The 57,214-nt window shown below is 66.8% G+C and carries 50 protein-coding genes (2 of these 50 cut by a window edge); 23 read left to right on the forward strand and 27 right to left on the reverse strand.

Features of this window, described 5'->3' with window-relative positions; all coding sequences use genetic code 11:
• Positions 1–499, forward strand: partial view of a cyclase family protein gene (locus C563_RS0110350; RefSeq protein WP_018761980.1) — the 3' portion only. 251 nt of this gene lie to the left of the window's left edge; 499 of the gene's 750 nt are visible here — the last part of the coding sequence; the start codon falls outside the window, past its left edge; it ends in the stop codon at positions 497–499.
• Positions 500–529: 30 nt separating this feature from the next.
• A complete protein-coding gene (locus C563_RS0110355) occupies positions 530–1,306 on the forward strand; it encodes an IclR family transcriptional regulator (protein WP_026264645.1) in 777 nt (258 codons plus the stop codon).
• 15 nt (positions 1,307–1,321) lie between these two features.
• Here C563_RS0110355 and C563_RS0110360 read toward each other — a convergent pair whose 3' ends face one another.
• Together C563_RS0110360 and C563_RS0110365 are read right to left on the reverse strand one after the other, a co-directional pair.
• Positions 1,322–2,095: an IclR family transcriptional regulator gene (locus C563_RS0110360; protein ID WP_018761982.1), complete on the reverse strand. Its 774-nt coding sequence runs from the start codon at positions 2,093–2,095 to the stop codon at positions 1,322–1,324.
• Between the two features lie 148 nt (positions 2,096–2,243).
• Positions 2,244–3,683: an amino acid permease gene (locus C563_RS0110365; RefSeq protein WP_018761983.1), complete on the reverse strand. Its 1,440-nt coding sequence runs from the start codon at positions 3,681–3,683 to the stop codon at positions 2,244–2,246.
• A gap of 289 nt (positions 3,684–3,972) precedes the next feature.
• On the opposite strand from C563_RS0110365, the gene C563_RS0110370 reads away from it, so the two are divergent.
• The 3 genes from C563_RS0110370 to C563_RS21065 are packed head-to-tail and all read left to right on the forward strand — an operon-like array spanning position 3,973 to position 7,901.
• Positions 3,973–5,025, forward strand: a complete 1,053-nt coding sequence (locus C563_RS0110370) for a homoserine dehydrogenase (protein ID WP_018761984.1) — start codon at positions 3,973–3,975, stop codon at positions 5,023–5,025.
• Complete coding sequence (locus tag C563_RS0110375) at positions 5,018–6,433, forward strand: aldehyde dehydrogenase family protein (RefSeq protein WP_018761985.1); 1,416 nt, start codon at positions 5,018–5,020, stop codon at positions 6,431–6,433. Before C563_RS0110370 ends, C563_RS0110375 begins: the two co-directional genes overlap by 8 nt.
• A 55-nt stretch (positions 6,434–6,488) precedes the next feature.
• On the forward strand, positions 6,489–7,901 hold the full coding sequence (locus tag C563_RS21065; RefSeq protein WP_018761986.1) for an aspartate ammonia-lyase: 1,413 nt from the start codon (positions 6,489–6,491) through the stop codon (positions 7,899–7,901).
• On the opposite strand, the gene C563_RS0110385 is transcribed toward C563_RS21065, so the two are convergent.
• Positions 7,898–8,359 carry an Lrp/AsnC family transcriptional regulator gene (locus C563_RS0110385; protein ID WP_018761987.1) on the reverse strand — a complete coding sequence of 154 codons (462 nt, stop codon included), beginning with the start codon at positions 8,357–8,359 and terminating at the stop codon, positions 7,898–7,900. The two genes, C563_RS21065 and C563_RS0110385, sit on opposite strands and share 4 nt — an antisense overlap.
• A 73-nt stretch (positions 8,360–8,432) precedes the next feature.
• Here C563_RS0110385 and C563_RS0110390 point away from each other — a divergent pair, with 73 nt between their 5' ends.
• Together C563_RS0110390 and rlmC are read left to right on the forward strand one after the other, a co-directional pair.
• Positions 8,433–9,167, forward strand: coding sequence for an HAD hydrolase-like protein (locus C563_RS0110390; RefSeq protein WP_018761988.1), 735 nt, complete (start codon positions 8,433–8,435; stop codon positions 9,165–9,167).
• An 85-nt stretch (positions 9,168–9,252) separates the two neighbouring features.
• A complete protein-coding gene (gene rlmC / locus C563_RS0110395) occupies positions 9,253–10,380 on the forward strand; it encodes a 23S rRNA (uracil(747)-C(5))-methyltransferase RlmC (protein ID WP_018761989.1) in 1,128 nt (375 codons plus the stop codon).
• 12 nt (positions 10,381–10,392) lie between these two features.
• Here rlmC and C563_RS0110400 read toward each other — a convergent pair whose 3' ends face one another.
• Both C563_RS0110400 and C563_RS0110405 read right to left on the reverse strand, forming a co-directional pair.
• Positions 10,393–11,016 (reverse strand): FMN-binding negative transcriptional regulator, encoded by a 624-nt coding sequence (locus C563_RS0110400; protein ID WP_018761990.1) that lies wholly within the window; start codon positions 11,014–11,016, stop codon positions 10,393–10,395.
• Between the two features lie 17 nt (positions 11,017–11,033).
• Positions 11,034–11,909, reverse strand: coding sequence for a DMT family transporter (locus tag C563_RS0110405; RefSeq protein ID WP_018761991.1), 876 nt, complete (start codon positions 11,907–11,909; stop codon positions 11,034–11,036).
• A 52-nt stretch (positions 11,910–11,961) separates the two neighbouring features.
• Between C563_RS0110405 and C563_RS0110410 the strand changes: the two genes are divergently transcribed.
• From C563_RS0110410 to C563_RS0110425, 4 genes are all read left to right on the forward strand, one after another.
• The gene (locus C563_RS0110410; RefSeq protein WP_018761992.1) at positions 11,962–13,374 is read left to right on the forward strand and encodes an aminotransferase-like domain-containing protein; all 1,413 of its coding nucleotides are present in this window, start codon (positions 11,962–11,964) and stop codon (positions 13,372–13,374) included.
• A gap of 139 nt (positions 13,375–13,513) precedes the next feature.
• Positions 13,514–14,533 carry a DUF6454 family protein gene (locus C563_RS0110415; RefSeq protein WP_018761993.1) on the forward strand — a complete coding sequence of 340 codons (1,020 nt, stop codon included), beginning with the start codon at positions 13,514–13,516 and terminating at the stop codon, positions 14,531–14,533.
• 61 nt (positions 14,534–14,594) lie between these two features.
• Positions 14,595–16,313, forward strand: a complete 1,719-nt coding sequence (locus tag C563_RS21070; protein WP_018761994.1) for a phospholipase C — start codon at positions 14,595–14,597, stop codon at positions 16,311–16,313.
• A gap of 582 nt (positions 16,314–16,895) precedes the next feature.
• Positions 16,896–17,375 (forward strand): hypothetical protein, encoded by a 480-nt coding sequence (locus C563_RS0110425; RefSeq protein ID WP_331271250.1) that lies wholly within the window; start codon positions 16,896–16,898, stop codon positions 17,373–17,375.
• 22 nt (positions 17,376–17,397) lie between these two features.
• Here the strand turns inward: C563_RS0110425 and C563_RS0110430 are convergent, their stop codons facing one another.
• Together C563_RS0110430 and C563_RS0110435 are read right to left on the reverse strand one after the other, a co-directional pair.
• Positions 17,398–18,222 (reverse strand): SDR family NAD(P)-dependent oxidoreductase, encoded by an 825-nt coding sequence (locus C563_RS0110430; RefSeq protein ID WP_043424016.1) that lies wholly within the window; start codon positions 18,220–18,222, stop codon positions 17,398–17,400.
• A 190-nt stretch (positions 18,223–18,412) separates the two neighbouring features.
• Entirely contained in the window at positions 18,413–19,366 is a 954-nt protein-coding gene (locus tag C563_RS0110435) for a plastocyanin/azurin family copper-binding protein (RefSeq protein ID WP_018761997.1), read from the reverse strand.
• Between the two features lie 471 nt (positions 19,367–19,837).
• Between C563_RS0110435 and C563_RS0110440 the strand changes: the two genes are divergently transcribed.
• Together C563_RS0110440 and C563_RS0110445 are read left to right on the forward strand one after the other, a co-directional pair.
• The gene (locus tag C563_RS0110440) at positions 19,838–21,019 is read left to right on the forward strand and encodes an MFS transporter (RefSeq protein WP_051083482.1); all 1,182 of its coding nucleotides are present in this window, start codon (positions 19,838–19,840) and stop codon (positions 21,017–21,019) included.
• Between the two features lie 134 nt (positions 21,020–21,153).
• The gene (locus C563_RS0110445) at positions 21,154–21,588 is read left to right on the forward strand and encodes a YdeI/OmpD-associated family protein (RefSeq protein WP_018761999.1); all 435 of its coding nucleotides are present in this window, start codon (positions 21,154–21,156) and stop codon (positions 21,586–21,588) included.
• Positions 21,589–21,793: 205 nt separating this feature from the next.
• Here the strand turns inward: C563_RS0110445 and C563_RS0110450 are convergent, their stop codons facing one another.
• Positions 21,794–21,997, reverse strand: coding sequence for a cold-shock protein (locus C563_RS0110450; RefSeq protein ID WP_009372930.1), 204 nt, complete (start codon positions 21,995–21,997; stop codon positions 21,794–21,796).
• Between the two features lie 353 nt (positions 21,998–22,350).
• Between C563_RS0110450 and C563_RS0110455 the strand changes: the two genes are divergently transcribed.
• Together C563_RS0110455 and C563_RS0110460 are read left to right on the forward strand one after the other, a co-directional pair.
• Complete coding sequence (locus tag C563_RS0110455; protein WP_018762000.1) at positions 22,351–22,752, forward strand: TfoX/Sxy family protein; 402 nt, start codon at positions 22,351–22,353, stop codon at positions 22,750–22,752.
• A 2-nt stretch (positions 22,753–22,754) separates the two neighbouring features.
• Entirely contained in the window at positions 22,755–24,020 is a 1,266-nt protein-coding gene (locus tag C563_RS0110460; protein WP_018762001.1) for a flavin-containing monooxygenase, read from the forward strand.
• A gap of 59 nt (positions 24,021–24,079) precedes the next feature.
• Here C563_RS0110460 and C563_RS0110465 read toward each other — a convergent pair whose 3' ends face one another.
• A complete protein-coding gene (locus C563_RS0110465) occupies positions 24,080–24,784 on the reverse strand; it encodes a hypothetical protein (protein WP_018762002.1) in 705 nt (234 codons plus the stop codon).
• Positions 24,785–25,037: 253 nt separating this feature from the next.
• Between C563_RS0110465 and C563_RS0110470 the strand changes: the two genes are divergently transcribed.
• A complete protein-coding gene (locus C563_RS0110470) occupies positions 25,038–25,721 on the forward strand; it encodes a response regulator (protein ID WP_026264651.1) in 684 nt (227 codons plus the stop codon).
• 27 nt (positions 25,722–25,748) lie between these two features.
• Here the strand turns inward: C563_RS0110470 and C563_RS0110475 are convergent, their stop codons facing one another.
• The 3 genes from C563_RS0110475 to C563_RS22565 form a co-directional block, all read right to left on the reverse strand.
• Entirely contained in the window at positions 25,749–27,425 is a 1,677-nt protein-coding gene (locus C563_RS0110475) for a GAF domain-containing sensor histidine kinase (protein ID WP_026264653.1), read from the reverse strand.
• 95 nt (positions 27,426–27,520) lie between these two features.
• Positions 27,521–30,268, reverse strand: coding sequence for a magnesium-translocating P-type ATPase (gene mgtA, locus C563_RS0110480; protein ID WP_018762005.1), 2,748 nt, complete (start codon positions 30,266–30,268; stop codon positions 27,521–27,523).
• A 109-nt stretch (positions 30,269–30,377) separates the two neighbouring features.
• The gene (locus tag C563_RS22565) at positions 30,378–31,085 is read right to left on the reverse strand and encodes a hypothetical protein (protein WP_196803326.1); all 708 of its coding nucleotides are present in this window, start codon (positions 31,083–31,085) and stop codon (positions 30,378–30,380) included.
• 202 nt (positions 31,086–31,287) lie between these two features.
• On the opposite strand from C563_RS22565, the gene C563_RS0110490 reads away from it, so the two are divergent.
• Together C563_RS0110490 and C563_RS0110495 are read left to right on the forward strand one after the other, a co-directional pair.
• Positions 31,288–32,877 (forward strand): alkaline phosphatase D family protein, encoded by a 1,590-nt coding sequence (locus C563_RS0110490; RefSeq protein WP_018762007.1) that lies wholly within the window; start codon positions 31,288–31,290, stop codon positions 32,875–32,877.
• 128 nt (positions 32,878–33,005) lie between these two features.
• On the forward strand, positions 33,006–33,731 hold the full coding sequence (locus C563_RS0110495; RefSeq protein WP_018762008.1) for a hemerythrin domain-containing protein: 726 nt from the start codon (positions 33,006–33,008) through the stop codon (positions 33,729–33,731).
• A gap of 93 nt (positions 33,732–33,824) precedes the next feature.
• On the opposite strand, the gene C563_RS0110500 is transcribed toward C563_RS0110495, so the two are convergent.
• The 12 genes from C563_RS0110500 to C563_RS0110555 all read right to left on the reverse strand — a co-directional run bounded on the left by C563_RS0110500 (position 33,825) and on the right by C563_RS0110555 (position 46,174).
• Positions 33,825–34,667 (reverse strand): esterase/lipase family protein, encoded by an 843-nt coding sequence (locus C563_RS0110500; RefSeq protein WP_018762009.1) that lies wholly within the window; start codon positions 34,665–34,667, stop codon positions 33,825–33,827.
• A 419-nt stretch (positions 34,668–35,086) separates the two neighbouring features.
• On the reverse strand, positions 35,087–36,124 hold the full coding sequence (locus C563_RS0110505) for an AAA family ATPase (protein WP_018762010.1): 1,038 nt from the start codon (positions 36,122–36,124) through the stop codon (positions 35,087–35,089).
• A gap of 96 nt (positions 36,125–36,220) precedes the next feature.
• Positions 36,221–37,237 (reverse strand): hypothetical protein, encoded by a 1,017-nt coding sequence (locus C563_RS0110510; protein WP_018762011.1) that lies wholly within the window; start codon positions 37,235–37,237, stop codon positions 36,221–36,223.
• 18 nt (positions 37,238–37,255) lie between these two features.
• Positions 37,256–37,930, reverse strand: coding sequence for an SDR family NAD(P)-dependent oxidoreductase (locus C563_RS0110515; protein ID WP_018762012.1), 675 nt, complete (start codon positions 37,928–37,930; stop codon positions 37,256–37,258).
• Complete coding sequence (locus C563_RS0110520; RefSeq protein WP_018762013.1) at positions 37,927–39,165, reverse strand: sialidase family protein; 1,239 nt, start codon at positions 39,163–39,165, stop codon at positions 37,927–37,929. The genes C563_RS0110515 and C563_RS0110520 overlap by 4 nt, the downstream gene beginning before the upstream one ends.
• A gap of 4 nt (positions 39,166–39,169) precedes the next feature.
• On the reverse strand, positions 39,170–39,961 hold the full coding sequence (locus C563_RS0110525; protein WP_018762014.1) for an HpcH/HpaI aldolase family protein: 792 nt from the start codon (positions 39,959–39,961) through the stop codon (positions 39,170–39,172).
• Between the two features lie 43 nt (positions 39,962–40,004).
• Positions 40,005–40,994 carry an aldo/keto reductase gene (locus tag C563_RS0110530; protein WP_018762015.1) on the reverse strand — a complete coding sequence of 330 codons (990 nt, stop codon included), beginning with the start codon at positions 40,992–40,994 and terminating at the stop codon, positions 40,005–40,007.
• A 34-nt stretch (positions 40,995–41,028) separates the two neighbouring features.
• Positions 41,029–41,859 (reverse strand): ATP-binding cassette domain-containing protein, encoded by an 831-nt coding sequence (locus C563_RS21075; RefSeq protein ID WP_018762016.1) that lies wholly within the window; start codon positions 41,857–41,859, stop codon positions 41,029–41,031.
• The gene (locus C563_RS21080) at positions 41,852–42,724 is read right to left on the reverse strand and encodes an ABC transporter ATP-binding protein (protein ID WP_051083469.1); all 873 of its coding nucleotides are present in this window, start codon (positions 42,722–42,724) and stop codon (positions 41,852–41,854) included. Before C563_RS21080 ends, C563_RS21075 begins: the two co-directional genes overlap by 8 nt.
• Before the next feature lies 1 nt (position 42,725).
• Positions 42,726–43,664 (reverse strand): ABC transporter permease, encoded by a 939-nt coding sequence (locus tag C563_RS0110545; protein ID WP_018762018.1) that lies wholly within the window; start codon positions 43,662–43,664, stop codon positions 42,726–42,728.
• Positions 43,661–44,596 (reverse strand): ABC transporter permease, encoded by a 936-nt coding sequence (locus C563_RS0110550; RefSeq protein ID WP_018762019.1) that lies wholly within the window; start codon positions 44,594–44,596, stop codon positions 43,661–43,663. Before C563_RS0110550 ends, C563_RS0110545 begins: the two co-directional genes overlap by 4 nt.
• A gap of 3 nt (positions 44,597–44,599) precedes the next feature.
• Positions 44,600–46,174: an ABC transporter substrate-binding protein gene (locus tag C563_RS0110555; RefSeq protein ID WP_018762020.1), complete on the reverse strand. Its 1,575-nt coding sequence runs from the start codon at positions 46,172–46,174 to the stop codon at positions 44,600–44,602.
• Between the two features lie 188 nt (positions 46,175–46,362).
• Here C563_RS0110555 and pdxA point away from each other — a divergent pair, with 188 nt between their 5' ends.
• Positions 46,363–48,738 carry a 4-hydroxythreonine-4-phosphate dehydrogenase PdxA gene (gene pdxA / locus C563_RS0110560; protein WP_018762021.1) on the forward strand — a complete coding sequence of 792 codons (2,376 nt, stop codon included), beginning with the start codon at positions 46,363–46,365 and terminating at the stop codon, positions 48,736–48,738.
• Between the two features lie 72 nt (positions 48,739–48,810).
• Positions 48,811–49,587 carry a DeoR/GlpR family DNA-binding transcription regulator gene (locus C563_RS0110565; RefSeq protein ID WP_018762022.1) on the forward strand — a complete coding sequence of 259 codons (777 nt, stop codon included), beginning with the start codon at positions 48,811–48,813 and terminating at the stop codon, positions 49,585–49,587.
• A 68-nt stretch (positions 49,588–49,655) separates the two neighbouring features.
• Here C563_RS0110565 and C563_RS0110570 read toward each other — a convergent pair whose 3' ends face one another.
• Together C563_RS0110570 and C563_RS0110575 are read right to left on the reverse strand one after the other, a co-directional pair.
• A complete protein-coding gene (locus tag C563_RS0110570; RefSeq protein ID WP_018762023.1) occupies positions 49,656–50,909 on the reverse strand; it encodes a M20 family metallo-hydrolase in 1,254 nt (417 codons plus the stop codon).
• Positions 50,906–52,600, reverse strand: coding sequence for an amidohydrolase (locus C563_RS0110575; RefSeq protein ID WP_018762024.1), 1,695 nt, complete (start codon positions 52,598–52,600; stop codon positions 50,906–50,908). Before C563_RS0110575 ends, C563_RS0110570 begins: the two co-directional genes overlap by 4 nt.
• A 156-nt stretch (positions 52,601–52,756) precedes the next feature.
• Between C563_RS0110575 and C563_RS0110580 the strand changes: the two genes are divergently transcribed.
• From C563_RS0110580 to C563_RS0110590, 3 genes are all read left to right on the forward strand, one after another.
• Entirely contained in the window at positions 52,757–53,950 is a 1,194-nt protein-coding gene (locus C563_RS0110580) for a helix-turn-helix domain-containing protein (protein WP_026264657.1), read from the forward strand.
• A gap of 174 nt (positions 53,951–54,124) precedes the next feature.
• The gene (locus tag C563_RS0110585) at positions 54,125–55,465 is read left to right on the forward strand and encodes an MFS transporter (protein ID WP_018762026.1); all 1,341 of its coding nucleotides are present in this window, start codon (positions 54,125–54,127) and stop codon (positions 55,463–55,465) included.
• The gene (locus tag C563_RS0110590; RefSeq protein WP_442852937.1) at positions 55,440–56,729 is read left to right on the forward strand and encodes an ArgE/DapE family deacylase; all 1,290 of its coding nucleotides are present in this window, start codon (positions 55,440–55,442) and stop codon (positions 56,727–56,729) included. The genes C563_RS0110585 and C563_RS0110590 overlap by 26 nt, the downstream gene beginning before the upstream one ends.
• Before the next feature lie 72 nt (positions 56,730–56,801).
• Here the strand turns inward: C563_RS0110590 and C563_RS0110595 are convergent, their stop codons facing one another.
• Positions 56,802–57,214: the 3' portion of an SDR family oxidoreductase gene (locus tag C563_RS0110595; RefSeq protein WP_018762028.1), read on the reverse strand. Its footprint extends 478 nt past the window's final position; the window shows 413 of its 891 coding nt (coding positions 479–891); the start codon falls outside the window, past its right edge; it ends in the stop codon at positions 56,802–56,804.

Raw genomic sequence — 57,214 nt, forward strand, 5'->3', positions numbered from 1 at the left:
CCGGATTCCGGTCCAGGACATGATCCTGCCCCTTGTGGTGCTGGACATCACCCGGCGCGTCGAGGAAGATCCTGACGCCACCCCTGCCTTGGAGGATGTGCGGGCGTGGGAGGACCGGAACGGAACCATACCCGCAGAATCCTTCGTCGCCCTGAGGACCGGCTGGAGCCGGCGGTGGCCGGACGGGGAGGCCATGGCCAACAGGGATGCAGACGGCGTGAGCCATACACCGGGCTGGTCCCGGGAGGTGCTTTCCTTCCTGATCGAGGAACGTACGGTCTCGGCTGTCGGGCACGAGCAGACGGATACGGACCCGGGGTTGGCAACGTCCCGGGGAGACTTCGCCCTGGAAACCTATATCCTCGCCCAGGACCGCTGGCAGATAGAGCTGTTGGCGGACCTGGCCGGGCTCCCGGAGTCCGGGGCCGTGGTGGTGGCCAGCTGGGCAAAGCCACGCGAAGGCAGCGGCTTTCCCGCCCGCGTCTTCGCCATCTCCTGACCGCCACAAAGGGGCATCTAGACTCGGACCATGGTGACGACAACAAGCATGGGGCGGGGAATCATGGCAGTCCTGGCCGCCGGGGAGCGCCACGCGCGCGGCCTCCCCGGCGGCACGGTGGCCGAGATCGCCGCAGACCTCGGCAAGGACCGCAGCCAGGTCTCCAGGAGCCTGCGGACAGCGGAGCAGGAGGGTTTCCTGCAGCGGACGCCACAGCGCACTTTTGCCTTGGACTGGAGTGTCTTAACGGACGCCCATCTGCTGACCCGCCGTCGGCTGCATTCGGACGGGGCGGCCGCGCTGGACCACCTTGCGGGCCAGACCGACGAGGGGTGTTTCCTGGGGGTTCTCAGCGGCAACAGCACTGTGACTGTGGGGGAAAGTATCCCCGCCAGCAGCAGAATGGTGGGGTCCTGGCTGGGCCGGCCCTACCCTGCCTACTGCAGTGACGCCGGGCAGGCGCTCTTTTGGGAAACCTCCGATGACGCAGTCCGTACGATCTTCGCGGGCGTAACTTTCCAACAGCACGGCCCCAACACTCCGGCCAACGTTGAGGAATTCCTGGAGCGCCTAAGGGTGGCACGCCTGCGCGGTTATTCAGTCGTCGACGAGGAAGCCGAACCGGGTCTCTACTCCCTGGCCGTGCCCGTGAGGGATTTCAGGGGTGGAGTCGTGGCCGCGCTCCAGGTGGTTGGGCTGAAAAGCCGCATCGAACCCCGGCAAGCCGAACATGCAAAGGCGCTCCGAATCGAAGGTGAATGGCTTGAAGCCATGCTCGGAGGACATTCGCCGGACGACCATCCGTAGCCCCTGCGGACGGCATTACCGGGGCACGGGGAGACGGCCGGATCCGAGCCTGTCTGCGGCCCCGGCGAGGATATCCGCCACTTCCCCGGCCCGGCCGTCAACATCGGCACGGCCACCCAGCACACTGAGCGACGCCAGGATGCCGCCCTCCGGATCGCGGATGGGTACGGCCACTTCAGTGATGCCGTGCTCGAACTCTTCGGCCGCTACGACGTAACCCTTGGGCTTGTCCCTGGCCATCAGCTCCCAGGCCTCCGCGCTGGAATGCGGGGCTCCGGGGCCTCCGACCCCTACGAAGTTCACGTCGGCAAGCAACGCCTCAAAACCTCGCCGCCTATGGTCCCACAGCAGGGCCCGCCCCGCTCCCGTGCACCAGACGGGGGTGACCATGCCGGGCTGGACGAAGCTGCCGGCCTGCGAATCGTTGCTGGACGCCAGCAGCAGGATGGCCCGGTAACCGTCACGGACGGATACCCTGGCACGCAGCCCCGTGGAGGCCACCAGGGTCTCGAGTTCCGCTCCCGCGTCCCGTACCCAACCGGTGTTAAGTGTGGCGGCAAGGCTGAAGAAGCCGCTTCCCACCCGGAACGGGCCCCGCTCGCGCCGCTCCAGCAGGCCAAGGTCGCAGAGCTCCTGAGTCAGGCGGGAGACGCGGCTCTGGTCCATATCCAGTTCGGCGGCCAGTTGCGAGACGCCCAAGAGCTGCTTGCCGGCCTTTTCCCGGTCAACCACCAGGCGCACGATCCGCAGCCCCTGCGCCAGGGATGACGCCTCAGGGGAGTTATCCACGCTTACTGCTCCTTCCGACCGGCAACCACCCTATCCTCACACGGGCTTGGCTTTCACAGCCCCAAAGCGCACCGGGCCCCGCCCAACAGGCGGGGCCCGGTGCTGGTGGTTCAGCTGTCCTCATCAGGCCCCAATACGACCTTTTGCGCTAGTCCGCCCTGGCGGCCCGGGACTTCCGTCCGTACCTGAAGTGGAAATAGCCGTAGCAGGCGGCCACGAAAGGAACACCAAAGTACAGGGCCGCGACTTGGGCCGGGTCCAAAGCGATGCCGACGAAGGAAAGTACGCAGAGGGAAAACGCCAGGACCGGTACCACCGGGAAGAGCGGGGCACGGTATGGCAACGTGGAAACGTCGCCGCCGTTCCGGACGAAAGACCGTCGATGGAAGAAATGCGAGGCTGTGATGGACATCCACACCCCCACCACGGCGAAGCCCGCAACCGAGACGAGCGCCAGGTAGACCGACTCCGGGGCGACCACGCTGCTGATGAGTGAGGCCAGGCCGCCGAGCATGCTCACCGAGAGTGCGATCATGGGAATGCCGCGCCCCGTCAACCGCTTCAGTGCCTGCGGTGCGTGGCCTTCGTCGGCGAGGGAATAGAGCATCCTGGCGCATGAGAACAAGCCGCTGTTGCCGGCAGACAACAGCGCCGTAATGATGACGAAGTTCATCAGGTCTGCGGCGAACGGGACACCGGTCGCCGTGAACACGGTAACGAAGGGGCTCTCGTCGAGCCCAACTTCCTGGTACGGAATGGTGGCCGCAATGACAGCGATGGCACCCACGAAGAACACCAGGAGGCGGATAACCGTACTCCGCATCGCCTTGGGGATGCTGGTGGCGGGGTCCTTCGTCTCGCCCGCCGCCACACCAATCAGCTCGGAGCCGGAGAAGGCGTAAAAGACTGCGAGCGCGGTCACGAGGACGCCGGTAAACCCGTTGGGAAACAGCCCGCCGTCGGTGTTGAAATTCTCGAACAGGAAAGGATCGGCGCCGGATGCGCTCAGCGGATGGAAGCCCAGAAGGGCCGCCCCGCCAAGGACGATGAGCGCAATGATGGCCCCTACCTTGATGATGGCGAACCAGAATTCCGACTCACCGAAGAACTTGGACGACACCGCGTTGAGTCCGAACAGCGTAGCGGCGAACACGAGGCACCAAACCCACACGTCAACGCCGGGGAACCACCGCTGCATCAGCAAGCCCGAGGCGGTGAACTCGGATCCGATGGCAACGGCCCAGCACAACCAGTAGAGCCAGGCTGTGGCGAATCCGGTGGCGGGACCGATGGACCGCGCAGCATAGATATGGAAAGCGCCGGACACCGGGTACGCAATGGCGAGCTCACCCAGGCAGGCCATTACCAAATAGACCACGAAAGCGCCCACGAGGTAGGCAAGCACAGCGCCCAGGGGGCCGGCCTGGGAAATGGTGTATCCCGAGCTGAGGAACAGGCCGGAACCGATCACGCCGCCCATGGCGATCATGACCAGGTGCCGGGGTCCCATGGAGCGGCGCAGGCCCGACTCTGTGGCCGGCGGTGCACCCGGCTCCGGCTTGAGGGTTAGGGGGGTCGAAGATTCCAAGAGATGCCTCCAGTGGGGAACGGTAGGAAGGAAGGACGGCCGCGGTCGGATGGCCCGTCCGAGAGGAGCTGTTAGCGCGTCGACAGTGACGAAAGTAACACGAAAAGGAAGTTTTAGTCATCAAAATCATATGAAATTGCGAATGTTGCACGCATCCGCAATTACGCCGGATGTCGATGTGGTTCTCCAATGGTCGATATGGCCGCCCGATAGTGCGTTTGGACATGTCCCGACGGACAGCGGCCCGGGCCACGATGGGAACACCAAACCACCACATCAAAGGAGCACCATGACCACCTACGACATCGCATTGATCGGGTTCGGCGGCGTCAACCGAACGCTGGCCGAACTGATCGCAAACCGGGGCGATGACCTCAACCGTGAATTGGGCTTCGGCCTGCGGGTTGTGGCCATCACGGACCTTCGGCTCGGTTCCCTGGTCCGGGACGGCGGAATCGACATGGACATGGCCCTGCGGATAAACCCGGCGGAGGAGACCTTCGCAGCGCACGGAGGATCCGCGGACCCGGACAACGAGCGCGTCATCAGGACGTGTTCCGCCGACATCATTTGCGAGGCGACCTTCACCAACCCCGCAACCGGGGAGCCGGCCGCTTCGCATGTACGGTGGGCCCTCGAATCGGGGAAGAGTGTCTGCACCACCAACAAGGGCCCTGTCGCCCTGCACGGTGCCGAACTCACCGGACTTGCACAGCGGAACGGGTTGCATTTCGAATTCGAAGGCGCGGTCATGAGCGGGACCCCCGTCATCCGCTTCGCCAAACAACTGTTTCCCGGTCTGGCCCTTAACGGGTTCGAGGGCATCCTCAACGGCACCAGCAACTATGTCCTGGGCCGGATGGAAGAAGGCCTCGGGTTCGAGGAGTCGGTCCGGGAAGCCCAGGAGCGCGGGTATGCCGAGGCGGATCCCACGGCCGACATCGACGGCTATGACGTCCAGCTCAAGGTCCTGATCCTGGCCAACGAACTGCTCGGCGCGGACCTTCGGCTGGCGGACGTTGAGCGCCAAGGTATCTCGTCCCTGACCCCGGAGGACCTCAGCAACGCAAGGAACGAGGGCCGCCGCTGGAAACTCGTGGGCTCAGCACGGAGGAACCCGGACGGAACCGTCAGCGCCTCGGTATCCCCCGCGGCCCTCCCCCTGGACCACGGCCTCGCGGGAGTGTCCGGCGCAAATAACGCCGTCTCGTTCAATACCAACCTCCTCGGTCCAGTGACCGTTTCAGGGCCAGGAGCCGGACGGGTGGAGACTGCGTTCGCCCTCCTGTCGGACATCATCGCCATGCACGGTGCACGGAACCAGGTGGCTGCAGATGCGTGAATCGGTGATTGCACCCCTTGGCGCCGAATCAGCCGTCTTCCGCGACGTTGTGAGCCCCTACGATGGCCGGGTGGTGGGGACAGTCGCCATGGCCCAACCGGAATCCGTGGACGCGATCGTCGCGTCGGCCCAGGCCGGAGCGAGGCAGGCGCGGGCGATGTCCCGCCATGCCCGGGGAAGAATCCTGGACAGCGCCGCCTCGAAGATCGAGGAACGGCGCACGCAATTTGCCCGCACCATCACAGCCGAAAGCGGAAAAACCATCCGCCAGGCACGCAAGGAGGTGTTGCGCGCAGTCAACACCCTGCGCCTCTCCGCGGCTGAGGCCCGCCGCAACGCCGGCGAGACCATACCTTTCGATTCCTACGAGGGCTCGGAGGACCGCACGGGTTGGTTCTCCCGCGAACCCCTGGGGATCATCGCGGCCATAACGCCCTACAACGATCCCCTGAACCTGGTAGTGCACAAAGTAGGGCCCGCCATCGCGGGAGGAAACGCCGTCATCCTCAAGCCATCCGCCCTGACGCCTTTGTGCGCGGAACTGCTGGCGGAGGTCCTTTCCGAAGCCGGCCTGCCGCCCGGGGTGCTTACGGTGGTCCACGGGGACAGGGGCGTTGCGGAGGCGATCGTGGCAAACCGCGGGATCCGCATGGTGTCCTTCACCGGCGGTTTTTCCACCGGCGAAGCCATCGCCAGGACCGCAGGCCTGAAGAAGCTCTCCATGGATCTTGGTGGGAATGCCCCGGTGATCATCATGGATGACGCGGACATTGACGCTGCCGTGGAGGCCTGCGTCTCGGGCGCTTTTTGGGCGGCAGGCCAGAACTGCGTGGGTGTGCAGCGCATCCTTGTCGCCGAATCCCGCTACCAGGATTTCCGCCGCGACTTCCTGCACGCGACGGCGCACCTCGTATCCGGTGACCCGGACGACGAAGCAACCGACATGGGGCCGATGATCACTGGCGCAGCCGTGGACCAGCTCACGGCAAAGATAGGAACGGCCGTCGCCGCCGGGGCTGCCGTCCTCGCGGGAAACACCAGGATTGGCAACGTCTTCCAGCCCACGGTCCTGGAGAAAGTCAGCCCGTCCAGCCGGCTGTGGATGGAGGAGGTTTTCGGGCCGGTGGCCATGCTCCAGCCGTTTTCAACCCTTGACGAGGCGCTGGAGATGGCCAACGCCGTGGACTTCAGCCTCCACGCCGGAATCTTCACGCGGTCGCTGGAAACAGCGCTGCAGGCGGCGTCCCGCCTCGAGGCGGGCGGCGTCATGGTCAACGACTCGTCCGACTACCGCTTCGACGGCATGCCGTTCGGGGGATCCAAGTACGGCAGCATGGGCCGCGAAGGCGTGCGTTTCGCCTACGAGGAGATGACCCAGCCCAAGGTTGTCTGCATCAAGCGCCCATGACGGAGTGCACCCGCCGTTCCCAACAACCACAAGATTCTTCCCGGCGAAAGAAACCATGGAATATCGCATCGAGACGGACACACTAGGGCCCATCGCCGTTCCGGCGTCCGCCTATTGGGGAGCCCACACCGCGCGGGCCCTGCAAAACTTCGCCATCAGCGGCATCCCCGTATCCGCCCATCCGCACCTTGTGCGGGCACTGGCGATGGTCAAGAGCGCTGCTGCCCGCGCCAACGGAGAACTCGGCGTGCTCTCACAGGACAAGGTCCGTGCAATCCGGCAGGCGTGCCAGGAGATCCTGGCCGGAAAGCATCACGGGCAGTTCTGCGTGGACGTCATCCAAGGTGGGGCCGGCACCAGCACCAATATGAATGCGAACGAGGTCATCGCCAACCTGGCGCTGGAGAAGTTGGGCCACGGCCGCGGTGACTACGGGCACCTGCATCCGATTGACCACGTCAACAAGTGCCAGTCAACCAATGACACCTATCCCACGGCCCTCCGGCTGGCGCTGGCCGCCGGTGCGCTGGAACTGGCCGAGGAACTGGAACAGCTTGCGGCCGCGGCCATGGCCAAGGGAACCCAGTTCAGCGGCGTGGTGAAGATTGGGCGCACCCAACTGCAGGACGCCGTCCCCATGACGCTGGGGCAGGAGTTCCGAGCCTTCGGCACCACTATCCGGGAAGACTGCGCCCGCATCCTGGAAGCCGTTGACCTGATGCTCGAATGCAACCTCGGCGGGACGGCTGTGGGGACCGGCATCACGGCCGAAGACGGATTCCAGCGGCGGGCTTTGGCCGCCCTCGCGGAGATCTCCGGCCTTCCGGTCCGTGCCGCCGACGATCTGTTCCAGGCCACATGGGACGTCGGCGCCTTCATGCACTTATCCGGAATGCTGAAACGCGCCGCGATACGACTCTCAAAGATCTGCAGCGATCTGCGGTTGCTGGCGAGCGGGCCGCAAAACGGGCTCGGCGAAATATCCCTGCCGGCGCGCCAGGCCGGTTCTTCCATCATGCCCGGCAAGGTGAATCCGGTCATTCCGGAGGCCGTCAACCAGATCGCCTTTGCCGTGGCCGGAGCGGACACCACGGTGACAATGGCCGCGGACAACGGGCAGTTGCAACTCAACGCCTTCGAGCCCGTGATGGCCCATGTCCTGCTGCAGTCCATTGGCTGGCTGGGAGCGGGTGCTGCGAGCCTCCGCACCCTCTGCATCGATGGAATCGAAGCCAACAGCCAGTTGCTTCGGACCCGCACCGAGGCATCTGCCGGCGTCGCGACAGCCTTGGTACCGAGCATCGGATACGCGGCCGCTGCGGCGGTGGCAAAGGAGGCCCTCCGGAGCGGGGAAGCCGTGGTGGACATCGTGGCCGGGAAGCAACTGATGGACCTTGTGTCGGCCAGGTCCGTGGTGGATGCGGCCATGGCGGGAGGTGGCACCCGGATGCCCGGTTCCGTTGGCTAGGCCGGCAGCACTCCTGCGCCGCGCCGGACATAATTGGACAGGGTCATTGCCGTTACCGTGTCCGTTACGCCGGGTGTGGCCGCAATCTGCTCCCAGATCTCCTGGATCCGTTCAAGCGAACGCGCTTCAACGCGCACCAGGAGGTCAAAGTCGCCACTGACCACGTCGCACAGAACCACCTCCGGGATCGACTGCAGCACCGCAATAACGTCGGCCCCGCGAACCCTGTCCTTCCGATAGACCATCAGGAAAGCCGAAACTGTGCCCTGTCCCGGAGCGCCGGCCACCACGGTATAGCCCTGGATATAGCCCTGCCGTTCCATTCGGTCGATCCGTTGCCGGACAGCATTGCGGGAGAGCATGACCTTCGCTGCAAGTTCCGCATGACTGATGCGGGCGTTGCGCGTCAGTTCCGCCAGGATGCTCTGATCGATCCGGTCAAGACTAGCCCGATCCATGTCCACCCTTCACCGTATGAACTCCCAACAGCAGACACGAGTCGGCCCGGCTCCAGAATGAAAGCACAAAGAGATGATACTTCGGCACCAGAGCCTCCAACGCACGGCAGCCTTCGGTTGCGTGCTGTTCGACATGGACGGGACGCTGCTCGATTCGGCACCGGGTGTCACGGCCAGTGCCGCCCTCGCCTTGGCTGCCGTCGGGGCGCCGGTTCCAGCGCCTGCAGGGCTGCTCCGCTTGGTGGGGCCGCCCATGCTCGAATCCCTTAAGGAGATACTGGGACACGATGAAGTCCTCGCCCGCCGGGCCCTCACCCATTACCGGCAGGCCTATGCGGACGTCGGCGCGCACCAGTCGGTTCCGTACCCGGGCGTCCGGGAAATGCTGGAACAACTGCGCCTTGCCGGCATACCGATGGCGGTGGCGACGTCCAAAGCCGAAGACCAGGCCGTCCGGATGGCACGCCGCTTTGGGCTGGACCACTACTTCACCACCATTTGTGGTGCGTCGGACCTGGACGCGAGGTGGAGCAAGGCGGATGTTATTGCCGAAGCGCTGGTCAGGCTGGAGGCTGCAAAGGTGGACCTCCGCGCCCCGCTCATGGTGGGCGACCGCAGCTACGACGTTGCCGGAGCCACAATCCATGGCATTCCCGCAGTGTTCGCAAGCTGGGGCTACGGCTGCTCGGGAGAAGAAGAAGGAGCCAGCCTCGTGGCTGCCTCCCCGGCCGCAGTGCTCGCTGCGGTCATAGGCCCCGACGGAAGCACCGGACAGAAGGCACGGCGCACGCCGCGTCACCACGCATAAAGGTACGACGGCGGCGCTGAGCCAAGTGCCGCCGTCGTCCGTGCACTTCGAGGCTGCGAAAGGCAGCGGGTAAACTTGTCCGGTCATGGACTGCTCCTATTTCGATGCCGGCGCCTGCCGTTCCTGCACCCACATGGGCATGCCCTACGGCGAGCAGCTGGCCGGCAAGCAACGCCACTGCCAGGGCCTCCTGTCGGGCCACACCGGACTGGAATGGCTGCCGCCGGTGGCCAGCCGGGAGTCAGGCTTCCGCAACAAGGCCAAGATGGTGATCGGCGGGACGGCCCAGAACCCCACCATCGGAATCCTCGACGCCGACGGCCACGGCGTGGACCTGCGCCGGTGCGGCGTCTGCTCCCCGGGCCTGTTGGCCTGCTTCCCGGTCCTGGCGAGCTTCATCCGCCGGATCCGCCTGACGCCCTACGATGTGCCGCGCCGGACCGGCGAACTCAAGCACGTCATTATCACCGAATCCCCCGATGGCGAGATCATGCTCCGCCTGGTCCTGCGCTCCGAACAGGTGCTGCCGCGTATCCGCAAACACCTGCCGGAACTGCTGGCGGCGCTTCCCCAGGTGAAAGTGGTCTCGGTCAACCTGCATCCGGAGCACAAGGCCGTCCTGGAAGGTGACCGGGAGATCCTGTTGACCAGCCAGGAAACCTTGGCCATGCGCGTCAACGACGTCACCCTGCACCTGCGCCCGCAGAGCTTCTTCCAGACCAACAGCGAGATGGCCGCGGCGTTGTACCGGCAGGGCCGCGAGTGGGTCAACGAGCTCGCACCCGCATCCGTCTGGGACCTTTACTGCGGAGTAGGCGGTTTCGCCCTGCACTGCGCCGCCCCGGCCCGCACCGTCACCGGCATTGAAACCAGCAGCGAGGCAATCGTATCCGCCCGGCTCAGCAGCGGGGAGGCGGGCCTGGAGGGAATGGAGTTTCAGGCCGGCGACGCCACCGCCTTCGCCTTGGCTGCTGATGAGTCGCCGGACCTGGTAATTGTGAACCCGCCCCGCCGCGGCATCGGCAAGGAACTGTGCGGCTGGCTGGAAGCCTCGGACGTGCAGCACGTGGTGTACTCCAGCTGCAATACACAGTCACTGGCCCGCGACCTGGCGAACCTTCCGTCCTTCACGGCGCGCCGGGCCCGCGTCCTGGACATGTTCCCGCAGACCACGCACTACGAGGTGATGGTGCTCCTGGAACGGGCAGCATAGGGCCCTCAGGCGTCAGTTTCGGCGGGCGCGTTCGACGGCGGCCGCCCCGGCTTCGCGCCCCTCGGCCCGAAGACCCGCTGCCACTCCTTCAGCGTCGGCGTCGGACCGGTTTTGGCTCATCTTTTCCTTCGCCTCGATCCGGCTGACCAGCAATTCCACGCCGACCACCGCCCGCAGCTGGCCGGCGACGAACTTCTCCGGGGCGTCGTCCACGGCCCAGGGATGCTCCCGGCCGTCCTCGTGCAGGCCGGTCAGGTGCCGGACGTGCCGTGCCAGCCAGCCGGCGTCGTCATGGATCACTAATTCGCCGTAGACATGCAGCGTGGCGTAGTTCCAGGTGGGCACCACCCGGCCGTGCTCGGCCTTGGCGGCGTACCACGACGGCGAGATGTAGTCGTCGGGGCCCTGGATGATGGCCAGTGCTTCGCCGGTGGGCAGGGCGGTCCACTGCGGGTTGTTCCGCGCCATGTGCGCCTGCAGGGAACCGTGCGCCCCCACGCCGGGGTTGAAGGCGAAGGGCAGCAGCGTGGCCAGCAGGCCGTGGTCCGTCATGGTGATGAGGTTGGCGGCGCCGGGCTTTGCCAGCAGGCTGTGGACGGTTTCGGGGGCGGCAGCGAAGTGGGCGGGAATGTACATGGGCGCTCCTTTTCGGGCTAGCGGGCGGGACGGTTGAGGCGGACGCGGACGGCCGCGGCGGCGCAGAGGATGACGGCAAGGGCGCCCAGGAGGGTGGTCCAGGTGAGCGCCTCCCCCAGCAGCAGTGCCGCCCAGCCAATGCTGAGGACCGGCTGCAGCAGCTGGATCTGGCTGACCTGCGCCATGGGCCCGATGGCCAGCCCGCGGTACCAGGCGACGAATCCCAGGAACATGCTGACCACTGCCAGGTAGCCGAAGGCCGCCCACTGGACGGGCGTGGCCGACGGCGGCTGGCTGAGGACGGAGGCAACCGCCAGGACCAGCATGGCCGGGGCGGCGAGGACCAGTGCCCAGGCGATGGTTTGCCACGATCCGAGTTCGCGGGCCAGCAGTCCCCCTTCGGCGTATCCGACGGCGGCGCAGGCCACCGCACCCAGCAGCAGCAGGTCTGCCCACTGCAGGTGCCCCACTCCCCCGGACTGCAGGAAGGCGAAGGCGATCGCCGCCAGCGAGCCAAGCGCCATGACCATCCAGAAGGCGGCGGCCGGCCGCTCGCCGGTGCGAAGCACGGCTGCCGTCGCCGTCGCCGCCGGCAGGAGGGCGATGACCACGGCACCGTGCCCTGCGGGAACCGCGGTGAGGGCGTAGGACGTCAGTAGCGGGAAGCCGGCGACGACGCCCCCGGCCACGAGGGCAAGGCGCAGCCAGGTGCCGCGCCGGGGCAGCCGCTGCCGGGTCACGGCAAGCGCTGCGGCGGCGAGGAGTGCGGCGACGACGGCACGGCCTGAGCCGATGAACAGTGGCGGGATCCCGGCAACGGCCACACGGGTGAAGGGCACGGTGAAGGAAAACGCTGCCACGCCGAGGAGTCCCCACCACACTCCGGCCGACATTCCCAGCGGTATCGCTGGGCGCTCAAGGATAGTAGCGCTACTATGTTCTTTCATGAATAACGATAGCAGTTCGCGCATCACGGCGGCACTCCGTCAGTGGATCAGCAGTGCGGCTCCCGGTGCGCGGCTGCCGTCCACCCGGCAACTGGTGGCCGAACACCAGGCAAGCCCCGTGACGGTGCAGAAAGCCCTGCAGGCCCTGGCCGCCCAGGACCTGATTGAAAGCCGCCCCGGTGTGGGAACTTTCGTCCGCGCGGTCAGGACGGCCCGGCCGTCCGACTATGCCTGGCAGACCGCAGCGCTGCGGTCCCCGTCCTCGCCGCTGCCGTCGTCGTCGAGCACCATGCGCAACGTTTCCGGCGATGCCATCTGGCTGCATTCGGGGTACCCGGACCGGGAGCTGCTGCCCGAACGGCTGGTGCGGGCAGCCCTGGCCCGTGCTGCCCGAGGGGATGCCGCGTTGTCGCGCCCGCCCGCCGCGGGCATGCCGGAGCTGCAGCAATGGTTCGCCCGCGAGCTGGGGCAGGCCACACCGGTAGGGGTCACCCCGCCTACGCCCAATGACGTCATCGTGCTGCCGGGCAGCCAGAGCGGCCTCAGCTCCATCTTCCGCGCCCTCGTGGGGGCCGGTCAGCCGCTGCTTATCGAATCGCCGTCGTACTGGGGCGCCATCCTGGCCGCCGCGCAGACCGGGGTGCGCCTGGTGCCGGTCCCCACCGGGCCGGACGGACCCGACCCCGCGGACGTGGACCGCGCCTTCGCCGAGACCGGGGCCCGTGCCTTCTATGTGCAGCCCAACTACGCCAACCCCACCGGCACGCAGTGGGCGGCGGGACGCGGCGGCGAAATCCTGGACGTGGCCCGCCGGCACGGCGCGTTCCTGGTGGAGGACGACTGGGCGCACGACTTCGGTATCACCTCCGATCCCGTGCCACTGGCCACCCGGGATGATTCCGGGCATGTGGTGTACATCCGGTCGCTGACCAAAAGCGTCTCCACTGCCATCCGCATCGCGGCAGTTATTGCCCGGGGTCCGGTGCGGGAACGCATCCTCGGCCAGCGTGCGGCGGAATCCATGTACGTCAGCGGGTTCCTCCAGGCCGCAGCCCTGGATGTGGTCACGCAGCCCGGCTGGCAGACACACCTGCGCAGCCTCCGCCAGCAGCTCCAGTCGCGCCGGGACCTGCTGGCCACCAGCATCGGCGAACACGTCCCGCAAGCACACATCGACAACCTGCCCCGCGGCGGATTGAACCTGTGGGTGCGCCTGCCCGATGGCACGGACCTCCCGCGGCTGGCGCGCGACTGCGAAGATGCCGGCGTCATCATCGCCGCCGGCACCGAGTGGTTCCCCGCGGAGGCCGCCGGGGCCTTCATCAGGCTGAACTTTTCCGGCCCCAACCCGGGCGCGTATCCGGACGGTGCACGAGTCATCGGCGAGGCGCTGGCCCGGCAGGACCGCTGAGGCATTCCGTGGCCTCCTGACGGCAACGCGTCAACCGGACAGTCCGGTGACAACGGCAGTTCACCGGGGCGCCATGCCCGGTTCATTACCCATTAGTAACTTGAGAGCTCCTGTTGAGACCCCAACCTTAAGAGGCCCCATGAGCTCCACTCCCACGCGGCGCGCCCTCACTCTTGCCGCGTCCCTGATCGTTGCAGCCTGCGCGGCCGCCGGTACAGCGGCCGCACAAGCGGACACCCGGAACAACGGCGGCAGCCCCGCTTCCGGGACCCGCCACGAAACAAACACCGACCTGGCGGACGCCTTCGACTCCGTCAGCCGGACCACAGCCTGGCAGCAAACGTCCAAGCTGAAACTGAACTTCCCCACGTACCACACCGAGGGAATCGCCTACAGCCAGGACCACATCTTCCTCTCCGCCGTCCAGATCCTCGAACCCACGGTCAAGTACCCCGCCCCGCAGGACGGCTACGACCGCACACCGGGCAAGGGCATCGGCCACCTGTTCGTCATGGACAAGGCAGGCAACCTGCAGAAGGACATCATCCTGGGCGAAGGCGACACGTACCACCCGGGCGGCATCGATTTCGATGACACCAACGTCTGGGTGCCGGTAGCTCAATACCGGCCGGACAGCAGCGCCATCATCTACGGGGTTGATGCGGAAACCCTGGACGTCCACAAGCAGTTCGAGGTCAAGGACCACTTCGGCGGCATCGTGCTGGACAAACAGACCGGCCACCTCGTGGGGAACACCTGGGGCTCCCGGCGGTTCGCGGAGTGGGACCTGCAGGGCAAGGAAGTGTCCACCTGGGAAAACCCGAACTACTTCATCGATTACCAGGACTGCCAGTACGTCCCCAACGCCGAGATGCTCTGCGCAGGAGTCACCAACCTCCCGCAAACCCCGCCGGCCGGCGGGACCGCAGCCACCTACGAACTGGGCGGCATGGCGATGATCGACCTGAAGTCCCATGAGGTGACCCGCGAGGTCCCGTTCCAGCAGTGGTCCACCGCCGGGCACGTGGCCACCCGCAACCCGTTCAAGATGACCGCCAACGGCGGGCACCTGACCATGACGGTGGCCCCGGACAACGGCGATGAGGGCAACGGCACCGAAATCCTCACCTACGAAGCCGACGCCGCCCCCGCAAAGTAGCACTCTCCCGCACCCGCCGCAGGCCGCGGCGGTGCACCCACCAGGAATGATTGGATACCCCATGCCTTATCCGGCACCCAGATTCACCAGGAAGAGCGTCACCGCCGCCACCGGTGCGGCCGCCCTGGCGGCCACCGCCCTGACGGCCGGACTGGTCGGCTTTGGCGCCGCCCCGGCGAGCGCCGGCACCCACAACGACACGGCGACGCCGATCAAGCACGTCGTGGTGCTCTTCCAGGAGAACGTTTCGTTCGACCACTACTTCGCCACCTACCCCAACGCGGCCAACACCCCCGGCGAAACCCAGCAGGGCTCCGGTGCCCCGGCGGCCAAATTCACCGCGTCCACGGACACGCCCAAGGACATCAACACCCTGGCCAATGCAGGACTGCTGGCACCGAAGAACCCCAATTCGGTCCAGCCCTCGCGGCTGTCCCCGATGCAGGCCGTCACATGCGACCAGGACCACGGCTACAACGCCGAACAGAACGCCTACAGCGGCGGGGCGATGGACAAGTTCGTCCAGTTCACCAGCCGTGACGCGTGCGGGACCAACCAGTACGGACTCCCCGGCCTGACCATGGACTACTACGACGGGAACACCGTCACCGGAATGTGGAACTACGCCCAGAACTACGCGATGAGCGACAACCACTTCAGCACCGTCTTCGGCCCCTCGACTCCGGGCGCGCTCAACCTGATCTCGGGCCAAACCCACGGCGCCAAGGAATACAACGCCGCCGGGGCACCCGTGGCCACGCCGGCCGCCGGGACCAGCGCCGTCCGCCAGCCGGACGCCAACGGCGTGGGCACCGTGATCAACGACCCCGACCCTGTCTACGACGACTGCTCCAACAGCAGCCACGCCAAGGCCAACAACCTTGCCGGCATGACCGGCCGGAACATCGGCGACCTGCTCAACGCCCAGGGAACATCCTGGGGCTGGTTCCAGGGCGGCTTCGCCCCCACCACCGCGGCCACCGGCAGCGCTCCCGCCTCGTGCCTGGCCGCCCACACCAACGCCGCCGGCGCCTCCGTGGTGGACTACTCCCCGCACCACCAGCCGTTCCAGTACTACGCCTCCACCGCCAACCCGCACCACCTTCCGCCCGCTTCGGACGCGGAAATCGGGCACAACGGCCGGGCCAACCACCAGTACGACCTCGCCGACTTCAGCAAGGTGGTGGACAGCGACAACATGCCTGCCGTGTCCTTCCTGAAGGCCTCCGAGTTCCAGGACGGCCATGCCGCGTACTCGGATCCGGTGGACGAACAGAACTTCATCACCAAGACCGTCAACCAGATCCAGCAGTCCAAGAACTGGGACAACACCGCCGTCGTGCTCGCGTATGACGACTCCGACGGCTGGTACGACCACGTCGCGGCCCAGCCGAAGAACGCGTCCACCGGGTCCGACGACGCCGCATGGTGCTTGAATGCCGCAGCGAACGGTGTGCCGGTGGCAGGGGGCTACGCCGACCGGTGCGGCCCCGGCCCCCGCCAGCCGCTGGTGGTCATCTCCCCGTACGCGAAGAAGAACTTCGTGGACCACACCGAGACGGACCAGGCCTCCATCCTGCGGTTCATCGAGGACAACTGGCACACCGGCCAGATCGGTGACTCCTCGGCCGACGCGACGGCAGGATCCGTGGACGCGATGTTCAATTTCCACCACGAGCGCAACGACAAGGTGCTGCTGGACGAACAGTCCGGCGCCGTGGCCTCCATCAGCCACAACGGCAACGTCCAGGGCGGCGGAGCGGACAACTCCGGCCACTGACCGTCCCGCGAGGCCTAAAGGTCCGCGGCGCCGGCAATGCGTCACTTATCAGCCAAGGTCAGGACATGGCACCCGTCTTCGTGGGGCCATGACCTGCCAGGGCGCTGATAAGTGGCGCATTTCTGCGTCGTCCGACATTTCCGGTCCCCGAGGCGAGTGATTTCCAGCTTTATCCAAGGAAAACGTCAAGATTAACGCTTAATCCGCTGTGCCAAAGTTTGCAGCGCTACGCTGGCCGTGCATTCGCATCCAGCACAAGCATTCGGGGGAACCATGCCTGCAACGCCCAACTCTTCCATGCCATCGAGCAGTCGACGGGACCGCACGCATGGGGGTGCCTTGCCGCGGAAGGGGCGGAACAAGATGCTCGCTGCAGGGGTTGCCGCTGCAGTCACTATTGTGCTGGCGGGCTGCGGCGGATCCAGCACCTCCCTGACAGCCGCCGCTGGGCCGGTCACAGAATCCGCCACTGCAACCCCTACGGCAACACCCATTGCCGGCACGTCTTGCAGTTCTGTCACGGAGCAGCAGACCTCAGGCGGCACTACTTATGTTTGCACCAAGGACGAATCGGGCCGGTTGGTGTGGCTCGAAGCCACCCAGTCCAAGCGCTTGACGGAGAAGCTTGCGGCCGCCGCAGCGTCGGCAAAGGCGGCAGCCGACAAAGCCGCTGCCGATAAAGCCGCTGCGGAGAAGGCGGCAGCTGACAAAGCCGCAGCTGACAAGGCTGCCGCAGACAAAGCCGCTGCCGATGCGGCCGCAGCTGCCCAGCGGGCCGCCGACGCGCAGGCCGCGCAGGCCGCCGCAGCCCAAGCTGCGGCGGCCGCTGCGGCGGCCGCTGCGGCAACAGCTGCGAAGGCAGCTGCACCGCCGGCCCCCGCCGTTCCCGGAACAAACCCCGGCTGCGATCCCAACTATTCAGGATGCGTTCCCATCGCCTCTGACGTCGATTGTGCCGGCGGAAGCGGCAACGGACCTGCGTACGTGCGGGGCCCGGTGCAGGTTATCGGCCGCGACATCTATGGACTGGACGCGGACCACGACGGCGTGGGATGCGAGTAGGCCCCACGGCCCGAGCCGCGGGTCAGGCGGCGGCTTTGACCAGCTCCTCGCTCTTCTCCCACAGCCCCCGTGCCAGATCGGCGTCATACGCCTGGCGGTTGGCTTTGGCCAGGGCTCGCTTGGCGTAGTAGGCCCCGGAGATCCAGTCGGTGCCGGCCGTCCCGTTGATCAGCCACAGCATGGTGTCGGCACCCTGGTCCGGGCTGAGCATGAAGCGGTTGGCCACGCTCTTGTACAAATGCCGGAACGGGCTGCTGGAACCCGCCGCGAAGTTGGTGCGGACCACGCCCGGGTGGAAGGCCGCCGTCGTGATTCCCTGGTCGTGGAAGCGGCGGTGCAGCTCGGACGTGAAGAGGATGTTGGCAAGCTTGCCGGTGCCGTAGGCACGGAAGGTGCGGTACCCGTGCTCGGCGTTGAGGTCGAACAAATCCACCTTGCCGGAGAAGTTCGCGGCGCTGGCGGTGTTGATGATCTTCGCGTGGCTGGCGGCCAGCGTGTCCATCAGGGAGGTGGTGAGCAGGAACGGCGCCAGGTGGTTGACCTGGAACGTCAGCTCGTTGCCGTCCACGGTGAGCGTGCGCTTGCCCATCATGCCGCCGGCGTTGTTCGCCAGGACGTCGATGCGCGGATAGGTGGAGCGCAGGGTGTCGGCCAGCGCGCGGACCTGGGCCAGGTCGGCGAAGTCGGCGAGGTGGTGGTCCGCGCCGATCTCAGCAGCCAGGGCGCGGGTCTTCTCCGCAGACCGGCCGACGACGACCACCCGCTCCCCTGCCTTGGCCAGCGTCCTGGCGGCTGCCGCGCCGATGCCGTCGCTGGCGCCGGTGATCACGATGGTGCGAGGAGTCAAGGGGTGTCCTTCGGTCGGCGGGCGGCGCACCGGGAGGGCACACCAAGGGAAACAACGACGGCGGGACGCCAGGTGTTCCCCGGACTGCAGGTGGCGGGACTTCCCACACGGCCTGAAACGCGGCTGGCCCGGCCGAAGCCTCCGCTTCGGCCGGGCCAGCGCATCCGTCAGTTGATGTCGTTCAATGGTGTCAGTCGACCACCCGCACCTGGCCCACCATGCCCATGAAGTCATGGAGTGCGCAGATGTACTTGAACGTGCCTGCCGTCTTGAAGGTCACCGAGAACTCCCCGCCCGGCGGAATGATGCCGGAGTTGAGGTCGCCACCGGTGAAGTTGGACGGCGTACCCGACGGCGCAAAGACATTCGCCGGTTCGGTGCCGAAGGTGACCGTGTGGGGTGCTCCCATGCCGGTGTTGGCGAACACCACTGTTTCGCCGACATGCACCGTCACGCTGGGCCGGACGAAGCGCATGACCATTGCAACGCCGTCGTCACCGCCTGCCAGGACCCTGTGGTTGCTGGCTTGTTCGGCCAGCGAGGCGTCAAGCTGGTGCCCGTCCCGAAGGATGGCCCGCGCCTGGGCCCGTGATGCCTTGTTGTAGTCCGCTTGGCTGTAAGGATAATCCGTGCCCTGCTCGCGGACGTGGACGGTCCCCTTCATCATCTCGCCGTGGACCAGGCAGTAGTAGGTGAAGTCGCCCTCCCGCGGGAAGGTCAGGCTGTAGCTCGTCGTGACAGGGAACCCCGGCACCTCCACGTTCGAAAGGAGGCCTGAGTTGTAGTACGAGTGCCCGTCGTAGCTGTCCCCTCCGCGCTTGAGAAGTTCATCCTCGTTGAACGGATTGAACGGCTGCAGCGACTGGCCGGCCGCCAGGAATGTCACCGTGTGGATCTCGGCGGCGTTTGCCGCCCAGTCGATGGTGTCATGCTCATTGATGAAGATCTCCGAAGGGAGGAAGGACATTCCCTGGATTTCCTGGTCACGGGACTCGGAGCCCACTTGGACCTGCCAGGTCCGATGGCCCCAGCCGCTGGCCGATGCCGGACCGGCAGCGGCCAGTGAGGCCAGCAGCGCCACGGCGAAGGCGACAATTAGTGCGAGTTTGTTGAATCTTGTGGTGTTTCCCCGGTTTTGCTTCATGGCAACGCTCTCTTGAACGGTATTCGGCCGAAAGGCCGATGCAGCGGTGGCCGGTTCAACTCAACCCACGGGCCAAACAGGCCACTGATTTCGGAGTAAAAGGTGCCGGACGCCCGGGCTGGGGAGCACGGGACCCGGTTCCGGCGCATCAACACGCCGGACATGCACCACCCCAACTGGTGTCGCAGAGGTTGAATATGGTTTGTCCACGCGCCGCCGCCGCAGCTTGCCACGCGGCAGAGGCCCGCACCTTTTAGATTGCTCCTTCAACCGAACTTTGTCGAGAAGGGAAACCTTCGGCGGATGGGGGTTCCAGCAGGGACTCCCATCGCTGCCGCATTAGCTGGTTGGGTTGTAGGCGTGGCAGTCCCCAAGGAAGACAACGAGTTGCGGACCGAATCGTCCGCAGGCCCGGCATCGGAACCGGCCACCGGACCGGCGGGTGTCCCCGTTCCGGGGCGCCCCGCGAGGATCCCCCGCGCGGGGCTTCTTGTGCTGTCCGCGGCAGGCTTCACCGCGGTCACCACCGAGCTGCTGCCCTCGGGCCTCTTGCCGGAAATCAGCCGTGACCTTGGCGTCCAGGAATCAGCCGTGGGCGCACTGACAGCGGTTTACGCTGCCGTCATCGTGTTCACGGCGCTCCCGCTCTCGCGGCTGCTCGCCGGTCGCATCCCCCGGAAGACGCTGCTGATCGCCACGATCCTGGCGTTTGGCCTGAGCAACGTGCTGCTCGCGGCCAGCCCCACGCTGCCGCTGGCCATTGCTGCCAGGCTCCTGGGCGGGGTGGCCCACGGGCTCCTGTGGTCCAGCATGGCGCCCTACGTATCGAGAATCGTGCCGGCGCATTCCGTGGGCAAGGCCATGGCCATCGTGTTCAGCGGCAACAGCATTGCCTTGGCCGTCGGTGCGCCGCTGGGCACCATGATGGGTGCCGTGCTGTCATGGCGCAGCTCATTCCTGGCCCTGGCCGGAATCGCGGCACTCCTCGCGTTGCTCGCCATGTACCTGCTGCCGGCGGCCACGGATTCCGGGCGGGAAGCACGGCCGTCGCTGCGTGCGGCCCTTGCCGTGCGCGGAGTGGTTGCCGTTGCCGTTGCATGGCCGCTCCTGGTCCTGGCGCACTTCACGCTGTTCACCTACATCGCGCCGTTCCTGCTGGCCTCCGGACTGCCGGCCGGCGCGGTCAGCATTTCGCTGTCCGTCATCGGAGTGGCCAGCCTGGTGGGAATCTGGATCGCGGGCGTCACCACCGATTCCAGGCCACGGCGCTCCCTTCTCGTCACGGTGGCCGGACTGCTGGCGGTCTTCGGCCTGCTCCCGTTGCTGGGCGCCACCTGGCCCGGAGCCATGGTCCTGCTGTCACTGTGGGGAATAGCGTTTGGCGCCATCGGCATCTACAACCAGGCAGCGATCCTCCGCGCGGGAGGCGAGCACCGGGACGCCGCCAACAGCCTGACGGTGGTCACCATCCAACTGGGCATCGCCGTCGGCGCCTCCTACGGCGGCCTTGCGTTCACTGCGTTCGGTGCCGGCCTGGTGCCGTACGCCGCCGCCATCCCGGTGGCCGCGGCCCTGGCCATCATTGCAGCGAGCGGCAAGGGCGGCTACCCGGCAGGTCCACGGGAATCGTCGCGTCGCGGGGGAGCACCGTAAGCCGCATGGCCGGGTGCCGGCCCGGCGGCTCCCAATTCTTGAAAAGCGTGGATATTGATGGCCATGGCGGCGTGCTCCATGCTGAACTTGGTTCCAGCAGCATTCCCTGCCCGCAAGCCTGACAGGAGCCAGCCATGAAGTTCACGACCATCCTCCAGCTCGACGGCGCCACCGCCACCGGAATCCGCGTCCCCGACGACGTCGTCGCCGCCCTCGGCGGAGGCAAGCGTTTCCCTGTCCAGGTCACGATCAACGGGGTTACTTACCCGAGCACGGTGGCCACCATGAAGGGCGAGCCCAAGGTCCCGGTGAGCTCGGAGATCCGCAAGCTCGCCAGCATCAAGGCCGGCGATGAAGTCACAGTGGAGCTCTCTGCGGACGACAAGCCGCGCTCGGTGGATGTTCCTGAGGACCTTGCCGCCGCCCTCGCTGCGGATACAGCCGCGGCGGAACGCTTCCAGTCCCTCTCCTACAGCAACCAGCGGCGCCATGTGCTCGCGGTGACCGGCGCGCGCACCGAGGAAACGCGCTCCCGCAGGATCGCCGCGGTCCTCGCCGAACTCGGATAGCCCACCGCTGCCCGGCCACGGAACGGCGGACCGGGCGCATCCGCCAGCCTGGGCGGCACTGGCGGCGGGGCGTCCCGGACCGCACTGGCGGCCGGTGAGCCGCAGAAGGCACAGGGAGTTCGCACACCCGGGTTAACACAAAGCAGGGCTTGCCGGTGACGGCAAGCCCTGCTTGGAAACCTAACGGTCCCGGAACCCTAAGAAATTAGAGAGCCTGGATGTTGGTGGCCTGGGGACCCTTGGGGCCCTGCTCGGTGTCGAAGGAAACCTTCTGGTTCTCTTCGAGGGAGCGGAAGCCGTTGGAGTTGATCGCGGAGTAGTGCGCGAAAACATCCTGCGAGGAGTCGTCCGGGGAGATGAAGCCGAAGCCCTTTTCAGCGTTAAACCATTTGACGGTACCAGTAGCCATTATTTTTGTCCTTCGTGAAGGTGGAGGGAAAATCCCGACTTTCGGGCCCTCCGGTGTGGGGTGTTCAAAAACCGCTACTTCAGAAGAACACGGACTTTCGACCGCGCGTACTGCCTGAACTACCAACTGCATAAACACAACAACAGGTTCAACACTACAGGAGATTCGGCCCACGCCTAATTAAGCCGGGGCCGCCGCCGTGCGCCGTCATCCGGGACCGGACTCTTGCCGGAGTGTCCCCCGACGAATGGGCCGCCGAAACGGTGGGCAGCCGCCCCTCGACCAGTGTTCCAAACAGGCATATCCTGCATCCATATCCGCGGACAACCACGCTGCCACAGGGAGGTCACGCCATGGAAATGCCCAAAGCGACGGAGGAAGAAAAGGAACGCTTCCGGCGCCTTGTGCCGGACCATCCGGGCGTGGTGGTGAAGCCGATGTTCGGCAACCTTGGCGCGTTCGTCAACGGCAACATGTTTGCGGGCTTGTTCGGCTCCACCATCGGGCTGAAGCTCTCCCGCGAGGACAAGGAACTGTTGGAGTCCTCCGAGCGGACAGTTCCGTTCGGGCCCGCGGAGCGGCCCATGGGCGGCTACACCGGGCTGCCTGAAGTCTGGAACGAAGAGGGCGACGGCGACGACACGCGGGCGCGTGCCTGGGCCGGGAAAGCCCTGGACTACGTGGCCACCCTGCCGCCTAAGGAACCCAAATCCAGGACGCCCCGGACCAGCGGCCGCGGGACAGCGGCGCGGTAGCCGTGTCCGCCTCCGCAGTTCCCCGGCAGGACACCAACACCTTGGTGGTGGGTGCGGGCCAGGCGGGCCTGGCCACCAGCTACTGGCTGGCGCAGCGCGGCGTGGAACACCGCATCCTGGAACAGCGGCCCGCCCTCGGCGGCGCCTGGCAGGACCGGTGGGATTCCTTCTACCTGAACACGCCGAACTTCTCCGTCGCCCTGCCGGGGTCCCCCTATGCAGGGCCTGACCCGGACGGGTTCCTGACCAAGGACGCCATCATCGGGTTCTTCCGCGGCTACGCCAGGGACATCCAGGCCCCGGTGGAACTGGACACCGGGGTTACCCGGATCACCCCGACGGAAGGCGGCTTCGACGTCCTGACAGGCCAGGGCACCTGGACGGCCCGGAATGTGGTGCTCGCCAGCGGCGCGTTCCAGCGCCCGCGGATCCCTGCCGCCGCCGTCGGCATCTCCCCGCAGGTCCTGCAACTGCACAGCCATGACTACCGCAACCCGGACCAACTGCCGCCCGGGGCCGTCCTGGTGGTGGGGACGGGGCAGTCCGGCGGCCAGATCACGGAGGACCTGCTCGACGCCGGCCGGAACGTGCACCTGTCCGTGTCGTCCTGCCCGGAGGCACCGCGCCGTTACCGCGGCCAGGACATCTTCCACTGGATCTGGGAGGTAAACGTCCATGGCCCCGACTTCGGCATCAACGCGCTGCTGGTGGACCAGTTGCCCTCCCCCGCCGGGCGGTTCCTGTGCAACCCGCTGCTGTCCGGCACCGGGGGCGGGCACAGCGTCCGGCTGCGCGGACTGGGCCGGCGCGGGGTCCGGCTGCACGGCCGGTTCGAGAGGGTCGACGACGGTGTCCCCGTCTTCACTGACGACCTCGCCCAGCGCCTGGCTGCCGCGGAGGCGGGGTTCGGCCAGCGGTTCAAGAAGCTCTTTGACGCCTACATCGACGCCGCGGGGATCGACGCCCCCGAGGCCGAGCCGGCGGAACCGGACAGCTGGCAGCCGGACGGGCCGGGTTCCCGCCTGGACCTCCGGGAGGAAGGAATTACCTCCATCATCTGGTCCACCGGGTATGGGCTGGACTTCAGCATGCTGGACCTTCCCCTCCTGGACGAGTGGAACTACCCGCGCCACAGCAAAGGCGTGACGGAGCACCCGGGCCTGTACGCCGTCGGGCTTCCCTGGCTTACCCGGCATATTTCCGCCACGTTGGTGGGGGTGGGCCCGGACGCCGAATACGTGACTGAACGCTTGGCAGCGCGGGGCTGACCGGATCCACGACCTTGCTTGAACTGGCCACCGCTCCGGATGGAGCGGCCGGCTGAGCCTTATCCTGCCGTGGGGCCGGGACCGTGCGCCTTCTGCCGTCCGTCGCGGTGGGCGAGGTAGGCGTAGACCATCAAGGCGAGCCCTGCCAGGATCATGACCGCCGGGAACGCGAAGTCCAACGGGATGAGCACCGCCGCGGACTGGAGGATGAAGATTGCGCCCATGGCCGCGAGGATTCCGGCCGGGACCAGCGGCCACTTCATCCGTTCCGCCTGGTTGCCGGCAGGGCCCGCTGCATGGACCGGAACCAGGGACAGCAAACCAAACGTGGCTGCCAGGCCGAGGAAGAGCACGGCGGCGGTGGGGGTGCCCTGCATCGCCTGCGGAAGGGCCACGATGGCCGCCAGGGTGAACATGACTCCGGACGGGATCAGGGCCCACCAGTTGGCGCGCTCCCGCAGGTAAACGGCCGCGAATCCACCGCCCATGAAGACGAACAGGAAGGCCGCGCCCCAGGCACCGTCCGTCAGTTGGGTCGCGACGATGACGGCCGCCAGCCCAAGGAAGACCGAGCCCGGGATGGCCGCCCACCAGTTTTCCCGGCGTCGCACGAACAGGGAAGCGAACAGGCCCCCCACCGCCGCGAATATCAGTGGTGCCACAAAGGCCCCGCTGTCCGTGACGCCAAGCCGGTCCAGCAGCAGCAACCCACCCAACGCGATGAGGACGATGCCTGCGATGATGCTTGCATTTGTCGATTTCACCGTGCGCCTCCCGGGTCAGGCAGGCGGCGTGGCACCGCGCTGCTCATCTCAGGCTAGGGCGGCCGCATTGGCCGAAACAGGGCACAAAGCCCTCCGCTTCCCGCCCTGTCGATCCATGTAGAAACTGGCTACGGACTTTGGACCCTGCCAGCTGGGGACGATGCTGCGGGATGATAATTGAGGTTCCTTCCACCAGGGGCGGCTGAGTCAGACCGGCGGCCGGGAAGGGCCACGACCCGACGAGAGCATACAGATGGAATCACCCGCAGCACCCCGGGATGTGTTCCGGTCCCCCGGGTCCGCCCGGATCTTCATCCTCAACGACCACGAACCGGTGCGCCGGGGCCTTCGGGACCTGCTCGAAAACGATGGCTTCGCCGTGGCAGGAGAAAGTGGTTCAGCCGCGGAGGCATGCCGCCTCATCCCCAGCCTGAGCCCGGACCTGGCTGTCTTGGACGACCGGCTGCCGGACGGTACCGGGATAGAGGTCTGCCGGGACCTCCGCGCGACAGCCCCGGCGGTGAAATCCCTGATCCTGACCGGCTGGGACGAACAGCATGCGGCGCGCGCCACGGTTCTGGCAGGCGCCTCCGGTTACCTCCTCAAACAGGTAAAGGACCACAAGGAACTGCTGAGCCGCATCCGGCGGGCCACCGAAGGCGACACCTTGTTCACCACCGATATCAGGGAGAGGGTAGCCGAAAGCCTGTACGCCGCGTCCCACGCACCGTGGCTGAAGAGTCTCACTGACGTGGAACGGAACGTGCTCGCCTTCATGGCGAGGGGGTTGACCAATGGGCAGATCGGGCAAGAGCTGCGGCTGCCCGACGATGCCGTCATCGGCAGCGTGTCCTCTGTCCTGCAGAAGCTGGGTTTCCGGCGCCGGAGCCCATTGATCCCGGCCCCTATCCCCAGGGCCTGGGAGGTGGTGTCCTGACGTCCGCACACCCGCACACGGCGGCCTTCACACCACCACGGGCACCGTCCAGACCACGCTGGTGCCCTTTCCGGGCGCGCTGTCAACGACGCAGGTACCGCCAAGGCGTGAGGCACGGGTCTTCATGTTCTCCAACCCGCTGACCCTCTCAGGATGGTCGAACCCGTTCCCGTGGTCGCGCACGGTGAGGACGACTTCGCCGTCCTGCGCCGCCAACAACACATGGATATCCTCGGAGCCGGAATGGCGCACCGCGTTGCTGACGCTTTCGGTCAGCACGGGCAGGAGTTGCTCGGCAACCTCATCCCCCACCAGGTCGATGGGTCCGGAGAGCTGGACTCTCGGCAGGAATCCGGCGGCGTTGGCGGCTTCCAGGACGGCGCGCAGGACCCGCCCGCTGAGCAGTTCCCGGTCGGGTTGCCTGGCCTGGAGCGAGTAAATGGTGTCGCGGAGCTGGTGGATGCAGTCGTCAAGCTCTGCGGTGATGCCGGCAATACGGCGTTCATGGGCATCCGGGTCAGAGGTGTAGCGGCGCAGGCTTTGGATGCTGAGTCCGGCCGCGAACAGCCGCTGGATGACGAGGTCGTGCAGGTCCGCCGCAATCCGCTCACGGTCGATGAACAATGCGTGTTCTTCCCGCAGCTGATTGGCCTTCAACAGTTCAAGCGTCAGCCCGATCCGGGAAGCGAACACTGCGCTTTGTTCAAGATCCAGGTCTGTGTAGCGTGCTCCGCCGGCAGCCCTGGCCAGGATGAGCACCGTGTCACGCTGGCCGTCCGTGTCGCTGCCCAGGGCCGCCACCAGGACAGGGCCGAGTTTTTCTGCCGATTCCGGGTCGAATACCTTCCGGGGATCGGTGAAGGACTTCGATTGCCTGGACGAGAGGACCTGGCTGAAGACTGCTGCGGGCGGGAGTTCCTGCCCTGCGGGTATCGATTGCACCCCCAGGGAGGTCCGGCATCTGAGGCTTCCGTCCCCCGCAACCGATGCAATAAGGGCCAACGCGGAGGCGGAGGCGTGCATTGACCCTTCCGCGATCATCTCCAAATTCTCGGTGTCGGAGCGCGGGTTGGCCTTTAACCGGTCGCTGACCTCGATCCCTGCTTCGAGCCACCGTTGGCGGCTGCTGCTGTCCTCGTACAACCGCGCATTCTGGATCGCCACACCTGCCGCAGAGGCGAGCGCGACCGCCAGGTCTTCATCCTCGGCAGTGAAATCCTGGCCGTCGATCTTCTCGGTCAGGTACAGATTCCCAAAGACGGTGTCCCGCACCCGGACCGGGACACCCAGGAAGGTCTTCATGGGCGGGTGGTTGGCCGGGAAGCCAACAGCCATCGGATGCTCGCCCAGGTCATGGAGCCGCAAAGGCTTCGGTTCGCGGATCAGCTGCCCAAGGACCCCGTGGCCGGTGGGGAGCTCACCAATGACGCGGATGCCGTCGTCGTCGATGCCGACGGTGATGAAGTGGCTGAGCTGCTGGTCGTCGCCGATGACGCCCAGCGCCCCGTACCGCGCGCCGACGAGTTCGCACGCCGACTGCACTACCCGGTCAAGGACCGCTTCGAGGCTGAGGTCCTCCGCAAGGGACACCACGGCCCCCAGCAGCCCCTCGACATGCTCCTGCGTCCGTACCAGCTCGTCCGCCCTGTCCACGAACTCGCGGAGAAGTTCGCGGGTCCGTCGCCTGATAGGTTCACGCCACACTGTGAGACACCTCGGTCAAATGATCAGCATGATCCATGGCGGGCTTCATCGCCTGAATCCATATGCGACAGCTTAAAATCCCTTTTCCAGCCATGTTAGCCCCCGGAGCGCCGCATCGTTCCCTGTTCTGGCGAGGCGGATCGGATCCGCTCCGTCCGCCGCTTCCCGGGACGCCGGAGTCCCCCGGGACTCGGAGTGAAGGGGGGCATTTTGACGGGGATGCTGAAGCGGAAGGCGCGGCGGGCGATGTGGTGGGTGTCCGCCCGGCGCCGGACCGGGACAGTTGGCACCTGCTGGGCGGCGCGGGCGAAGAACCACGCCTTGGCGATCTCCACCAGCACCAGGTACAGCACGATCATGCCCAGCAGTGCAAGGAAGAACGGGACGGGAAGGGGATCGAACCCGAGCACGCCCTGCAGCGGCGAGAGGGGCAGGAGGATGCCCAACGCCACCACGCCCAGGGACGCCGTGATCAGCCCGGCGGACGGCCGGCTCCGCACGAACGGCACGCGCCGGGTGCGGATGGCGAAGATGATCAGTGTCTGGGTGGCGATGGACTCGATGAACCAGCCGGCCCGGAACTCCCCCGGTACGGCATCGAACACGAACAGCATCAGGGCAAACGTGGCGAAGTCGAACAGCGAACTGATGGGCCCGAAGAGGAACATGAACCGGCGGATGAAGGCGATGTTCCAGTGCGAGGGGGCGCGGAGCTGTTCTTTGTCCACGCGGTCGCCCGGGATGGCCAGCTGGCCGCTGTCATACAGCAGGTTGTTGAGCAGGATCTGGCCGGGGAGCATGGGCAGGAAGCTCAGCACCACGGACGCGACGGCGGCGCTGAACATGTTGCCGAAGTTGCTGGAGGTGCCCATCAGGACGTACTTGATGGTGTTCGCGAAGATCCGCCGTCCCTCCATCACCCCTTCGGCCAGGACGCCGAGGTCCTTGTCCAGGAGGACGACGTCGGCCGCGTCCTTGGCGACGTCCGTGGCACTGTCCACGGAGATGCCGATGTCCGCCTTGTGCAGGGCGAGGGCGTCGTTGACGCCGTCGCCCATGAACCCGACGGAGCCGCCGCTTTGGCGCAGCAAGGCGATGATGCGGGCTTTTTGTTCGGGCGATACCCGGGCGAAGATGGTGGCCGTCCGGGCGGAGGCGGCAAGGTCGGCGTCGGACAGGGCGTCGATATCCGCCCCGGTGAGTGTGCCACCCGAGATGACGTCCAAGTCGGCGCAGACTTTCTCGGCCACCTTGGCGTTGTCACCCGTGGCGATCTTGACCGAGATGCCCAGTTCCTCCAGCCGGTCCAGCGATTGCCGGGCATTGGCCTTGGGCCGGTCCAGGAATACCAGGAAACCCGCCAGGGTGAGGCCGCGTTCATCGGCCGCGGTGAGCGTGCCCGGTCCGTCGGCCGGGCGGGTGGCGACGGCCACCACCCTGGATCCGGCGTCGAACTGTTCATCCAGCAGGGCCTGCACGGCCGGCGCGACCGGGCCGCACAGGGCGAGGACGTCCTCGGGGGCGCCCTTGGTGACCAGTTGCGGCGGCCCGCCGGCTTCCCGCACCAGCACGGTGGTGCGGCGGCGCTGGTGGTCGAAGCCGATCATGTCCAGCCGCTCGTAACGGCCGGGGTCGAACCCGGAGGCGCCCGGGCTGTCCCAGAGGGCGGCGTCCAGCGGGTTTTGCCCGGCGGAGGTGAGCTTCGCCTCGGTGTAGTCCGCCTCGGTGGCTAGCAGGCCCAGGGTGAGCAGGGCGTCGCCGGGCAGCTCCGCCTTGGCCGGGAGGGCAGCGGTGAAGCTGATTTTCCCTTCGGTGAGGGTGCCGGTTTTGTCCGTGACCAGGATGTCCATGTCCCCGAGGTCCTCGATGCACACCAGCCGCTTGACCAGGACCTTCCGCTTCGCGAGCTGGCGGGTGCCGGTGGCCAGGGAGGTGCTGACGACGGCGGGGAGCAGCTGCGGAGTGATGCCCACCGCGATGGCCAGGGAGAACAGCAGCGATTCGATCAGCGGCCGCTGCAGCAGCAGGTTGGCGATGAAGATGAGCGTGGTGAGTCCGATGGCCACCTGGAGCAGCAGGAAGGAGAACCGTTTGAGGCCCAGCTGGAATTCAGTTTGCGGCTGCCGTTCGCCCAGGCCCAGGGCGATCCGGCCGAATTCGGCCCGGCCGCCGGTGGCCACCACCACGCCGGTGCAGTTGCCGGACTGGATGACGGTGCCCATGAACGCGCAGGAAGAGAGGTCCGCCAGCGCCGCGCCGGCCTGCACGGCGGCGGGGTCCTTGGCGGCGGGCAGGGACTCCCCCGTCAGGATGCTTTCGTCGCAGAGGAGGTTGCCGGTGGCCAGGAGGCGGATGTCCGCCGGGATGATGGCACCCAGGGAGAGATGGACGACGTCGCCGGGCACCAGCGCGGTGACGTCCACTTCCGTGGTGGCTCCGTCGCGGAGCACCACGGCACGGTGGGTGACGCGGTCGTGCAGGGCCTCGGACGCGCGCTCGGCCCGGAACTCGTTGGTGAATCCGAGTCCCACGCTGACCAGGAGGATCACGCCGATGACGATCGAGTTGGTGGCGTCCCCCAGGAAGAGGGACAGCCCGGCGGTGATGAGCAGCAGGATCAGGATGGGGCTGGCGAACTGGCGGCCCAGCACGGCCCACCCGTTGGCCCGGTGGGTGCGGACGGCGTTGGGCCCGATCTCCGCCAGGCGCCGTTCCGCTTCCTCGCCGGTGAGCCCACCCGGACCGGATCCCAGCCGTGCGAGTGCCTGGTCCGTCGTCAGGCCCGCTGCCTCGGTAATGGGCAGCAGGAGGGATGTCCGCTCCTGCACGTTCAGCTCTGGCATCTGGGTCCGTTCGCACACTTGAGTAGTGGATGGATCCAAGAGTACGACGCCGGGCCGACAGTGGCGCTGCACGTGCTCCTATGCCTTTAAGCGGTCGGGACTGACGGCGCTACTTTAGGCTGAGGACCTCATCGATGGGGCGGCCGTTGACGAACACTTGCGCGCTGGTGGCACCGGAGGCGGCCATGGCGGTGTACTCCAGTTGGGCCTTCGCCCGCGGGATGTCGCACACGCCGCCCAGCATGAACTGCCCGGTCAGCCAGATGGTGATGGTGCTGCCGTCCAGCTCACCGGCCACGTACGTCAGGTTCGACTGGTACAGCGCGTTGATCAGTCCGGACAGGCCCACGTCCCGGCTCTTGTTCGCGAGCAGGGTCCCAACGCTGGGGCCCACCTGGTCCGTGAAGCGGACCGGCCCGGTGGTGGTGGCCACCAGGCTGTCGCCGCAGCCGATCTTGGGACCGGACACACCGTTGTCATCGACGGCCACGTAGTAGATGGTCAGCGGGCCCACCTGCTCCGGGAGGCCGGTTGGGCTGGGTTCCTGCGTAGCCGTCGGGCTGGCAGGGGCCGACGAGGGCGGCGCGGCGGCGGTGGTGCCCGGCGCGGCTGCCGTCGTGGCGGGCGTTGTGGTGGCGGCTGTGGAGGTTGGCGCGGCGGAAGGGCTTGCCGTGGCACTCGGGGTGGGGGCCGTCGTCGTACTTGGTGCCGCGGAACTGGTGCTGGGGGACGGGGCCGGCGGGCCAAAGCACCCTGTCAGCATGATCGTGGCGCTAAGCCCCAAAACACTGAGAACCGAAAGCCCGGCCTTGGCCATGATGCCCCCTACTAACGCGGTTCCCGCAGTCGCAGGATCCACTGTTGACGGTACTCCAGGGGGTTACTCCAGAACAGGGACTAAAGTCCGGCGGCTCCTTCCGAGATCCTCCCGAACTAGCTGTCATTTCTTGTCATGCCGTTAACCAGCCATTCATATACTCCTAAAATCCTGTACAAGGGCTGGAAATACGGTGGGAGCCATGGACACCATTTCCCGCAGATCCCTTATCTCCGCCGGCCTCGGGGCCGGCCTGGTCGCCGCATTGCCGGGTGCCGCCGTCGCCGTTTCCACCGCGGACGACGCCGGACTCCGCACCGATCCCTTCATGCTCGGCATCGCGTCGGGCGAGCCCTGGCCGGACGGCTTCGTCCTGTGGACCCGGCTGGCCGTCAACCCGGTAGCGGAGGACGGGCTGGGCGGCATGCCGTCCCGGCCGGTGGCCGTGCAATGGGAAGTTGCCGAGGACGCAGGCATGCGCAGCGTGGTGGCCCGCGGCGTGGAGCAGGCCAGGATCGAGACCGCACACTCGGTGCACGTGGAGTTGCGGGGCCTGAAGCCGGGCCGCGAATACTTCTACCGGTTCCGCACCGGCAAGCACGTCAGCCCGGTGGGACGGACCCTCACCAGCCCCGCCCTGCACGAGACCCCCGCGGCGCTGGCCATGGCGTTCGCCAGCTGCGCGCAGTACGAGCACGGCTACTTCACCGCGTACCGGCGCCTGGCGGAGGACCACCCGGACCTGGTGCTGCACCTGGGCGACTACCTGTACGAGTACAAAAAGGACAGCTACGTGATCGGCGGCGGCAACCCGCGCGACCACGAGGGCCCGGAGACGGTCTCGCTGGCAAGCTACCGCCAGCGGCACGCGCAGTACAAGGCCGACGGCGACCTCCAGGCTGCGCATGCCGCCGCGCCGTGGCTGGTGGTCTGGGATGACCACGAGGTGGACAACAACTGGGCGGACGACGTTCCGGAGAACAAGGACGCCGGCCAGCTCAATGACAGCGTGGAGCATTTCCGCCAGCGCCGGGCCGCCGCGTTCCAGGCGTACTACGAGAACATGCCGCTGCGCCCGTCCTCGCTGCCGGCCGGACCGGATATGAAGATCTACCGCAGGGTCCAGTGGGGCCAGCTCGCCAACTTCCACATGATGGACACCAGGCAGTACCGGGACGACCAGCTGGCAGGCGACGGCTGGCAGAAGAATGTGGCCGAACGGCTTGCCGAGGACCGGACCATCACCGGCGCCGAGCAGGAAAAGTGGCTGCTGGACGGGTTCCGCAGCTCCACCCAGCGCTGGGACATCCTGGGCCAGCAGGTCTTCTTCGCGGAGCGCGACCGGAACAAGGCCCCGGACATCGACGACGTTTCCATGGACGGCTGGGACGGGTACGCCGCCTCCCGCCGCCGCATCACCCAGGGGTGGGTGGACGCGAACGTCCGCAACGCCGTGGTGCTGACGGGCGATGTGCACCGCAACTGGGCCAACGACGTCAAAGTGGACTACAAGGACCCCGCCTCCCCCGTGGTGGGCTCGGAACTGGTGTGCACCTCGATCACCTCCACCGGTGACGGCACCGGCTCCACCACGGATGCCACCATGGCCTGGAACCCGCACCTGAAGTTCTACAACGACAACCGCGGCTACGTGGCCACCCGCATCACCAGGGACGCGATCACCGCGGACTTCCGGGTGTTGGACCACGTGACCACGCCCGGCGCACCGGTGTCCACGAAAGCCTCCTTCGAAATCCGCGACGGCGTTCCCGGGTTGCAGGCGCGGGCCTGACGGGTCCCAAATTACGCCGCCGCCGCCCGGAAGCCCGTTGCGGTGCGCATTGTGTGCGCCGGGGCGCGGGGCTACGATGCTCGCGGGGAGAGGTCCTTAGTCTCGCGAGACTGGAAAGGGCCACGCACATGACCGACTTCTTCACCATGCAGCCCGGCGAGACCGCAGCTCCGCTGCCGCCCGGACCGGTGCTGTGCACCGGGACGGCCGCCATGCGCCGCATCCACCGCTTCTTCCTCTGGGCCTACGGCGAGGCACCGGGACTGGTGCGCTCCGCCGCCCCCGGCGACACTGCCCGGGCATCCTACGTGGGCGAAGTGCTGGGCAACTTCGACAAGGTACTGCATATCCACCACGAAGGCGAAGACCTCCTGATGTACCCGCAACTGAAGGAGCGGGCACCGGCATGCGCACTTCATGTGGGGCAGATGCTCGAGCAGCACAGGCAGGTCACGCAGAGGCTGCAGGCCATAGAGCCGGTCCGGCTGCGCTGGATGCAGACGGCGGATGAGGAGTCCGGCGCGGAACTCGCGGCCCGCTATGAAGACCTGTCCGGAGTCCTCAATGTCCATCTGCGCCGCGAGGTCACGGAGATGATGCCTGTTGCGGACAGGGTGATGACAGAGAAGGAAGCTGCCGCGGTCGGCCAGCACGGGATCCAGGAACTCGACAAGAAATTCCTGGTGGGGTACCTCGGCATGGTGCTTGCGACGAATCCGCGGGAAGACCAGGTTGAACTGTTCAAGGAAATCCCCGCACCCGTCCGGCTTGCCTACAAGCTGGTTGGGCGGCGGATGTACCGGAAACAGTATGCCGCGCTGTTTCCGGGACGGCCCATTCCCCCAACGCTCTAGGCCTCTTGGCCGGGTACGACGGCGGGCGGCCGGCGTGGGTGCCGGCCGCCCGCCGTCGTTATTGCTGTCAGGGGTTAGGCGTTGCTTCAGGGGCTAGAGGCAGACGGGCTGGAACGCCGGGTCCGCCGGGCCGGACGGCTGGCCCAGGGCGTTGCCCACGAGCTGGTGAACCACGGGATCATTGGGCGTTTGATCGTGTTCGAAGACGTCCGCCGGGCACTTGTTCTGGATGGTGATGTTGGTGACCTGCCGCGCACTCCCATTCAGGAATTGGCTGTTGTACGGGATGACCACCTCGTCGTGGGTGGTGGAGATGACCGTGTAGGCGGGACCGGCCACGGTGTCGCCGACGGAGTTGAGTTCCTGCATGAACGGCGAGCCTGCCTGCTGGTCGGCGCAGGCGGCGCAGCCGGCGGCCGTGTAGTCGGGAGTGGGAACCAGGTCCGGCGGCGGCAGGATCACGCCTTTGGTGCCGTGGTTGGACGGGGCGATGCCGACGAGCTGGTGGACGTACTTGGCGCCGCCGAGGAACCCCATGTAGTAACGGGGCATCATGCCGCCCTGGCTGTGGCCCACCAGGTCCACCTGCTTGGCGCCGGTGGCGGAGCGGACAGAGTCCACGAACGGGGCGAGTTCCTTGGCGGAATCCTTGACCGGAGCGGTGGCGTAAACACCGTTGGTGGCGCCGTAGTTGAGGGCGAAGACGCAGTAGCCCTGGCTCTTGAGGTAGGGCGACATGGTGGACCAGTTCTTCTCCATGCTCTCGAACGTGCCGGGAACAAGGATGACCGGATAGGGATGCTCTGCAGATGGCTTGCAGGTCCAGTCGTTGGCGCCCGGCGGGGAGACATCAACGGCCTGGGCAGGGACTGCCACCAGGGAGGACGCAAGGACAGCGGCTGCTGCAACGGACAGGGCCCGGGTTAGGAGTGACATGGAAACCTCTTTGTTCGTCAGTCTGCGGGGCGCCGGGCCTCATGGTTTTGGGGATCCATGAGGCCAGGCCGAGGTTTTCCATGCTTGCAGCGATGCCTTCCCTGCGCAGCGGAACTGCACGGACGTGCGGCCAAAATCCCGTTCCTGCAGCGCGGCCATGTACACCTGATGTGACCCACGGCACAGGTATTGTTACTGGTGAGTAGCCATTTTTGGTCTTATCGCGGCGTGGACGGGCTCCCAGCGGCGTTTGCACAAATGTGCAGTATTGCGGCTCGCGCCGAGATCGCCGGAGCGGTGTCCGGGTCGCCGGAGCGGTGCGAACTCGCCGGAACGTTCCGGCGGGCTCGCACCGCTCCGGCGATCTCGAGGGCTGGCGGATTCAGGGCGGCCGGGATCCAGGCGGGGCGTAGACAGCGTCAGGCCAGCAGCCAGCGCTTCCAGCGAGGCTGCTCGGGTGGCGGCGTCGGTTCCGGTTCCGGCTCCTCGCCCAACGCCATCGCGGCCTGGACGAGGTCGTCAGCGGTGAGCGTCATGACGGCCTCCCGGTCGAGCGCGTCGAGGCTTTGGTCCTTGTCGAGGGAGAGCCGCAGCGCCTGCCTGTTGAGCGCTTGCTCGAACAGCGTGCGGGCGAACCGTGCGTTGCCGGAGTCTTCGCCGGCGTGGAGCCCGGTGAAGATGCGGCGCAGCATCTGGTCCGCGTCCGGCTCCAGGATGTACTCGTGCTGGGCCAGCATCTGGCTGAAGATGGCCAGGAGCGCGTCCACGGAGTAGTCCGGGAACGTGATCTCGCGGGCGAACCGGGAGCGGAGTCCGGGGTTGGAGAGCAGGAAAGCCTCCATCAGCCGCGGGTACCCGGCCACGATCACCACCAGGCGGTGGCGGTGGTCCTCCATGCGTTTGAGCAGGACCTCGATGGCTTCCGGGCCGAAGTCCATCCGGCCGTCCTCCGGGGCCAGCGCATAGGCCTCGTCGATGAACAGGACGCCGTCCAGTGCGCGCCGGATCACCCGGTCCGTCTTGATCGCGGTCTGGCCGACGTATTGCCCCACCAGGCCCGAACGGTCCACCTCGACCAGGTGGCCCTTCTGCAGCAGGCCCACCGCCCGGTACATCTCGGCCAGGAGCCGCGCCACGGTGGTTTTGCCCGTACCGGGGTTTCCGAGGAACACCAGGTGCTGTGAGGTGGCCACTTCCGGCAGGCCGTGCGCCTTGCGGCGCGCCTGGACCTGGAGCAGTGCGACCAGGGCACGCACCTGTTCCTTGACGGTTTCCAGTCCCACCAGCGCATCGAGCTCGGCTTGCAGCTCGGACAGCGGCCGCGCCGGCCCGGGCCTGGCACCCATGAGGTCGCCGACGAGGTCGTCGACGCGTTCCGAACCGGGCAGCTTGAGTTGATCGGCGAGGTGGCCGATGGTTTCACGCAGGTCATCGAGCGGGTTGCGGCTGAGAGCCATGCCTCCACTGTAGACCTCGATTCGCCACCAGGGCGGATGGGTCATGGGTGCGCTGGAGGATGGGGAGCACGCGCGGGGTTCTGTCTGGCGGACAGATCAGGGTGCCGACCGCGAACCTGTGTCCGTGCTCTGCCCTGTGGTCGGGACGAAGGTCCAGTCGAACGAACCGTCACCGTGCAGCGTCAGCCGGAGAAACCCGTGGGTGTCGCTGAACCGCTTGGCGATGTATTTTGGGCTGCTGGTGAACGGGCGGAGGGTGCGGCCTCCCGTTGAAACCTGGAAGGCTGTCATGCCGTCATCGACGCACGTATCCGCATTATCCACGGGGCAGGACCGCTCGTAGTTGTGTTGTGAGGCCGACAGGGTCAGCCGGACCCGGTGCTTCCACATCACGTTGATCCAGGGCTTATGGTTTGCGGCCCGCTCATGTTCGTCCGTGTCCGACGTGAAGTAGGGCTCGTGGTAGACCACCGCAAGGTGTTTGCCTGCTGCCCTGGCGGCACCGAGGTCAGTGTCCAGCCATGTTGTCGCGGCGGAAGCCGCTGCCTTGTCGTACCGCCACAGCCCGGAGGGCAGGAATGCGAAGTGCCAGTTCCCAAAGTCCTTTGAATACGGTTTTTCGTTGGGAATGAAGCCCCTTTCCTCGTTGATGGCCGCTTTCGCGTCCGAGCCCGGGCACTGGCCGTTCATGAAATCATCAAGGTCTTCGTTGCGGCCCGGTTGCCAGTCGTGGTTGGGGGCGGACACCCAGTACAGCTTGGGCATCGTGCCGCCCCACAGCTGCGTCCAGTAGTCCACGTAGTCCCGGCAGTAGGCGGTGTCGTACTGGAAGTCGCCGAGCCCGAGGAACGCATCGATCTCATTGCCCTTAACCAGCCGGGAGATGGCCGCACCGTTCCGGCCAGACCTGCTGTCCGGGTCCGCGTTCCCCTCGGGGTTCATGTCCCCGACGGCGGCGATCCGGACATCCGCCGCGGGGCCCGCGGTGCCGCCGGGCGGGCCAGGAGGTTCCGGGGCACCGGTGCAGCCCGCGGCGGCGGCCACCAGGAGGGCCGCAGCGATTGCGGCAACACCTCGAACGCGCTTGCGGTACGTCAACCCCACGAGGACCATGATCCTCCTCACCGAGCGCTAAAGGGAGGCGCCGCCGCAGATCACGTAGTTTTGGCCGGTGATGGACTTGCCATGCGGACCCAGCAGGAACGCGGCCAGGGCGGCCACATCCTCCGGGTCCACCAGGGCGCCCAGTGCAGGCAGCTTCACCGGAGTGGCGGCGCGGCCCGGGTCGTTCAGCATCGGGGTGTCGGTCGGCCCCGGGGAGAGCACGTTCACCGTGATCCCCCGCGGCGCGAGTTCCTGCGCCCACGTCCGGCCGAGCCCCATCAGCGCCGCCTTCGTCGCGGCGTAGTGGCTCTTACCCGGCATCCCCGTGGAGGTGCGGCTGCCCAGCAGGACGATCCGGCCGCCGTCGGGCATGGACGGCACCAGTTCGTTCGCCAGCACCGACGCGGCCGCAACGTGGACCGTGAACATCCCCGCCAGCGCCGCCGGGTCAAGGGAGCCAAGGTGCGCGGTGCGCTGGAATCCTGCGGCATGAACCAACGCGTCAACGGACCCCAGCCCGGCCAGGACATCCGGCAACGATTCGGGCTCCGAGAGATCGGCCTGGCGCCACGCGAACTTCCCGACCAGCGAAGACCCGGTCCGACTCAGGCCGGTCACCTGCCACCCGTCGGCCAGGAGCCGCTCCGCTATCGCCTTGCCGATCCCCGAGCTGGTGCCGGTGACCACCGCGTGCCGGGTCATGAGTCCCCGCCCGGCGTGGTGGCGCCCTCGTAGGCCCACTGCGGGTCGATCCGGACGAACTTGATGGCCTGCCGGAAGTATGTGTAGGCGATGTTGAGGGCGCCGTCCGGGCCTTGGTGGATGGACGGATACGAGTACTCGCGGTTGAGCCCGTCACGGGAGTTGTTGGACAGGCAGTACCCGTCCCCCACGTCCAGGTTCCGGCGGATCGGCCACGTCCGGCCTGAATCCTCGGAGATGGCCAGCGTCATAGGTGAGCGCGGCGTCCCCCAGAAGGCGCGCTTCACGCCGTCGTCCGGAACAGAAGCATCCGGCTCGGCCACCTGCCCCTGTTCGTCGGCCAGGCCGTCGTCGTCAATCTCGTCGTAGAGGGACAGCCGCCGTTCGGTGCCCTCCCCCGCCCGGCTGTGGTTGTACACCAGGGCAAGGCGGCCGTCGGCGAGCGCGGTGAATTGGATGGAGGAGTTGTTGTTCGGCAGCTCGGTGGGGACGGGCTCGCTCCAGGTGGTGCCGTCGTCCGTGGAGCGGGATTCGTAGATCGAGTCGGCCCAGCGGCTGCGGAACAGGGCCAGCAGGGAGCCGTCGGCCACGGGCTGGATGTTCATGTGAACGCAGCCCAGGCTGCCGGGAAGCACGGTTTCGGTCCAGGTGGCGCCGGCGTCGTCGGAGATCATCACGGCGCTGTCGTCGCTGTTGCCCACCCACTTTTCGCCAGGCGTGGTGATGCAGCGGAAGATCGGGATGATCAGCCGGCCGGACGGGAGCACCACGGGCAGCTGGCGGACGAACACGCCGCCGGTCTCGTTGGCCGGGAACAGGGTCTCCACCTCACCCCAGGTGCGGCCGCTGTCCAGGGAGATACGACGGCGGACCTCGGCGGTGTCCTGGTTGCCCGCCTTCTGCGCGGTGTACAGCAGCCACAGGGCTTTGTCCGGCGCAACGAACAGGATGGGGTTTTGCTCGGACCGGGTGGAGTCATCCGAAAGCTGGACGGCGTCGGACCACTGCCTGCTGCCGGGCTCCAGGGTGGAGAACCAGATGGAGATGTCCGGCACGCCTTCCTGGGTGCCGCCGAACCACACACAGCCTAAACGGCCGTCGGGAAGGGTAAGCAGGTTGGCTGCGTGGCTCTGCACGGTGGGTGCGGGCAGGTAGGCGAAGTCGGCGCCGTCGGCCGTCTTGACCGCCCCGTCCGGGGTGATGGTGTTGTACGCGTCGGTTGTGGTGTTCTGCATGGGATTAGCTCTCCTTGGTGCCGGCATCGGAGCGGGCAGCGTCGAGGTGGGACTTGGCGATCTGTTCCAGGTGCGTCAGGTCCGAGGCCACGGTGGTGAACGTGTAGCCCTGCCGCAGCCGCTGGTTGGCAACTGTGCCGGCGGCCGTGTGGATGCCGGCGGCGATCCCCGCGGAGGCCGCTGCCTCGGCGATGGTTTCCAGTGCGGCGTTGAATTCGGTTTCGACGGCGGGATCCCCGGGGAAGGCCCCGCCCACCGCAATGCAGAGGTCGGAGGGGCCAACGTAGATGCCGTCCAGGCCGGGGGTGGCGCATATTTCCTTGACGTTGGCCAGGCCCTCGGGGGTCTCGATCATGGCGAACACCAGGGTGGTGGCATTCGCCTCGGCCGGGACGGGCCCGATCCGCAAGGCCGAACGCATGGGGCCGTAGGAGCGGCCGCCCAGCGGCGGGTACTTTGCTGCCGCCACGGCCGCGGCTGCGTCTTCGGCGTTGTTGATGAGCGGAACGATGACCCCCACGGCGCCGGCGTCCAGTGCCTTGCCGATCGCGGTGAAGTCGTTGGCCTCCACCCGGACCATGCCGACGGCGGTGTGCCCGGCGTCGATCGCCATCAGCCCGTTGAGCACGCCGGAGTAGCCCAGCAGGCCGTGCTGCGCGTCCAGGGCCACGTAGTCGTAGCCGAGCCGGCCGATGCGTTCGGTGGCCACGGGCGCGTCCAGCACCGCCCAATAGCCCACCGCCTGCTCACGGGCGCGGATCTTGCGGGCGAATTCGAGGGCCAGTTGGGAGGTCATCAGAGTCCTTCAGTTTCGTAATCGGTTCAGTCGGGAGGAATGGTCAGCGGTTGTAGGCGGGCATAGGGCCGCGCAGCGAGGTACCCACGGCGTCGCAGGCGTCCACGACGTCGGCCGGCAGCGGCCCGTTGGCCACGGCGGCGATGTTGGCGCGCAGCTGTTCCACCTTGGAGCCGCCCAGCAGCATCGAGCCCACACCCTTGCGGTAGGCGAGCCAGCGCAGCGACAATTCTGCGAGGGTCACGTCCGCGTCGGCGGCGATCCGGGACAGCTCGCCGATCGCGTCGAACAGTTGCTTGTCCCAGTACCGCTGCGTGTACATGGCCGCGAGCTTGGAATCGCCGTAGCGGCCCTCGGTGGGCTTGGCGTCGAAGCTGTGCTTGCCGGTGAGAAGGCCGCCGCCCAGCGGGTTGTAGACCATGGTGTGCATGTCATGGGTGGCGGCAAATTCGAGGTATTCCTCCTCCAGCCGGCGCGCCACCAGGTTGTAGAGCTGCTGCGCGACGACGGGCTGCGGCGCCCCCACTTCGCGTGCCGTGTGGATGACATCGGCGATCTGCCAGGCGGCGAAGTTGGACACGCCCAGCGCCCCGATTTTGCCCTCGGCGACCAGGGCCGCCACGGTGGAGAGCGTTTCGGCCAGCGGCGTGGCCCGGTCCGGCTGGTGCAGATAGAAGAGGTCGAGGCTGTCCACGCCCAGCCTGCGCAGGCTGCCTTCAACGCTGGCGCGCAGCCCCGCCGCGGAGAGCGGTGCATTGGAGCCGTGGTCCGCGTGCGGCATGCCGGCCTTCGAAGCCAGGATGACGGCGTCGCGCTTTCCTTTCAAAAGGCGTGCGAGCATCTCCTCCGTGGTGCCGCCAACGTAGGCGTTGGCGGTGTCGATGGTGGTGATGCCGGCGGCGAGCGCTTCTTCCACCATCCGGCCCGCGGTGGCCTCGTCAGCGGTGTCGCCGAACGTCATGGTCCCCAGGACCAGCCGGGAGATGGGTAGTTCCAGGCCGTCCACCTGGGTGCCGTTGGGCTGCGTGCTCATGCGTTGATTCCTCGTGGTTGCGTGTGTCAAAGGGTCAGGGCTGGTTGGCGAGCGCCAGGGAGCGGACGATGTGCCGCGGCTTCAGGCCGGTCATGGTGGAGGGGTCCAGGGCCGCGCGGCGGAGTTTGCGGGTGTAGTCCTCCTTGGGGGCGGTCAGGACGTCGGCGGTGGGGCCGAGTTCCACGAGCTTGCCGCGCTGCATCACCATGACGGTATCGCTGATTTCCTGCACCACGCCAAGGTTGTGCGAGATGAACACGTAGGTGATGCCGGTTTCGTCCTGGATGGACTTGAGGAGCCGCAGCACCTGTGCCTGGACAGAGACGTCCAGGGCGCTGGTGGCTTCGTCGCAGACCAGCAGTTGGGGCTTGGAGGCCAGCGCCCGGGCGATCCCGATGCGCTGGCGCTGGCCGCCGGAGAATTCGCCGGGGTGCTTGTCCAGGGACCGGACCGGCAGGCCCACCTGGTCAATCAGCTTCGCCGCCGCCGCATGCCGTTCGGCCTTGGAGCGGACTCCCTGCAGCTTCAGCGGCTCGGCCACGATTTCCTGCGCGGTCATGTGCGGGTCCAGGGAGCCGTATGGATCCTGGAACACCATCTGGAACTTGGAGCGCATGGGCCGCAGCTTCGCTTCGCTCATGGCCGCGATGTCCGTCCCGTCCAGGTTGATGGACCCGCTGGTGGGGGTCACCAGCCGCATCAGGGCCTTGGCGATGGTGGATTTGCCGCAGCCGGATTCACCCACCACGGCGATCGTCTTGCCTTTGTCCACGGAGAAGGAGACGTCGTCCACGGCGCGGAAGGTACCGCCGGGGACGTGGTAGTCCACCACCAGGTTGTCGACGGCGAGGAACGGCTTAGTCATGGCGTGCTCCAGTAGTGGTCAGGGTGGAGTTGGGGGTTTCGTCCCACGGCCCCAGTACGGGCACCGCGGCCAGCAGGGTGCGGGTGTACTCGGTGGCGGGGTGGTCCACGATCTGCTGGACCTCGCCGGATTCGACGAAGGACCCGTCCTTCATCACGTGGATCCTGTCAGAGATGAGCCGGGCCACGCCGAGGTCGTGCGTGATCATCAGGATGCCGATGCCACGCTGTTCCTGCAGTTCCAGCAGCAGGTCCAGGATGCCGCCCTGCACCGTGACGTCCAGGGCCGATGTCGGCTCGTCCGCCACCAGCAATTGCGGCTCGGAAGCCAAAGCGATGGCTATGAGCACGCGCTGCAGCATGCCGCCGGAGAGCTGGTGCGGGTACTTCTTCAGTTGCTTCTCCGGCGTGGGGATGTGCACCTGTTCCAGCAGCCGCACGGCCCGGGCCTGCAGCGCGCCCTTGTCCTTGGCGGAGGCGGCGCCGGCGATCCGGATAGCCTCGAACAGCTGGCTGCCGATCGAGTGCACGGGGCTCAGTGCCGTCATCGGGTCCTGCGGGATCAGCGCCAGCGTCCTGCCACGCACCTTGTCGATGGCCTTGGGGTCGGCGGAGATGTCGACGCCGTCAATCAGCACGGTGCCGGACAGGACCGCCAGGTCCTCGGGCAGCAGGCGGAGGATGCCCATCGCCGTCGTGGACTTGCCTGAACCGGACTCGCCGATAATGGTGACCGTCTCGCCCCGGTGGATGCTGAAGCTGACGGAGTCCACGGCGCGGATGATGCCGGCGTCCGTGATCAGTTCCACCTGGAAGTCGCGGACCTCCAGCAGCGGCTGCTCGGTGAACGTGGGGGAAACAGACATGTCAGGCACCCTTCTTCTTGCGGCGGGGACGGTCGCGGAGGCCGTCGCCCAGCAGGTTGACGCCTACCACCATGAGCACGATCACCAGGCCGGGCAGGGTGACCATCCACCAGGAGGTGGTGATGTAGTCCTGGCCGTCGGAGATGATCCGGCCCCAGGTGGCGAAGGGGCGCTGGGGGCCGGCACCGAGGAAGGACAGCGCGGATTCGAGCAGCACGGCCTGCGCCAGCAGGAGCAGCACCACCAGGGTTGCCTGCTTGATGACGTTGGGGATGATATGCCGGATCAGGATCTGGATGCGGTGCAGGCCCAGGATCCGGGCGGCGGAGACGTACGGCTTTTCGCGTTCCACCAGGACCATGGAGCGGGTCAGGCGGGCCACCTCGGGCCACTGCGCGATGGCGATCACGAACGTGATCACGGGGATGGAGGGGCCGAAGAGGGCCACCACCAGCAGCAGCATCATCAGCAGCGGCAGGGACATCTGGGCTTCGAGGAGACGGGAGACAATGGTGTCCACCCAGCCGCCGAAGTAGCCGGCGGCGGAGCCGAGGATCACGCCGATGGCCCCTGAGACCAGGACTGCCAGCAGGCCGATGGTCAGCGAGACCTGGCCGCCGTGCAGGACGCGGGAGAGCAGGTCGCGGCCCAGCTGGTCGGTACCGAACAGGTGGCCGTCGGTGAGCGGGGGCAGGCGCCGGGCGGCGAGGTCCTGGAAGTTGGCGTCCGGGAGCGGGAGCACGTTGGCCAGGATGATCGGGATGATCACCAGCAGGGTGCAGATGGCGCCGACCACCAGTTTCCATTGCGCGGCTTTCCGACGTCGGGTGGCGCCGGCCCGGGCAAGGTCCGCCTTGGTGACGGCGCTGGGGCTTGGCTGCCGGGTTGGCGCGCCGGTGCTTCCGGACGGGCCGGCGGGGGTTGCGGTGTGGAGGCTCATGCTGTGGCCGCCTTTCCGAGACGAACGCGGGGATCAAGGAGCGGGTAGGCGAGGTCGATCAGCAGCTGCACGCCTACGGCCAGGAGCGCGGTGATGAGGACCGTGGCCTGGATGAGGGGGTAGTCGCGGGTTTCCAGGGCCCGGACGATCAGGGAGCCGACGCCGGGCCAGGCGAACACCACTTCCACCACCACCACGCCGTTGAGCATCGCGGCGAACCGGGTGCCCAGTGCGGTGAAGACGGGGATGGCGGAGTTGCCCATGGCGTAGCGCCAGGTGAGCACGGAGTTCTTCACGCCGCGGGAGCGGGCCACGGTGAGGTACGGGGCGGCCAGGTTGTTGGTCATCTCGCGGCGCACCATGCGGGAGATCAGCGCGATCTGCAGGATGGCGATGGTGACGGTGGGCAGGACCAGGCCGCCCCAGGTGGCGAAGCCGGAGGCCGGAAAGAGGGGGACCAGCACGGCGAACCCGGTGAGCAGCATGATGCCGGTCCAGAAATCGGGCATGGACTGCCCGGCGATGGTGAGCACGTTGACGCCGAATTCGCGGCCGGTGTCAGGGCGGCGGGACATCCACACCCCCAGCGGGATGGCGACGACGGCGGTCAGCAGGATTGCCGACGTCGCCAGGGTCAGGGTGTAGGGCAGGCGTTCGAAGACCACCTGCATGGCCGGCGCCTGGAACGAGTAGGACTGGCCGAGGTTGCCGCTGAACAGTTGCTGCAGGAAGATCCAGTACTGCTCCAGGAGGGGCTTGTCCAGGCCGAACTGTTCGCGCACCTTGGCGAGCTGTTCGGAAGTGGCCAGCGGACCGGCGTAGGAGACGGCGGGGTCGCCGGGGGCCATGCGGATCAGGATGAACACGGTGGATACCGTAAGGAACACGGTGAGCAGGCCTTGTCCCAGGCGTTTGAGGATGTAGTTCGTCATGGCTTAGGCCTCCAGCCGGACATCAACGAGGGGGTAGGAGTTGGTGGGTGCCAGGTTGATCCCGGACACCCGTTCCCGGTGGGCCAGGACGGACTTGGGCACGAACGCCCAGGCGCAGGGCCAGGTGTCCCAGACTGCCTGCTGGGCGTCGTTGAGCAGTTGCGTCCTGCGCGCCGGGTCCGCCTCGGCGGAAGCGGCCTGGATCTTGGCGGTGACCTCGGGGATGACGTACCCCTGGTAGGTGTCGCGGGTGGCTTCCTTTTCCGGGGTGCCGGCGTACATGCCCTGGAGCATGGTGATGGCCAGGCCGGTGGGGCTGGGGTAGCCGTTGGCCAGCAGGTCCCAGTCGCCCTGTTTGCCCTGGCGCCAGGCCATGATGTTGCCGCCGGGTTCGAACTGCTGGAGCTCGGCCTTGACGCCGATCTTGCCGAACATTTCAACCAGGGCTTCCATCACGGAGGTGTCGGAGGCGAATTCGCCGGTTTCCCAGATGATCTTCAGGGTGAGGTCCTTGACGCCAAGTTCTGCAAGGGTGGCCTTGGCCTTCTCGGGGTCGTAGACGTATTCGCCGGTCTTGTAGTAGCCGGTGAGGCTGGATGGGGTGACGCCTGCGGCCTGGGTGACGGAGTCCACCAGGACGTCCTTCACCAGGGACTGTCCGTCGATGGCCATGCTGAGGGCCTGGCGGACGCGGGGGTTGGCCAGCGGGTGGCCGGCGGGCTTGCGGAAATTGAAGAAGATCTGGTTGAGGCGCAGGCTCGAGGCTTCCTGCAGCGTGACGCCGGGCAGGCCTGCGAGCTGTTCGCGGGAGTCTGGGGTGATGGAGTCGATGACGTCCACCTCGCCGCTGCGCAGGGCGATGACGCGGCTGGATTCCTCAGGGAGGAAACGGACCTCCACGTTGTCGATGTGCGGCGCGGGACCCCAGTAGTTCTTGTTGCGTTCCAAGCTGTAGGTGCCGGCACCACGGTTGTACTTGGTGACAACATAAGGACCGGTGCCCAGGCCTTCCTGGAGTTCCTCCGGTTTGTTCTGTGCGGCCGGGGTTATCAGGATCATGCTCATCAGTGAGTCCAGGATGGGGACCGGCTTCTTGGTGACCATCCTGAACGTGCGGTCATCCACGGGGACAACCTCGGGGAATTCGGGGAAGAACCCGGCCACGAAGGAGCCCTGGACCTGCTTGTACATCTTCAGGGCGGTGGAGACGTCCTCCACAGTGACGGGGCTGTTGTCCGAGTAGCGGATGCCGTCGCGGAGCCGGACGGTCCATTCGGTGGGGCCGGTCATCTCGAAGCGTTCGGCCAGGACCAGGACGGGCTTGGTTTCGGGGCCGATGGCGGTGAGTCCCTGGCGGACCGAGCGTTGCACGGTGACGGCTGCGTCAAACTGGTTGAGCTTGTTGTCCAGGCTGACCAGGGACCGGTTGAGGGCCAGGGTCAGGGTGCTGGGTCCGGGGAGTCCGGTGGGGCCGGCGCAGCCGGCCAGGCTGCCGGTGCCCAGCAGAAACCCGGCGGCCGCACCGAACTGAAGGAGGCGGCGGCGGGAAATCTCACTTCCTTGAGGAAGAACGGTCATCGTTGACCTCTCGGTAGATCGGGGATGGCGGGCTGCCGGAATGGCTGCGCCGAATGTTGTGTCCATCACTTTGCCACTCCTGCGCAAATTGCGCAACCTATCTAGCGCGATTCGCGCAACCATGTCATGATGATGGAAAGCTTCCCGCTGATTGGCGGGTTCCAGCCGACTATGACGAGAGGAGCACCGTGGCTTCCGTATTTGTGCAGGCCGACGACTTCTCCGGCGCCGCCGAGGTTGGCTATTGCTTTGTGGAACATGGGCTGACTGCGCAGGTCATTCTCGCCGCGGGTGCGTCTTTCGGAACGCACGACGGCGGCCCCTCCTTTGCGGGAGAGGTCACCGACGTGGTGGTCGCCGATACACACTCCCGTGGCCTGTCCGGGGCCGAGGCTGAGGCGTTGGTGAAGGAGGCGTTCTCCGGTCCCGAGGCCTCTGCCGCACAGGTGCAGTTCAAGAAGATGGATTCCCTGTGGCGCGGCAACATCCAGGCTGAGGTGTCGGCCTTGGCCAGCCTTGGATTCCACGCCGTGATTGCGGGCGCACTCCCCCAGCTGCAGCGCACAGTACTCGGTGGCAAGCCGCTGGCTGCCGGCACTCCCCTGGCGGAAACGGACTTCTGGGAGGCCGAGCTGTCGGCCCCGCCAGTCGATGTTCCTTCATTGCTGGCCCCGGCGGATCCGTCCTCTGTGCGCTCCGTTGATCTGGCTGCGGTCCGCTCCGGATCCCTGGCTGCGAAGCTCGCCGGGCTGCTCGAACCCGAGCGGCCGCAGCTCGTGGTGGTGGACGGCGAGACCGTCCGGGACCTGGAGAACACCGTGGACGCCCTGCTGGAACTGGAGTTCCGGGCGGGCGGACGCCGCATCGTGCTGGTCGGAACCGGCGGGGCGGCCGATGTTCTCGCCCAGCGGCTCAGCACACGACTTGCGCGAAATGCGCAACCTGTGGCAACGGCTGACGCAACCACCGCGGAACCGCAGGAGGCACCCGGGCCGGTGCTCGCCGTCGTCGGCTCCGCTTCACAGACCGCGCAGGCGCAACTGGCTGCCCTTGAAGCCCAAGGGTTCACGGTGGTCCGGCTGCACCCGCTCTACGCCGGTGCGGACGGCGCCTACGTGTCCCAACTGGCCCAGGTTTCGGCGGATTTGCGGTCAGGTGCCCGCGTGATCATCACGTTGGCGGCCCAGAAAGTGGACCCGTCCGCCTCGACCCGCATCGTGCAGGCGCTGGCAAGGTTCGCCGCCGAGGCCGTCAAGGGAACTGGGGCCGACCTGATCCTCACCGGCGGTGAGACGGCCAGGGAAGTCCTGGACGCCGTCGGCCGCTCCAGCTTGGTGCCGCTCGCGGCGGTGCAGCACGGAGCCGTGCTGAGCCGCGCGGACGACGGGACGCTGGTGGGCACCAAGCCCGGCAGCTTCGGCGACCACCTGGCCCTCCTTCAGCTGTATGACGAAATCCGGAAGCGCCGCGGCCAGGCCGCCGCAGCTTCCACCCAAACCCTTTCCCACAAGACTTCCGAAGAATCTGGAGCAACAATGACTGACGAATCAACGCACAACCAGCCCCTCCCCTACGTGGCCGTGACCATGGGCGACGGCGCCGGAGTTGGCCCCGAGGTGGTGGTGGCCGCCGTGCTGGATCCGCAGAGCAACGCCGAGTGCCGGCCCGTGGTGATCGGCGACGCGCTGCGGCTGCGCCAGGCGGCGGAGACCCTGGGCGTCGAGGCGGACATCCGGCCGATCGAGGATGTGGACGATGCTGTGTTCACGCCGGGCCGGGTGAACGTGATCGACCTGACGCTGCTGCCGGCGGACCTGCCGTGGGGCCAGCTCTCGCCCGTGGCCGGGCATGCCGCCTACGAATACATCCGGGTGGCCAGCGAGCTGGCGATGGCCGGGAAGGTGCAAGCCATTTGCACCGCGCCGCTGAACAAGGAGGCGCTGCACGCCGCCGGGCACATCTACCCCGGGCACACCGAGCTGCTGGCGCACCTGACCGGCACGGAGGAAGTGTCCATGATGCTCTCCACGCCCAAGATCAGGGTGATCCACGTGACCACGCACATCGGCCTGGTGGATGCCATCCGCAAGATCAACCCGGACCTGGTGGAGCGGACCATCCGCCGCGGCCACGAGGCGCTGGTGCGGGCGGGCATCCCCAACCCGAAGATCGGCGTGTGCGCCATCAACCCGCACGCCGGCGAGAACGGCCTGTTCGGGCAGGGCGAGGAAGCGGAGAAGATCGAGCCGGGCGTGAAGGCGGCGCAGGCGGACGGGATCAACGCCGTGGGCCCGCTGCCCGCGGACACGCTGTTCTTCCTGGCCGGCCGCGGTGATTACGACCTGGTGGTGGCCATGTACCACGACCAGGGGCACGGACCGGTGAAAGTGCTGGGGATCGAGGCAGGCGTGAACATCACGGTGGGCCTGCCGGTGATCCGGACCTCCGTGGACCACGGCACCGCGTTCGACATCGCGGGCAAGGCCATCGCCGATTCCCGGTCCATGGTGGAGGCGCTGCACCAGGCGGCAGAAATGGCCACCCGGCCGGCCCACGTTGGTTGAGCCAGTCGAAACCCATCGGTGACTAGCATGGGTACCACTGCCACCGCCATGCCCACGGGAAGGAGACCGGGAATGCTCAGCGCAAACGCGCGGCGCGAGGAGATCTACCACCTTGCCGTGACCACCGGCCTCGCGTCCGTGGAGGAGCTCTCGGCGAAGTTCGAGGTGACGGCGTCCACCATCCGCCGCGACCTGGCGTTGCTGAACGGGCAGGGCCGCCTGGCCCGCACCTACGGCGGGGCAATGGCGCTGGGCGCGCACCCAGAGGCGTCGCTGCGGCAACGCACTGGTGAGGCGTTCGAGCAGAAGCATGCGATCGCCCGGTGGGCGGCCTCGGTAATCCAGCCCGGGGAGAGCATCCTGCTCGACGCCGGCTCCACCGCAGGTGCCCTGGCGCACGAGCTGCGCGGGTTTGACCGGTTGTCGGTCACGACGCCGGGGATCAACACGCTGCAGGAGCTGGCCGAATGCGATGGCATCGAGGTGGACTGCCTGGGCGGCCGGTTGCGCAGTGTTTCCCAGAGTTTCGTCGGCCCGCTGGCGGAGGCGGCGCTGGAACGGATGAGCTTTGACCGCGTCTTCCTGGGGGCGGACGCCGTCACCGCCGACGACGGCATCTGCGAGGCCGACCACGCCCAGACCCGCCTCAAGGAGCTCATGGCCCGGCGCGGGCGTTCCGTCTACGTTTTGGCCGACTCCTCCAAGCTGGGCCTGCGGCCCTTCCACGCTTGGGTGCGGCTGGCGTTGCCGTGGACTTTGGTGACGGACGACGGCGCCGACCCTGCCCAGGTGCAGAAGTTCCGGGACGCGGGGGTCAGCGTTGAGGTGGCTGCGGTTTCCGGTGGTTGAGCGTTCCCCGGACGGCTGCGTGGCTGTGGAGACACCTCGACCAACCGCAGCATCCGTCCGTTGTGATGCTAATCCCCTTGCAGCTCGCCGCGGACCAGCTGCCGCGTGACGTCCGTGAGCAAGTCAACGCCGCGCAATGCATCGTCATCGAGCGTGTATTCGGCCTCGTTGTGCGAGATGCCTTCGACGCTGGGAACGAATAGCATGACGGTGGGGACCACGTCCTTCATGTTGGTGGAATCGTGCCCGGCGACGGTCATCACGTCCCGGTGGCTGTAGCCAAGGCTCTCTGCGCTTGACCTGGCCAGTTCAGCCCCCTTGGACTGGTAGGACACCACGCCCCAGTTGTGGGTGAGGTCCAGGCGGATCTCCGTCCGGGAATCTGCTTCGGCGTCGACAATCCTCTTGCCCAGCCGTTCCATGGCCAGGCCCAGGACGGACTCATCGGGGGAACGCAGGTCCAGGTTCATCAGCACCTGGCGGGCGACGGTGACCGGCGAGTTCGGCAGGACATAAAGCTCCGATACCGATGTGTGCAGCTGCCCCGGCTCGAATTCCGCGGCCAGTTCACGGGCGGCGGCGATGACCAGCGCGGCCCCGTACAGGGCGTCGCGGCGGTCCTCCATGCGGGTCGCGCCAGTGTGCGACTGGGCTCCATCCACCGTTACCCGGTACTTGCTGGCTGCCCAGGTACGGTCCACGATCCCTACTTGGGTGCCGGTTTCTTCAAGGTTCCTGCCCTGTTCGATGTGGATCTCGGCATAGCATGCCACGTCGGCGAGGACCGGGGCGTTCGCTTGCGGGGTGGCATGGCCGTCCGCCAAGGCCTCCGCCACAGTGATTCCGGCAGGATCTGCGGTGGCAAGCGCGTCGCCCAGCGGCAGTTTCCCGGTGAAGACCGAGCTTCCCATCATGCTGGGCGCGAAGCGGCTGCCTTCCTCGTTGAACCAGTTCACAACGGCCAGGTTGCAGGTGGGGTGGAGCTTGCCGGCCCGGGCTTCCGCAGCGACGCGGGCGCCTGCATGGGCCGCTGCGAGAACGCCGTAGGCCCCGTCGTACCGGCCGGCCAGCGGCTGGGAGTCCAGGTGTGAGCCGACCAGCACATAGGGGGCGCCGGCGACCAGGTCCAGGGTGCCGAACTGGTTGCCTGCCCCGTCCACTGATTCGGCATAGCCATGCCGGGCCAGCCACTGGCTGAACCACGCCCGCGTGGCGTGGTCTGCGGCCGTGCCGGCCTGCCGGTCCACGCCTCCCCCGGGCGTGGCGCCGAAGCCTGACATCGTGGCGAAGTCTGCAAGGAACTCGTTGTGTGCGGTGTTCATGGGGTTTCCTTCCCTGTCAGTGCGGCATCCAGGTCTGTGGCGCGGACCGGCGCCGGCAGATTTTCCTCGCCGAAGCGGATCTGACCGCCCACCATGGTGGCGAGCACGCGCGTGGCTGAGATGTTTGAGGGGTCGACGGCGGTGGGGTCCTGGTCCAGGAACACGAGGTCCGCCAAGTACCCCGGTGCCAGGCGCCCCTTGATGTGGCCGGTTCCGGTCGCGGCGGCCGATCCGGTGGTGTACGCAGCGAGCGCCTGGGCTGCTGTGATCCTTTCGTCCGGGCCGTATACGTCGCCCGAAGGGGTCAGCCGCTCCACGAAAGACTGCATGACGTCCAGGGGCCGGCCGTTGGAGACGGGCCGGTCCGAACTTCCCGGCAGCGTAATCCCCCGCGCCAGCAGGCCCCTGGCAGGGTAGGACCAGGTGGTGCGCTTGGGGCCCAGCAGGCGGGCCATGCCATCTCCGAATTCGGTGATGAAGTGCGGCTGCGGGACCAGCACGATGCCGGCCCGGGCTATCCGGTCAAGCTGATCGGGGCGGACAACTCCGCCATGCTCGATCCGGTTGGGTTGTGCGTTGGCCCCGAACTTTTCCTGCGCCTCCGTAATGATGTCAATGGCGTGGTCGATTGCGTGGTCGCCGATGGCATGCATCGCAATCGCCCAGCCAGCACGGTAGGCGCTGAGCGCCGACTCTCGCAGCTGCTCCGCGTCCATTTGCAGATAGCCGTGGTTATGGGTGCAGCCGACATAGTGCTCGGTCATGTAGGCCGTGCTGCCCAGGAGCGAACCGTCGCTAAAGATCTTCACCGGTCCCAAGCGCAGCCAATCGTCGCCCAGGCCGGTGCGGATTCCGGCGTCGAGGCCAATGGAGGCCGGATCATCGGCGTGGCCGGGCACATCGTGGAGGGCATCCATGACCAGCATTGGCTGCATCCTGACGCTCAGCAGCCCCTTGTCGCGGGCGTTCTGGTACGCGGCGAACTCCCGCGGCGAATAACCGATCCAGCCACCGGCGATGCCCGCATCGGTGACGCTGGTAATTCCTTCGGACAGATAGTGTGACGTGGCCAGATCCAGTGCGCGTTCAATGGTCTCCAGCGGATACGGCAGCAGGATGTCCTGCACCAGCCGCATGGCGTTTTCCTCCAACAGCCCCGTCGGCAGGCCATCTTCGCCCATGACGACGACGCCGCCTTCGATCGGTGCACTGAGATCGGCATGGGCGGCCACCCGCTCCAGTGCTACGCCGTTGAGCGTGCAGGCGTGGCCGGAAGAATGTTTGATCCACACTGGACGTCCCCCCGCCGCCGCATCCAGCCGGTCCTTGTCCGGTTGCTGGCCGTCGAGCAGCAGCGGGCTGTAGCCCGCTGCCACGACCCACTCCCCCGGGGCCATCCCGGCGGCGGCCTCAGCGATGATCCGGTACAGCTCGTCCAGGTTCGCCGCTGCCCCTGCGTTGGCCTCCATCAGCCCCAGGCCGAACCAGACGCTGTGCGCGTGGACGTCATTGAATCCAGGGACAATCGTGGTTCCGGCGGCATCAATGGTCCTGAGGGCATGGCCGCAGAGACCGGCGTCGGGATCCACATCAAGGATTTTGCCGTCGTGAATGAGCAGGCTTGTCGCGGTGGGGCGGGAGGCATCCTGGGTCAGTATGTGTGCATTGCGAATCAGGAGATCGACGGGCATGGATCCTCTTTGCTAGGGTCCCCGGGCCTTTCCGGGGGTTGGAACCGCGGCCTGTACGTGCCGCTCCGTCCATTCAACTCTGTGATATCGCTGCCTTCAATGGATATAAAACGCTGTTTTATGGCCGAAATTTAGGCTTTTGCATAAACTAGCGTCATGACAGCAAATGATGGTGACGTGTCGCGATCCTACGGTACTGGCGCAAGGGAGTTCCGTCCCGGCCGTCCTACCGAGCCCGAATGGACCGAGTTGCTGGAAAGTCTTTGGAAGGATCGGTCCCTGCTGGTAGACGACTTCCTGGAGCGCTTTTCTTCCATTTCCTATGGTGAAGCAGTGGTTCCCAAGGAGGACATCTACCGGACCGCTGCGGACACCATGGACATGTTCCTCTATCAGATGGCCGGGTTGGAGCTCCCGCCGGACCTGCAGACGCTTCCCCGCGAGGTGGCCGCCCGGCGCGCCCGCCAGGGGGTCCCCCTGGACGCGTTCCTGGTAGCCATCCGCAATGACTTCCGTGTTCTCTGGAAGGGGCTGGAACGGGTTGCGCGGGACAAGGGAATCGGTGTCCTGGTGGCCAACATGGACCGGGTCCTGGATGCCGTCGAAGGTTACGTGACCAGCATCCAACAGGCCTATGCCGAGGAAGAGGCCCGCCTGGCCCGCAACAAGCAGTTGTACCGGCAGCGCCTGCTTTCCCGGCTGTTCAATGCGGGCCTTGACACCCCACGGGAAGTCCAGGACCTTGCAGCAGCCCTCGAAGTGCAGGCCACCGGTGCGTTCGAAGTGCTCGCCGTGACCTTGGACGCCGTATCCCAGGCCCAGCAGCAGTTTGAGCCCGACCACAGCATCTATATGTACGAGAACAACGGAGTCCTGTATGTCTTCCGGCAGCAGCGGAAGGGGCTGACCTGGCGTCATGAGCCGCCGCCCTTTCCTGCCGGATACGTACCCGACGTTGAGGGATTGGATGCTGTGCCCTCCGCTGCGGCCGCGGCGCTTGTGTTGGCGCAGCAGAAGCGCCGCGGCACCCGGCTGGCCACGATGGAAGACGTATGGATGGGAATCGCCGGCGCCCTCCTGGAGCAGAAGTTTCCCGGCTTTTCAGCCCCCATAAAGAACGCACTGGAGAAGTGCACTCCGCTTGAGCGCCAACGCCTGCTGGAGGTGGCACGCAGCTATGGGCGGACCGGATCCATCAAGGAAACGGCGGAGGAGCTGTTCTGCCACCGCAACACAGTAGTGAACCGCCTGCACAGCCTTCACGAGGTGATCGGCCTTGACCTCACCGTACCGGCCGAGGCCGCGCGGGCACTCATCGCCCTTAACCGCTATAGCGAGTTCCGTTCCTGATTTGTGCGAATGCCCAAGATAGGGGCCGGAAGTGGGTGGAAATTATCATTGTTCAGGGCGTTATCACTCACTTACTCTCGAATAACCACCACCGCAGCAGTGCAGGCCACCGCCCTTCGCCCGCCGCGGGACCCGGGATGCAAGAACTCAACCCCGCTCGAAAGGGCCCACGCAGTGACCACCTCACATTCACTTTCCCCCGGTGCAGATGCTCCTCCGGTCATCTCAGGCAAGGACGCGGGAAAAATTGCCCGAGCCGCGTTCGTCGGGACCGCCCTGGAGTGGTACGACTACTACCTCTTCGGCACCGCCGCCGCGCTGGTCTTCAACCGGCTGTTCTTCACCAACATGGACCCCACCGCTGCGCTGCTGGCCTCCTTCGCCACATTCGGGGTCGGCTTCGCGGCCCGTCCGCTGGGAGCCATGATCTTTGGCTACATCGGAGACCGTTACGGACGCCGGCCCGCTCTGCTGATGACCATCGTCATGATCGGCGCGGCCACGGCCTTCATCGGCCTGTTGCCCGATTTCGGCAGTATCGGCCTGGCGGCGCCCATCCTGCTCGCCGTCTTGCGGTTGGTCCAAGGCCTGGCTGTCGGCGGTGAATGGGGCGGCGCCGTGACAATGGCCGTCGAGCACGCCCCCGTTGAAAAGCGCGGCCGGTATGCGGCGCTGGTACAGGTCGGCTCGCCGGTGGCCACGCTGCTGGCGTCAGGCGCCTTCTCGCTCGTCCTGCTGTTCCCGTCCGAAGCTTTTGACGCCTGGGGCTGGCGGATCCCATTCCTGGCGGCCTTCCCGATGCTGGGCATCGCACTCTGGATCCGCCTCAAGGTGGAAGAGTCCCCCATCTTCAAGGACCTGCTCGCCCAAGGCGAAACGTCCAAGGTTCCAGCCTTCGAGGTCTTCCGCCACGCCGCCGGCCGCCTCCTCGTTGCCGTACTGGCCGCACTCCTCGGCGTGGGTGGCTTCTACATGATCACCACCTTCGCGGTGAGCTACGGATCCAACACCCTGAAGGTGGACCGGAACGTCATGGTCAACGCCACGCTGGTCGCCGCCGTGGCCCAGATCGGCGTCACATTCCTCATGGGCCGGCTCGCAGAGAAAATCGGGCCGGGCAAGGTCACCATGTGGGGCGGCATCATCAGCGCTCTCGCCGCGTTCCCCCTCTTCGCCTTGATTGATACGAAATCCCCCCTGTTGATTACGCTGGCCATCACCGTCGGGATCATGCTCATAGCGGTTGCTTACGCCGTCAACGGCGCCCTGTTGACCGAGCTGTTCCCGCCGAAGCTGCGCTACTCCGGCGTGGCCCTGGGCTATAACATCGCGGGCGCCACCAGCGGATTCATGCCCTTGCTGGCCACGGCCATGCTGGGCGTCTCCGGCAACCAGTCGTGGGGTGCGGCCCTGATCCTGGCGATCATCTCGCTGCTTACCGCCGTCGGCGGGTTCTTGGGCGAGCGCCTGCGGGTCCAAGACAAGCAGCTTGTCGGAGACAACAGTGCCCGGTGAGGACCATACACTTCGCATCCTGGAGGCCGTGGACGCCGCCTTCGATGCCCAGCTGGCCTTCACCCAGGACCTGGTCAGGCACCCGTCGCTGCGCACCCGGGAGGGCAGCGCCCAGGACCTGATGCATGCGGCCATGGCAAGCCGTGGCCTGGAGATGGACCGGTGGGAGCTGGACGCCGATGACCTGTCCGCCCACGAGGGCTACGGGCCCGCAACGGTTTCCTATGCGGGGATGACCAACGTGGTGGGCACGTACAGTCCGGCTGCTGAGCGCGGACGTTCCCTGATCCTCAACGGCCACATAGACGTCGTCCCCGAGGGCCCTTCCGAGTCCTGGTCGCGCCACCCCTGGGACGCCCCCATCATCGATGGATGGATGTACGGCCGGGGCGCCGGCGACATGAAAGCAGGTCTCGCGGCCAACCTTTTCGCCTTCGACGCCGTCCGCGCCGCGGGGTTCGAGCCGACAGGCCGTATCCACTTCCAGTCCGTCGTCGAGGAGGAATGCACAGGGAACGGCTCGCTGTCCGCCCTGATGCGCGGCTACCGTGCCGACGCCGTCATCATTCCCGAGCCCGAGGAGGACATGCTGGTGCGCGCCAACGTGGGCGTGCTCTGGTTCAGGGTCAGGGTGACCGGAAACCCGACCCATCCCCGCGAGATGGGCACCGGCTTCAACGCCATCGACGCGGCGTATACGGCAATTTCCGCGCTGCGGGAGGTTGAAGAGAAGTGGAACGCCGACCGCGGTCAGCACCGCTACTTTGAAGACCTGGAGCACCCCATCAATTTCAACTTCGGCGGCATCCAGGGCGGGGACTGGCCTTCAAGCGTCCCGGCCTGGTGCGAGTTCGACGTGCGCGCGGCAATTTATCCCGGAATCCCCGCGGAGCAGGCATGGGCTGAACTTCAGGACTGCCTTGCCTCCCTTGGCCGGGGACCCGACCCGATCAGCGCGGTCGGCGTGAAGACAGGCTTCTTCTCCGAGGGCTATGTGCTGGAGCCTGGGAGTGAAGCGGAGGCGATGCTGGAGCGCACCCATGGTCAGGTGTTCGGCAGTGAACTGAAAAGCTTCACCACGCCGGGCTACCTGGACGGCAGGGTCTTCGCGCTCTATGCCAACACGCCGCCGTTGGTCTACGGCCCCGTGTCAGAGTCAATCCATGGTTTCGACGAGCGGGTCTCGGTCGAATCCATCCGCCGGGTCACCAAGAGCATCGCCCTCTTCATTGCCGGGTGGTGCGGTATCGACGAACGGCCCTGAACCTCACCGCGGGCCTCCGCCCCCTACCGGATCCCGCCCTCGGCCAAGCTCTTTGGGCGGCCTGGTAGGCGGCTACGCCAAAGGTCCCGGAGTGCCTGATACCTCGAGGACCTGCTGCAGCCCGGTGACCGGGATGTCGGGAAACTCGGCCCGCGCTGGCGCGTACTCAAAAGAAGCGGCTCCCGATTCCTCCCAGGCCGCGGCGCCCGCCACCCGGGCCAGGAACGGTGAAAACGGCCTGGCAGCCACGGAGAGGACACGCACGGCCGCCGCCGGGATCCGTTGGACCGATCCACGGCCAGCCCGGGCGACCAGGGCCTCCGCCACCTCGTTGGCAGTGAGCGTCTGCGAGCCCCAGTCGACGACGCGGTTCCGCAGCGCAGGGTCCCGGAGGGCACGGACCACGACGGCGGCCGCGTCCCGGACCGAGGTATAGGTCACCGGGACTGACCCCGAGCCGAACACGGGCACCTTGCCCTTCGATT

Source organism: Arthrobacter sp. 135MFCol5.1 (assembly GCF_000374865.1).
In the GTDB taxonomy this organism is placed as follows: domain Bacteria; phylum Actinomycetota; class Actinomycetes; order Actinomycetales; family Micrococcaceae; genus Arthrobacter.

What these genes read in the sequence shown, in the direction of transcription:
- C563_RS0110355 (WP_026264645.1), top strand. Translation starts at nt 530, where the DNA reads ATGGTGACGACAACAAGCATGGGGCGGGGAATCATGGCAGTCCTGGCC.
- C563_RS0110370 (WP_018761984.1), top strand. Translation starts at nt 3,973, where the DNA reads ATGACCACCTACGACATCGCATTGATCGGGTTCGGCGGCGTCAACCGA.
- C563_RS0110375 (WP_018761985.1), top strand. Translation starts at nt 5,018, where the DNA reads ATGCGTGAATCGGTGATTGCACCCCTTGGCGCCGAATCAGCCGTCTTC.
- C563_RS21065 (WP_018761986.1), top strand. Translation starts at nt 6,489, where the DNA reads ATGGAATATCGCATCGAGACGGACACACTAGGGCCCATCGCCGTTCCG.
- C563_RS0110385 (WP_018761987.1), bottom strand. Translation starts at nt 8,359, where the DNA reads ATGGATCGGGCTAGTCTTGACCGGATCGATCAGAGCATCCTGGCGGAA.
- C563_RS0110390 (WP_018761988.1), top strand. Translation starts at nt 8,433, where the DNA reads ATGATACTTCGGCACCAGAGCCTCCAACGCACGGCAGCCTTCGGTTGC.
- rlmC (WP_018761989.1), top strand. Translation starts at nt 9,253, where the DNA reads ATGGACTGCTCCTATTTCGATGCCGGCGCCTGCCGTTCCTGCACCCAC.
- C563_RS0110400 (WP_018761990.1), bottom strand. Translation starts at nt 11,016, where the DNA reads ATGTACATTCCCGCCCACTTCGCTGCCGCCCCCGAAACCGTCCACAGC.
- C563_RS0110405 (WP_018761991.1), bottom strand. Translation starts at nt 11,909, where the DNA reads ATGTCGGCCGGAGTGTGGTGGGGACTCCTCGGCGTGGCAGCGTTTTCC.
- C563_RS0110410 (WP_018761992.1), top strand. Translation starts at nt 11,962, where the DNA reads ATGAATAACGATAGCAGTTCGCGCATCACGGCGGCACTCCGTCAGTGG.
- C563_RS0110415 (WP_018761993.1), top strand. Translation starts at nt 13,514, where the DNA reads ATGAGCTCCACTCCCACGCGGCGCGCCCTCACTCTTGCCGCGTCCCTG.
- C563_RS21070 (WP_018761994.1), top strand. Translation starts at nt 14,595, where the DNA reads ATGCCTTATCCGGCACCCAGATTCACCAGGAAGAGCGTCACCGCCGCC.
- C563_RS0110435 (WP_018761997.1), bottom strand. Translation starts at nt 19,366, where the DNA reads ATGAAGCAAAACCGGGGAAACACCACAAGATTCAACAAACTCGCACTA.
- C563_RS0110445 (WP_018761999.1), top strand. Translation starts at nt 21,154, where the DNA reads ATGAAGTTCACGACCATCCTCCAGCTCGACGGCGCCACCGCCACCGGA.
- C563_RS0110450 (WP_009372930.1), bottom strand. Translation starts at nt 21,997, where the DNA reads ATGGCTACTGGTACCGTCAAATGGTTTAACGCTGAAAAGGGCTTCGGC.
- C563_RS0110455 (WP_018762000.1), top strand. Translation starts at nt 22,351, where the DNA reads ATGGAAATGCCCAAAGCGACGGAGGAAGAAAAGGAACGCTTCCGGCGC.
- C563_RS0110470 (WP_026264651.1), top strand. Translation starts at nt 25,038, where the DNA reads ATGGAATCACCCGCAGCACCCCGGGATGTGTTCCGGTCCCCCGGGTCC.
- mgtA (WP_018762005.1), bottom strand. Translation starts at nt 30,268, where the DNA reads ATGCCAGAGCTGAACGTGCAGGAGCGGACATCCCTCCTGCTGCCCATT.
- C563_RS22565 (WP_196803326.1), bottom strand. Translation starts at nt 31,085, where the DNA reads ATGGCCAAGGCCGGGCTTTCGGTTCTCAGTGTTTTGGGGCTTAGCGCC.
- C563_RS0110490 (WP_018762007.1), top strand. Translation starts at nt 31,288, where the DNA reads ATGGACACCATTTCCCGCAGATCCCTTATCTCCGCCGGCCTCGGGGCC.
- C563_RS0110495 (WP_018762008.1), top strand. Translation starts at nt 33,006, where the DNA reads ATGACCGACTTCTTCACCATGCAGCCCGGCGAGACCGCAGCTCCGCTG.
- C563_RS0110500 (WP_018762009.1), bottom strand. Translation starts at nt 34,667, where the DNA reads ATGTCACTCCTAACCCGGGCCCTGTCCGTTGCAGCAGCCGCTGTCCTT.
- C563_RS0110505 (WP_018762010.1), bottom strand. Translation starts at nt 36,124, where the DNA reads ATGGCTCTCAGCCGCAACCCGCTCGATGACCTGCGTGAAACCATCGGC.
- C563_RS0110510 (WP_018762011.1), bottom strand. Translation starts at nt 37,237, where the DNA reads ATGGTCCTCGTGGGGTTGACGTACCGCAAGCGCGTTCGAGGTGTTGCC.
- C563_RS0110515 (WP_018762012.1), bottom strand. Translation starts at nt 37,930, where the DNA reads ATGACCCGGCACGCGGTGGTCACCGGCACCAGCTCGGGGATCGGCAAG.
- C563_RS0110520 (WP_018762013.1), bottom strand. Translation starts at nt 39,165, where the DNA reads ATGCAGAACACCACAACCGACGCGTACAACACCATCACCCCGGACGGG.
- C563_RS0110525 (WP_018762014.1), bottom strand. Translation starts at nt 39,961, where the DNA reads ATGACCTCCCAACTGGCCCTCGAATTCGCCCGCAAGATCCGCGCCCGT.
- C563_RS0110530 (WP_018762015.1), bottom strand. Translation starts at nt 40,994, where the DNA reads ATGAGCACGCAGCCCAACGGCACCCAGGTGGACGGCCTGGAACTACCC.
- C563_RS21075 (WP_018762016.1), bottom strand. Translation starts at nt 41,859, where the DNA reads ATGACTAAGCCGTTCCTCGCCGTCGACAACCTGGTGGTGGACTACCAC.
- C563_RS21080 (WP_051083469.1), bottom strand. Translation starts at nt 42,724, where the DNA reads ATGTCTGTTTCCCCCACGTTCACCGAGCAGCCGCTGCTGGAGGTCCGC.
- C563_RS0110545 (WP_018762018.1), bottom strand. Translation starts at nt 43,664, where the DNA reads ATGAGCCTCCACACCGCAACCCCCGCCGGCCCGTCCGGAAGCACCGGC.
- C563_RS0110550 (WP_018762019.1), bottom strand. Translation starts at nt 44,596, where the DNA reads ATGACGAACTACATCCTCAAACGCCTGGGACAAGGCCTGCTCACCGTG.
- C563_RS0110555 (WP_018762020.1), bottom strand. Translation starts at nt 46,174, where the DNA reads ATGACCGTTCTTCCTCAAGGAAGTGAGATTTCCCGCCGCCGCCTCCTT.
- C563_RS0110565 (WP_018762022.1), top strand. Translation starts at nt 48,811, where the DNA reads ATGCTCAGCGCAAACGCGCGGCGCGAGGAGATCTACCACCTTGCCGTG.
- C563_RS0110570 (WP_018762023.1), bottom strand. Translation starts at nt 50,909, where the DNA reads ATGAACACCGCACACAACGAGTTCCTTGCAGACTTCGCCACGATGTCA.
- C563_RS0110575 (WP_018762024.1), bottom strand. Translation starts at nt 52,600, where the DNA reads ATGCCCGTCGATCTCCTGATTCGCAATGCACACATACTGACCCAGGAT.
- C563_RS0110580 (WP_026264657.1), top strand. Translation starts at nt 52,757, where the DNA reads ATGACAGCAAATGATGGTGACGTGTCGCGATCCTACGGTACTGGCGCA.